General features: G+C 67.1%; 50 protein-coding genes, 2 tRNA genes, 1 other RNA gene and 1 riboswitch (1 of these 54 only partly in view). Of the genes, 29 read left to right on the top strand and 24 right to left on the bottom strand.

Going from position 1 to position 56,314, the window contains the following annotated elements; translation table 11 throughout:
• From C1704_RS06315 to C1704_RS06270, 10 genes are all read left to right on the top strand, one after another.
• Nucleotides 1-792, top strand: the 3' end of a protein-coding gene (locus C1704_RS06315; protein ID WP_104301891.1) for a nitrite/sulfite reductase. The gene continues 924 nt to the left of window position 1, outside the view; only the last 792 of its 1,716 coding nucleotides appear in the window; its start codon lies beyond the left edge, outside the window; it ends in the stop codon at nt 790-792.
• A 14-nt stretch (nt 793-806) separates the two neighbouring features.
• Nucleotides 807-1,304, top strand: a complete 498-nt coding sequence (locus C1704_RS06310) for a DUF934 domain-containing protein (RefSeq protein ID WP_104301890.1) — start codon at nt 807-809, stop codon at nt 1,302-1,304.
• Complete coding sequence (locus tag C1704_RS06305) at nt 1,301-2,053, top strand: phosphoadenylyl-sulfate reductase (RefSeq protein WP_104301889.1); 753 nt, start codon at nt 1,301-1,303, stop codon at nt 2,051-2,053. Before C1704_RS06310 ends, C1704_RS06305 begins: the two co-directional genes overlap by 4 nt.
• Nucleotides 2,050-3,009 (top strand): sulfate adenylyltransferase subunit CysD, encoded by a 960-nt coding sequence (gene cysD, locus C1704_RS06300; protein ID WP_104301888.1) that lies wholly within the window; start codon nt 2,050-2,052, stop codon nt 3,007-3,009. The genes C1704_RS06305 and cysD overlap by 4 nt, the downstream gene beginning before the upstream one ends.
• On the top strand, nt 3,009-4,301 hold the full coding sequence (locus C1704_RS06295; RefSeq protein WP_104301887.1) for a sulfate adenylyltransferase subunit 1: 1,293 nt from the start codon (nt 3,009-3,011) through the stop codon (nt 4,299-4,301). Before cysD ends, C1704_RS06295 begins: the two co-directional genes overlap by 1 nt.
• 14 nt (nt 4,302-4,315) lie before the next feature.
• Nucleotides 4,316-5,107, top strand: a complete 792-nt coding sequence (cobA, locus tag C1704_RS06290) for a uroporphyrinogen-III C-methyltransferase (protein ID WP_104301886.1) — start codon at nt 4,316-4,318, stop codon at nt 5,105-5,107.
• 80 nt (nt 5,108-5,187) lie between these two features.
• Complete coding sequence (fdxA, locus tag C1704_RS06285) at nt 5,188-5,511, top strand: ferredoxin FdxA (protein WP_104301885.1); 324 nt, start codon at nt 5,188-5,190, stop codon at nt 5,509-5,511.
• A 10-nt stretch (nt 5,512-5,521) separates the two neighbouring features.
• A complete protein-coding gene (locus C1704_RS06280) occupies nt 5,522-6,595 on the top strand; it encodes an NAD(P)/FAD-dependent oxidoreductase (RefSeq protein WP_104301884.1) in 1,074 nt (357 codons plus the stop codon).
• Between the two features lie 53 nt (nt 6,596-6,648).
• Nucleotides 6,649-6,749, top strand: a riboswitch (TPP riboswitch).
• Between the two features lie 67 nt (nt 6,750-6,816).
• Entirely contained in the window at nt 6,817-8,985 is a 2,169-nt protein-coding gene (locus C1704_RS06275; protein WP_104301883.1) for a TonB-dependent siderophore receptor, read from the top strand.
• 36 nt (nt 8,986-9,021) lie between these two features.
• Nucleotides 9,022-9,097 (top strand) — tRNA-Asn (locus C1704_RS06270).
• Between the two features lie 51 nt (nt 9,098-9,148).
• Here the strand turns inward: C1704_RS06270 and C1704_RS06265 are convergent.
• Entirely contained in the window at nt 9,149-9,547 is a 399-nt protein-coding gene (locus C1704_RS06265) for a hypothetical protein (protein WP_104301882.1), read from the bottom strand.
• 145 nt (nt 9,548-9,692) lie between these two features.
• Between C1704_RS06265 and C1704_RS06260 the strand changes: the two genes are divergently transcribed.
• On the top strand, nt 9,693-13,022 hold the full coding sequence (locus C1704_RS06260) for a bifunctional diguanylate cyclase/phosphodiesterase (protein ID WP_104301881.1): 3,330 nt from the start codon (nt 9,693-9,695) through the stop codon (nt 13,020-13,022).
• Nucleotides 13,023-13,025: 3 nt separating this feature from the next.
• Here the strand turns inward: C1704_RS06260 and ppa are convergent, their stop codons facing one another.
• Nucleotides 13,026-13,571 (bottom strand): inorganic diphosphatase, encoded by a 546-nt coding sequence (ppa, locus tag C1704_RS06255; protein WP_104301880.1) that lies wholly within the window; start codon nt 13,569-13,571, stop codon nt 13,026-13,028.
• Nucleotides 13,572-13,795: 224 nt separating this feature from the next.
• On the opposite strand from ppa, the gene C1704_RS06250 reads away from it, so the two are divergent.
• Both C1704_RS06250 and C1704_RS06245 read left to right on the top strand, forming a co-directional pair.
• Nucleotides 13,796-15,952 carry a sodium-translocating pyrophosphatase gene (locus C1704_RS06250; protein WP_104301879.1) on the top strand — a complete coding sequence of 719 codons (2,157 nt, stop codon included), beginning with the start codon at nt 13,796-13,798 and terminating at the stop codon, nt 15,950-15,952.
• A gap of 139 nt (nt 15,953-16,091) precedes the next feature.
• Nucleotides 16,092-16,559: a hypothetical protein gene (locus C1704_RS06245; protein ID WP_146076038.1), complete on the top strand. Its 468-nt coding sequence runs from the start codon at nt 16,092-16,094 to the stop codon at nt 16,557-16,559.
• A 28-nt stretch (nt 16,560-16,587) separates the two neighbouring features.
• Here the strand turns inward: C1704_RS06245 and lpdA are convergent, their stop codons facing one another.
• Genes lpdA through aceE form a run of 3 tightly spaced genes read right to left on the bottom strand, consistent with a single transcriptional unit; the run spans nt 16,588 to nt 22,815 of the window.
• Nucleotides 16,588-18,375 (bottom strand): dihydrolipoyl dehydrogenase, encoded by a 1,788-nt coding sequence (lpdA, locus tag C1704_RS06240; protein WP_104301877.1) that lies wholly within the window; start codon nt 18,373-18,375, stop codon nt 16,588-16,590.
• A gap of 10 nt (nt 18,376-18,385) precedes the next feature.
• Nucleotides 18,386-20,074 carry a dihydrolipoyllysine-residue acetyltransferase gene (gene aceF / locus C1704_RS06235; protein ID WP_104301876.1) on the bottom strand — a complete coding sequence of 563 codons (1,689 nt, stop codon included), beginning with the start codon at nt 20,072-20,074 and terminating at the stop codon, nt 18,386-18,388.
• 23 nt (nt 20,075-20,097) lie between these two features.
• Nucleotides 20,098-22,815: a pyruvate dehydrogenase (acetyl-transferring), homodimeric type gene (gene aceE / locus C1704_RS06230; RefSeq protein WP_104301875.1), complete on the bottom strand. Its 2,718-nt coding sequence runs from the start codon at nt 22,813-22,815 to the stop codon at nt 20,098-20,100.
• A 219-nt stretch (nt 22,816-23,034) separates the two neighbouring features.
• Here aceE and C1704_RS06225 point away from each other — a divergent pair, with 219 nt between their 5' ends.
• From C1704_RS06225 to C1704_RS06205, 5 genes are all read left to right on the top strand, one after another.
• Nucleotides 23,035-25,572, top strand: coding sequence for a PAS domain S-box protein (locus C1704_RS06225; protein WP_104301874.1), 2,538 nt, complete (start codon nt 23,035-23,037; stop codon nt 25,570-25,572).
• 8 nt (nt 25,573-25,580) lie between these two features.
• Nucleotides 25,581-26,204, top strand: a complete 624-nt coding sequence (locus C1704_RS06220; RefSeq protein ID WP_104301873.1) for a response regulator transcription factor — start codon at nt 25,581-25,583, stop codon at nt 26,202-26,204.
• A 75-nt stretch (nt 26,205-26,279) separates the two neighbouring features.
• Nucleotides 26,280-27,134: a bifunctional methylenetetrahydrofolate dehydrogenase/methenyltetrahydrofolate cyclohydrolase FolD gene (gene folD, locus C1704_RS06215; protein ID WP_104301872.1), complete on the top strand. Its 855-nt coding sequence runs from the start codon at nt 26,280-26,282 to the stop codon at nt 27,132-27,134.
• 15 nt (nt 27,135-27,149) lie between these two features.
• A complete protein-coding gene (locus tag C1704_RS06210; RefSeq protein WP_104301871.1) occupies nt 27,150-29,141 on the top strand; it encodes a M3 family metallopeptidase in 1,992 nt (663 codons plus the stop codon).
• 34 nt (nt 29,142-29,175) lie between these two features.
• Complete coding sequence (locus C1704_RS06205) at nt 29,176-29,811, top strand: glutaredoxin family protein (RefSeq protein ID WP_104301870.1); 636 nt, start codon at nt 29,176-29,178, stop codon at nt 29,809-29,811.
• Between the two features lie 9 nt (nt 29,812-29,820).
• Here C1704_RS06205 and rpiA read toward each other — a convergent pair whose 3' ends face one another.
• Complete coding sequence (gene rpiA, locus C1704_RS06200; protein WP_104301869.1) at nt 29,821-30,480, bottom strand: ribose-5-phosphate isomerase RpiA; 660 nt, start codon at nt 30,478-30,480, stop codon at nt 29,821-29,823.
• A 66-nt stretch (nt 30,481-30,546) separates the two neighbouring features.
• On the opposite strand from rpiA, the gene C1704_RS06195 reads away from it, so the two are divergent.
• Nucleotides 30,547-31,584: a quinone-dependent dihydroorotate dehydrogenase gene (locus tag C1704_RS06195; RefSeq protein ID WP_104301868.1), complete on the top strand. Its 1,038-nt coding sequence runs from the start codon at nt 30,547-30,549 to the stop codon at nt 31,582-31,584.
• Between the two features lie 17 nt (nt 31,585-31,601).
• On the opposite strand, the gene C1704_RS06190 is transcribed toward C1704_RS06195, so the two are convergent.
• From C1704_RS06190 to uvrB, 11 genes are all read right to left on the bottom strand, one after another.
• Nucleotides 31,602-32,435 (bottom strand): N-formylglutamate amidohydrolase, encoded by an 834-nt coding sequence (locus tag C1704_RS06190; protein WP_104301867.1) that lies wholly within the window; start codon nt 32,433-32,435, stop codon nt 31,602-31,604.
• 116 nt (nt 32,436-32,551) lie between these two features.
• A tRNA-Val gene (locus C1704_RS06185) sits at nt 32,552-32,626 on the bottom strand.
• Nucleotides 32,627-32,675: 49 nt separating this feature from the next.
• Nucleotides 32,676-33,383 (bottom strand): DNA polymerase III subunit epsilon, encoded by a 708-nt coding sequence (dnaQ, locus tag C1704_RS06180; protein ID WP_104301866.1) that lies wholly within the window; start codon nt 33,381-33,383, stop codon nt 32,676-32,678.
• A 25-nt stretch (nt 33,384-33,408) separates the two neighbouring features.
• Nucleotides 33,409-33,747: an ISC system 2Fe-2S type ferredoxin gene (gene fdx, locus C1704_RS06175; RefSeq protein ID WP_104301865.1), complete on the bottom strand. Its 339-nt coding sequence runs from the start codon at nt 33,745-33,747 to the stop codon at nt 33,409-33,411.
• Nucleotides 33,748-33,767: 20 nt separating this feature from the next.
• A complete protein-coding gene (gene hscA / locus C1704_RS06170) occupies nt 33,768-35,624 on the bottom strand; it encodes a Fe-S protein assembly chaperone HscA (RefSeq protein WP_104301864.1) in 1,857 nt (618 codons plus the stop codon).
• 5 nt (nt 35,625-35,629) lie between these two features.
• The gene (gene hscB, locus C1704_RS06165; protein ID WP_104301863.1) at nt 35,630-36,148 is read right to left on the bottom strand and encodes a Fe-S protein assembly co-chaperone HscB; all 519 of its coding nucleotides are present in this window, start codon (nt 36,146-36,148) and stop codon (nt 35,630-35,632) included.
• A gap of 78 nt (nt 36,149-36,226) precedes the next feature.
• Nucleotides 36,227-36,550 carry an iron-sulfur cluster assembly protein IscA gene (iscA, locus tag C1704_RS06160; protein WP_104301862.1) on the bottom strand — a complete coding sequence of 108 codons (324 nt, stop codon included), beginning with the start codon at nt 36,548-36,550 and terminating at the stop codon, nt 36,227-36,229.
• A gap of 4 nt (nt 36,551-36,554) precedes the next feature.
• On the bottom strand, nt 36,555-36,965 hold the full coding sequence (iscU, locus tag C1704_RS06155; protein ID WP_104301861.1) for a Fe-S cluster assembly scaffold IscU: 411 nt from the start codon (nt 36,963-36,965) through the stop codon (nt 36,555-36,557).
• A 40-nt stretch (nt 36,966-37,005) separates the two neighbouring features.
• The gene (locus C1704_RS06150; RefSeq protein WP_104301860.1) at nt 37,006-38,226 is read right to left on the bottom strand and encodes an IscS subfamily cysteine desulfurase; all 1,221 of its coding nucleotides are present in this window, start codon (nt 38,224-38,226) and stop codon (nt 37,006-37,008) included.
• A 51-nt stretch (nt 38,227-38,277) separates the two neighbouring features.
• Nucleotides 38,278-38,811 carry a Fe-S cluster assembly transcriptional regulator IscR gene (gene iscR / locus C1704_RS06145; RefSeq protein ID WP_104301859.1) on the bottom strand — a complete coding sequence of 178 codons (534 nt, stop codon included), beginning with the start codon at nt 38,809-38,811 and terminating at the stop codon, nt 38,278-38,280.
• 195 nt (nt 38,812-39,006) lie between these two features.
• Nucleotides 39,007-41,121, bottom strand: a complete 2,115-nt coding sequence (gene uvrB, locus C1704_RS06140; protein WP_104301858.1) for an excinuclease ABC subunit UvrB — start codon at nt 41,119-41,121, stop codon at nt 39,007-39,009.
• A 100-nt stretch (nt 41,122-41,221) separates the two neighbouring features.
• Between uvrB and C1704_RS06135 the strand changes: the two genes are divergently transcribed.
• From C1704_RS06135 to nth, 4 genes are all read left to right on the top strand, one after another.
• Nucleotides 41,222-42,421: an amino acid aminotransferase gene (locus tag C1704_RS06135; protein ID WP_104301857.1), complete on the top strand. Its 1,200-nt coding sequence runs from the start codon at nt 41,222-41,224 to the stop codon at nt 42,419-42,421.
• Nucleotides 42,422-42,670: 249 nt separating this feature from the next.
• Nucleotides 42,671-43,984: a polyhydroxyalkanoate depolymerase gene (locus tag C1704_RS06130; protein WP_104301856.1), complete on the top strand. Its 1,314-nt coding sequence runs from the start codon at nt 42,671-42,673 to the stop codon at nt 43,982-43,984.
• Nucleotides 43,981-44,634 (top strand): electron transport complex subunit RsxB, encoded by a 654-nt coding sequence (gene rsxB, locus C1704_RS06125; protein ID WP_104301855.1) that lies wholly within the window; start codon nt 43,981-43,983, stop codon nt 44,632-44,634. Before C1704_RS06130 ends, rsxB begins: the two co-directional genes overlap by 4 nt.
• A 27-nt stretch (nt 44,635-44,661) precedes the next feature.
• On the top strand, nt 44,662-45,309 hold the full coding sequence (nth, locus tag C1704_RS06120) for an endonuclease III (protein WP_104301854.1): 648 nt from the start codon (nt 44,662-44,664) through the stop codon (nt 45,307-45,309).
• Here nth and C1704_RS06115 read toward each other — a convergent pair.
• Genes C1704_RS06115 through cobU form a run of 4 tightly spaced genes read right to left on the bottom strand, consistent with a single transcriptional unit; the run spans nt 45,264 to nt 48,239 of the window.
• Nucleotides 45,264-45,848 carry a histidine phosphatase family protein gene (locus C1704_RS06115; protein ID WP_104301853.1) on the bottom strand — a complete coding sequence of 195 codons (585 nt, stop codon included), beginning with the start codon at nt 45,846-45,848 and terminating at the stop codon, nt 45,264-45,266. The two genes, nth and C1704_RS06115, sit on opposite strands and share 46 nt — an antisense overlap.
• The gene (cobS, locus tag C1704_RS06110; protein WP_104301852.1) at nt 45,839-46,633 is read right to left on the bottom strand and encodes an adenosylcobinamide-GDP ribazoletransferase; all 795 of its coding nucleotides are present in this window, start codon (nt 46,631-46,633) and stop codon (nt 45,839-45,841) included. The genes C1704_RS06115 and cobS overlap by 10 nt, the downstream gene beginning before the upstream one ends.
• Entirely contained in the window at nt 46,630-47,670 is a 1,041-nt protein-coding gene (gene cobT, locus C1704_RS06105; protein WP_104301851.1) for a nicotinate-nucleotide--dimethylbenzimidazole phosphoribosyltransferase, read from the bottom strand. Before cobT ends, cobS begins: the two co-directional genes overlap by 4 nt.
• Nucleotides 47,667-48,239, bottom strand: coding sequence for a bifunctional adenosylcobinamide kinase/adenosylcobinamide-phosphate guanylyltransferase (gene cobU / locus C1704_RS06100; RefSeq protein ID WP_104301850.1), 573 nt, complete (start codon nt 48,237-48,239; stop codon nt 47,667-47,669). Before cobU ends, cobT begins: the two co-directional genes overlap by 4 nt.
• A 122-nt stretch (nt 48,240-48,361) precedes the next feature.
• On the opposite strand from cobU, the gene zapB reads away from it, so the two are divergent.
• The 5 genes from zapB to C1704_RS06075 all read left to right on the top strand — a co-directional run bounded on the left by zapB (nt 48,362) and on the right by C1704_RS06075 (nt 50,429).
• Complete coding sequence (zapB, locus tag C1704_RS06095; protein ID WP_104301849.1) at nt 48,362-48,589, top strand: cell division protein ZapB; 228 nt, start codon at nt 48,362-48,364, stop codon at nt 48,587-48,589.
• Nucleotides 48,586-48,912 (top strand): cell division protein ZapA, encoded by a 327-nt coding sequence (locus tag C1704_RS06090; RefSeq protein ID WP_104301848.1) that lies wholly within the window; start codon nt 48,586-48,588, stop codon nt 48,910-48,912. Before zapB ends, C1704_RS06090 begins: the two co-directional genes overlap by 4 nt.
• 24 nt (nt 48,913-48,936) lie before the next feature.
• Nucleotides 48,937-49,116: non-coding RNA, 6S RNA (gene ssrS, locus C1704_RS06085), on the top strand.
• A gap of 21 nt (nt 49,117-49,137) precedes the next feature.
• Nucleotides 49,138-49,617: an EVE domain-containing protein gene (locus C1704_RS06080; RefSeq protein WP_104301847.1), complete on the top strand. Its 480-nt coding sequence runs from the start codon at nt 49,138-49,140 to the stop codon at nt 49,615-49,617.
• Nucleotides 49,614-50,429 carry a sulfite exporter TauE/SafE family protein gene (locus C1704_RS06075; RefSeq protein ID WP_245876395.1) on the top strand — a complete coding sequence of 272 codons (816 nt, stop codon included), beginning with the start codon at nt 49,614-49,616 and terminating at the stop codon, nt 50,427-50,429. Before C1704_RS06080 ends, C1704_RS06075 begins: the two co-directional genes overlap by 4 nt.
• 15 nt (nt 50,430-50,444) lie before the next feature.
• On the opposite strand, the gene C1704_RS06070 is transcribed toward C1704_RS06075, so the two are convergent.
• Together C1704_RS06070 and C1704_RS06065 are read right to left on the bottom strand one after the other, a co-directional pair.
• Nucleotides 50,445-51,533, bottom strand: coding sequence for a sensor domain-containing diguanylate cyclase (locus C1704_RS06070; protein WP_170064638.1), 1,089 nt, complete (start codon nt 51,531-51,533; stop codon nt 50,445-50,447).
• Nucleotides 51,534-51,647: 114 nt separating this feature from the next.
• On the bottom strand, nt 51,648-52,931 hold the full coding sequence (locus C1704_RS06065) for a type IV pili methyl-accepting chemotaxis transducer N-terminal domain-containing protein (RefSeq protein WP_104301844.1): 1,284 nt from the start codon (nt 52,929-52,931) through the stop codon (nt 51,648-51,650).
• 230 nt (nt 52,932-53,161) lie between these two features.
• Between C1704_RS06065 and C1704_RS06060 the strand changes: the two genes are divergently transcribed.
• Nucleotides 53,162-54,430 carry an MFS transporter gene (locus C1704_RS06060; RefSeq protein WP_104301843.1) on the top strand — a complete coding sequence of 423 codons (1,269 nt, stop codon included), beginning with the start codon at nt 53,162-53,164 and terminating at the stop codon, nt 54,428-54,430.
• A gap of 21 nt (nt 54,431-54,451) precedes the next feature.
• Here the strand turns inward: C1704_RS06060 and C1704_RS06055 are convergent, their stop codons facing one another.
• The gene (locus tag C1704_RS06055) at nt 54,452-56,161 is read right to left on the bottom strand and encodes a bifunctional protein-serine/threonine kinase/phosphatase (protein ID WP_104301842.1); all 1,710 of its coding nucleotides are present in this window, start codon (nt 56,159-56,161) and stop codon (nt 54,452-54,454) included.
• Nucleotides 56,162-56,314 lie beyond the last annotated feature (153 nt).

Below are 56,314 nucleotides of genomic sequence, written 5' to 3'. Positions count from 1 at the left end.
GCTGCCAATGACGCACTGGCCGCCGCACCCGTCGATGCCCCGCTGGCCTACCGCCGCTGGCTGGAGCGCAATGTGCACGGCCACCGCTTCCCCGGCTACCGCGCCGTGACGCTGTCGCTCAAGCGGGTGGGACAGGCGCCTGGCGACGTCACCGACGGGCAGCTCGAACGCGCCGCCGACCTGGCCGAGCGCTACAGCGCCGGCGAGGCCCGCGTCACTCACGACCAGAATCTGGTGCTGCCCTGGGTGCATGAGTCAGAGCTGTACGCGCTGTGGCAGGAAGCGAAGGCCGCCAGCTTCGCCACCCCCAACATCGGCCTGCTCACCGACATGATCGCCTGCCCCGGCGGCGACTTCTGCGGCCTGGCCAATGCGCGCTCCATCCCGATCGCTGAGCAGGTGGCGCAGCGCTACCAGGACCTCGACGAGCTCTACGACATCGGCGACATCGACGTGCACATGAGCGGCTGCATGAACTCCTGCGGCCACCACCACACCGGCCACATCGGCATCCTGGGGGTCGATAAAGACGGCGCCGAGTGGTACCAGATCACCCTCGGTGGCTCGGATGGCTCCATCCAGAGCGGCCCCTCGGCCCCCGGCAAGGTGATCGGCCCCTCCTTCGCCGCCGACGAGGTGGTGGACGTGATCGACGCCGTGGTCGAAACCTACCGCGAGCAGCGCGCCACCAATGAGCGCTTCATCGACACCGTCAAGCGCGTGGGACTGGAGCCCTTCAAGAACGCCGCCAACGCGGTGCGCCGCACCACCGGCAAGGTGCTGGCCGCCTGAACAAGGATCCCTCGATGAAGTTCATCCATCCGTCCACTGACCCCTGGCAGCACGCAGCCGATGACGAGGCGGCCCCCTTGCCGGCTGCGCATCGTCTGCTGAGCTGGGCACAGTGGCAGGCTGTACGCGCCACCTGGCCGAGTGATGTGCCTGCAGGCGTGCAGATTCCCAACGACACCGACGTTGAAGCACTGGAGGAGGACCTTCCCCGCCTGGGCCTGGTGGTGCTGCACTTCCCGAAATGGACCGACGGTCGCGCCTACAGCCAAGCCCGTCTGTTGCGCAGCCGCTATCGCTTTGCCGGCGAGGTGCGTGCCGTTGGCGAAGTGCTGGTGGACATGCTGCCTCTTCTCGACCGCAGCGGCGTCGATGCGGTGCAACTGCGTGCCGACCAGGACGAGGCGGTTGCCCGACGGGCCCTCGATTTCTTCAACGGCTACTACCAAGGCGACGTGCACGACAACCGTCCCCTGTTCTTGCGCAAGGCCACCCGCAAGGAAACCGTGTCATGACGGCCATCGAACTCTACGCCCGACCGTCTGCTGACTTCGCCGCACGTCATGCCCATGCCGTGGCCCTGCTGCAGTCGGCGGCCAGCGAGCACCGCGGCCGCATCGTTCAGGCCACCAGCCTGGGCGCCGAGGACATGGTGCTGACCGACCTGATCGCACGCCACACCGTCGGCATCGCGATTGGCACGCTGCAGACCGGAGCCCTGCACGCCGAGACGCTGGCCCTCATTCCGCGTATCGAGGAACGCTACGGGCTGCGCGTGGAGATCCATGAGCCCGACCACGCAGCCGTGGTGCATTTCGTGGGGCGCCATGGCGAGAAGGCCATGTACGAGAGCATCGAGCTGCGCAAGCGCTGCTGCGCCATCCGCAAGCTCGAGCCGCTGTCGCGCATGCTGGACGGCCGTGAGGCCTGGATCACCGGGCTGCGCCGCGAACAGTCGCACCACCGCGCCGAAGTTCCCTTCCGCGACCTCGACGACCATGGGCGCGTCAAGCTCAACCCGCTGGCCGACTGGAGCTGGAACGACATCTGGCACTACATCGCCACCAACGACGTGCCCTACAACCCCTTACATGACCAGTTCTACCCCAGCATCGGCTGCGCCCCCTGCACACGCGCGATCGCGGTGGGCGAGGACTTCCGGGCCGGCCGCTGGTGGTGGGAGGACGAGAAGGCCAAGGAATGCGGCCTGCACGTCGCCCAGGACACACCCCCTGCCGTTTCCATGATCGGAGCCCGCCCGTGAACGCGCCCGCAAGCATCGACCAGCTCCTGCCCGAGCTCGACCACCGGCACCTCGACTGGCTCGAGGAAGAAGCCATCTTCATCCTGCGCGAGGCCGTGGCCGCCTTTGAGCGCCCCGCCCTGCTCTTTTCGGGTGGCAAGGATTCCTGCGTGGTGCTCCGCCTCGCTGAGAAGGCCTTCAAGAACCACCTGGGCAACGGCGTCTTCAAGGGCCGCCTGCCCTTCCCCCTGGTGCATGTGGACACCGGTCACAACTTTCCCGAGGTGATCGAGTTCCGCGACCGCCGTGTGACTGAGATGGGCGAGCGCCTGGTGGTGGGGCACCTGGAAGATTCGATGAAGCGCGGCACCATTCGCCTGGCGCACCCGCTGGAGTCACGCAACGGGCACCAGACCGTGACCCTGCTGGAAACCATCGAGGAGCACCGATTCGACCTCATGATCGGCGGCGCCCGGCGCGACGAGGAGAAGGCGCGCGCCAAGGAGCGCATCTTCAGCCATCGTGACAGTTTCGGCCAGTGGCAACCCAAGGAGCAACGCCCCGAGTTGTGGACACTGTTCAACACGCGCATCCGCCCGGGCGAGCACATGCGTGCCTTCCCGATCAGCAACTGGACCGAACTCGACGTGTGGCTTTACATCGCCCGCGAGAACATCCCGCTGCCCAGCCTGTACTACGCCCACGACCGCGAGGTGGTGCGCCGCAAGGGCCTGCTGGTGCCGGTGACCGAGGTCACCCCGCCCCAGAGCGGCGAAACGGTCGAGACGGTCCAGGTGCGTTTCCGCACCGTGGGGGACATGACCTGCACCTGCCCGGTGGAAAGCCCGGCGGCCAATGCGGTCGAGATCGTGGCCGAGACGCTGAAGGTCACCGTGAGCGAACGCGGTGCTACCCGCATGGACGACCGCACCTCCGACGCGTCCATGGAACGTCGGAAGAAAGAGGGGTACTTCTGATGAACGCCGCCGTTCACACTCAACAGCTCGCGGACCACCGCGCCTTGCGCTTCCTCACGGCCGGCAGCGTCGACGACGGCAAGAGCACGCTGATCGGGCGGCTGCTCTACGACAGCCGCGCCATCCTGGCCGACCAGCTCGACACGCTGGAGCGGAAGGCCGCGGGTCAGCCCATCGATCTGTCGCTGCTCACCGACGGCCTGGAGGCCGAGCGCGAGCAGGGCATCACCATCGACGTGGCCTACCGCTACTTCGCCACCAAGCAGCGCAAGTTCATCATCGCCGACGCGCCCGGCCACGAGCAGTACACCCGCAACATGGTGACGGCTGCTGCCGGCAGCGACGCCGCCGTGGTGCTGGTGGACATCACCAAGCTCGACGTGACGACCCGGCCGGTGGCCCTCCTGCCCCAGACGCGTCGCCACGCCCTGCTGGCGCATCTGCTGCGTGTGCCCAGCATCGTGTTTGCCGTCAACAAGCTCGACGCGGTGAACGACCCCGCCCAGGCCTACACTGCCGTGCGCAACGCCCTGCTCGACTTCGCCGAACAGGCCGGCATCCAGGTCGCCGGCATCGTGCCCGTCTCGGCCCTGCGCGGCGACAACGTGACCCAGCCGCTCGACGCCGACTGGTACGACGGCCCCTCGCTGCTGCAGTTGCTCGAAGCCCTGCCGACAGCCCAGGAGCGCACCGCCGGCCACCTGCTCCTCCCCGTGCAGTACGTCGCCCGCGAGGGCGAAGGCACCGGCAACCAGCCGCGCACGTTGTGGGGCCGCATCGCCCACGGCCGTGTGAAGGCAGGAGATGCCGTGCAGATCCTGCCCAGTGGCGAGACCGCCGTGGTGGCCGAGGTGCGCCGCGCGGGCAGCGTGGTGGATGCCTGCGAGGCCGGCGAATCGGCCGGCGTGGTGCTCGACCGCCAGCTCGACGTTTCGCGTGGCGACTGGATCGCCACGCCCGGCACCGCGCGCACCACCCAGCGCTTCGTGGCCACCCTGGCCTGGCTGGACCCTGAGCCCGCCGTGGTGGGCCGCAAGTACTGGGTGCGCCATGGCAACCGCTGGGTGCATGCGCGCATCAGTGCCATCGACAGCCGTCTGGACATCCATACCCTGCAGGCCACCGAGGCGCATGAACTGGCTGTCAATGAGATCGGCCACGTCACCGTCGAAACCCAGCAACCCCTGCCGGTCGAGCCCTATGCCGACAACCGCGTGGGCGGCGCCCTCATCGTCGTCGACCCCACCAGCAACCGCACGAGCGGTGCCCTGCTGGTGAAGGCGGTCGGCTGACGCGGGTGACGGCCATGGGCACAATCGCCTTCATCGGAGCCGGCCCCGGCGCGGCCGACCTCATCACCCTGCGCGGTGCGCGCCTGCTGGCGCGGGCCGACGTGGTGCTCCACGACGCCTTGACCGACCCGGCTCTGCGTGAACTGGCCCCCCAGGCGCGCTGGATCGACGTGGGCAAGCGCGGCTTCTGCGACTCCACCGGCCAGACCACCATCAACGCCTTGCTCGTGCGCCACGCACGCGAGGTGAATCTGGTGGTGCGACTCAAAGGTGGCGACCCCAGCGTGTTCGGCCGCCTGGAAGAAGAACTGGAAGCCGCCGCGGCCGCAGGGCTGGCCACCGAAGTGGTGCCCGGCGTGACGGCCGCGCTGGCCGCCGCCGCCGGCAGCCAGCGCCCGCTGACTCGCCGCGGCACCGGCCGCAGCGTGAGCCTGACCACCGCCATGACCCGCGCGGGGGAGCTGCGCGCCAGCCGCACGGCCGACACCGAGGTCTTCTACATGGCCGGCCGCCAGCTCGGCGCCCTGTCGCGCCGTCTGCGCGAAGCGGGCTGGCCTGAGGGCACGCCCACTGCCGTCGTGTCACGCGCCGGCTGGCCCGACGCACTGCACAGCGACCACACCGTGGCCACCCTGGCCCAGGCCAGCGTGCTGCATGCGGGCCGGCCGGCCGTGGTGATCGTGGGCTGCGGTGCCCGCCCGGTTCGTCGGGGCCATCCCGCCACAGGCAAGGTCGTCCGGGCCGCGTCGGACGACGCCAATGAGGTTGTTGCCGCCGGTCAAGACGCCCTGGGCCCTCGGCCTTAGAATTCCGACCCACATGCTCGGGCGTCCCGGCGGCTGCGCCGGGCTCCGGCCACTGTTTCCATCCTTTCCCGAGATTCCTTATGACCCACGTCGTGACCGAAGCCTGCATCCGGTGCAAGTACACCGACTGCGTGGACGTGTGCCCGGTGGACTGCTTCCGCGAAGGCCCCAACTTCCTTGCCATCGATCCCGACGAATGCATCGATTGCGCGGTGTGCATCCCTGAGTGCCCGGTCAATGCCATCCTGCCGGAAGAAGATGTGCCGGGGGATCAGCAACATTTCATCGCGCTCAATGCCGAGCTGGCCAAGGTCTGGCCGAGCATCACCAAGCGCAAGCCCGCACTGCCCGATGCCGACGAGTGGAAAGACCGCACCGGCAAGCTCAGCGAACTCAAACGCTGAGCCCGCGGAAATGGAGCCCGTCGCGCCCACTTCGCCCATCGAGACCGACGCCGTCATCGTCGGCGCCGGCCCGGTGGGGCTATTCCAGGTGTTCGAGCTCGGGCTGCTCGAAGTCAAGGCCCACATCATCGATTCGCTGCCCTACCCGGGGGGCCAGTGCATCGAGCTCTACCCCGACAAGCCCATCTACGACATCCCGGCCGTTCCGGTGTGCACCGGCAAGGAACTCACCGACAGCCTGCTCAAGCAGATCGAGCCCTTCGGTGCCACTTTCCACCTGGGCCAGGAGGTCACGGAGCTGCAGCGCCGCGAGGACGGCCGCTTCGACGTGGCCACGGCCAAGGGCACCCGCTTCGTCACGAAGACCGTCTTCATCGCCGCAGGCGTGGGCGCCTTCCAGCCCCGGCTGCTGAAGGTCGATGGCCTTGAGAAGCACCACGACCGCCAGGTCTTCTACCGTGTGAAGAACCCGGCGCAGTTCGCCGGCAAGCACCTTGTCATCGTGGGCGGCGGCGACTCGGCCCTCGACTGGACGCTCAACTTCGCCCAGGACGGCCCGCACAAGGCCGAAAGCGTCATCCTCATCCACCGCCGTGATGGCTTCCGCGCGGCGCCCGCCTCGGTCGCACGCATGAAGGAGCTGTGCGACGCGCTGGAGATGCAGTTCGTGATCGGCCAGATCACCGGCATCGAGGAACAGGGCGACCGCCTGACCGGCGTGAAGGTCACCGGCAGCGACGGCGTGACGCGCGTGGTGCCGCTGGACGTGCTGCTCGTCTTCTTCGGCCTGAGCCCCAAGCTCGGTCCCATTGCCGAGTGGGGTCTGGCACTGGAGCGCAAGCAAGTGGTGGTGGACACCGAGAAGTTCGAGACCAGCATCCCCGGCGTCTTTGCGGTGGGGGACATCAACACCTACCCAGGCAAGAAGAAGCTCATCCTCTCGGGCTTCCACGAAGCAGCACTGGCTGCCTTCGGTGCCGCACCTTACATCTTCCCCGACAAGCGCATCCATCTGCAGTACACGACCACCAGCCCCAAGCTGCACAAGGTGCTGGGCGTCGAGACGCCCACCTTCGACGACTGACGCGCAAGACGCGCCTGGGCCATAATCCGCGATGTTGCGCGGCCTGCCGCGCAACGCTCCGCTAGGGGTGTTGGGCCTGCCAGGGCCCGACTGAGAAAGTCCCTTTGAACCTGATTGAGGTAATCCTCGCGCAGGGAAGCGTCTGAACGGCTGGCCCTTCCGCACTTGCGGGCCCATCCTCCTTCGGCCGACCCCCTGCGTCTTGCCAGAAGAGTTCGCAGATGGCCGCCGCAGTACGTCGTTCTTCCTCCCTCATCCGCCCCGCCCTGCGCCCCGTGGCGCTGGCCTGTCTCGCCCTTCTCGCGCCCATCGCCGAAGCGCAAGAGGCGGCCGAGGCCCTTCCCGCCATCACCGTCACCGGCCAGGCCCCCACGGCCCGCGCCGAGGTGGGTGGCTTCGGCACCTTCCCACTCGCGCGCACGCCGCTGTCAGCCACGGTGATCCCGGAGGGAGAGCTCAAAGACCGCGGGGCCAGCCGCATCGCCGACGCCGTGAGCCTGGATGCTGCCGTGAGCGACAGCTACAACTCCCAGGGCTACTGGGACTTCCTGTCGGTACGCGGCTTCGTGCTCGACAACCGCTTCAACTACCGCCGCGATGGCCTGCCCATCAATGCCGAGACCTCCATTCCGCTGGACAACAAGGCCGCGCTGGAAGTGCTGAAAGGCACCAGCGGCATCCAGGCCGGCACCAGCGCCCCGGGTGGCCTGGTCAACCTCGTCGTCAAGCGCCCTGAGGGCCACGTGCGCAGCGTCGAACTGGGTTGGCGCAGTCGCAACACGGTGGGCGTGGCCGCCGACATCGGTGAGCGCTTCGGCCTGGATGAACGCTTCGGCCTGCGCGTGAACGCCGCCTACGAACACCTCGACTCGCCCCTGCGCAACGACACCGGCCACCGCCGCCTGCTGGCCGTGGCCGGCGACTGGCGCCTCGCCCCGGCCACCACCGTGGAGGCCGAGGTCGAAACCAGCCGCCGCAGCCAACCGAGCCAACCCGCGTTCAGTCTGCTGGGCGACACCCTGCCCGCGCCCACCAACCCGCGCATCAACCTCAACAACCAGAGCTGGAGCCAGCCGGTGGTGATGGACGCGCTCACGGCCTCGTTGCGGGTGCGCCACCAGCTCGACGCCGACTGGCGCCTCACGGCCCATCTGGGCACGCAGCGGCTGGCAATGGACGACCGCCTGGCCTTCCCCTACGGCTGCGATGCCGAAGGCAACTACAACCGCTACTGCAGCGACGGCAGCTTCGACTTCTACGAGTACGTCAGCGACAACGAGCGCCGCCGCACACACGCGCTCAACCTGTATGCCGACGGCAACTTCCGGTTGGGCGGGATGCAACACACCCTCACCGCCGGCGTGCTGTTCAGCCGCTACAAGGCACGCCTGGAGGATCAGATCTACCGCTGGGCCGGCACCGGCACGATCGACGGCGAAACCCAGGTGCCGCCCTCGGATCAGCAGACCGATCCCAACACGAACCGCACCGAGCGTTCCACCGAGTTCTACGTGCGCGACGCCATCGAACTGGCGCCGCGCTGGACCGCCTGGGCGGGCCTGCGCCACACGCGCTTGCACCGCCGTACCGAACGCACCAGCGGCGACCCCGAAGCCACCCGCTACGACCAGTCGGTCAGCACGCCCTGGCTGGCGCTGAGCCACGAGTTCATGCCGCGCCACGTGGTGTACGCCAGCTGGGGCCAGGGGGTCGAGTCGGACGTGGCGCCCAACCGCGCCCGCTACACCAATGCCGGGCAGCCCCTGCCCAGCCTGAAGAGCCGGCAGATGGAACTGGGCCTCAAGGGACAGTCCGACAGCCTGCGCTGGGGCGTGGCCTACTTCGACATCAAGCGGCCGGTGACCTCCGACCTGGGCACGGACTGTTTCGACGACACCACCGGCGACACCTGCACGCGCCAGTTCGACGGCGACGCCCATCACCGCGGCCTGGAGGGCGGGGCCAGCTGGGACATCGGCGCCTGGCGCCTGAGCGGCAGCGCCATGTGGCTGCACGCCCGCCGCGAAGGCGCGGCCGATGCCAGCCTGAACCGCAAGCGCCCGACCAACGTGCCGGCGCACACCGTGAAGGCCGGCGTGGAATACCGCGTGGCCGCCCTGCCCGGCCTGCGCCTGGCTGGGGCCATGGTGCACGAGGGCGACCGCATGGTGCTGGCCGACAACAGCGTGCACATCCCCTCCTGGACCCGCTTCGACCTGGGCCTGGTGCACCAGCACCGCGTGGCCGGCACGGCACTCACCTGGCGCGCCGGCATCGACAACCTCACCGACAAGCGCGCCTGGCGCGAGTCGCCCTTCCAGTACGGCCACGCCTACCTCTACCCCCTGGCACCACGCACCTTCCGGGTATCCTTGCAGGCGGACTTGTAAGCCCGGAAATTTTCTGGCTATAATTCAAGGCTCTGTTCCCCGATAGCTCAGTCGGTAGAGCGCCGGACTGTTAATCCGTAGGTCCCTGGTTCGAGCCCAGGTCGGGGAGCCAAAAAAAAGGAAGGCCCTGCACGCAAGTGCAGGGCTTTTGTCTTTTCCCGCTTCAGATGGTTGTGGTGCCGGACAGGCTGCTGCGGCTCAGGCGGCCGATCAGCCAGTGGGCGCCAATGGCCAGCGCCAGCAGGGTCAGCATGCCCAGCCCCCAGCCCACCCACACGAGCGGCACGATCCAGCCGACCAGAGCCCCGGCTGCCGGCAGGATCGCCTGCCCCGCTTCGAGCAGCCACTGGACCTGCGAGCGCACCAGTTCCAGCCACACAGGGTCGATCCAGACGCCCACCCAGGGCGGCAAGGGCGCCTGCAACACGGCCCCCGCGGCTCGCGCAGCCTCGGCCGAGGCCATCGTCTGAACCGACCATTGCACCAGTTCCGCCAGCACCCAGGCCCCCAGGGTCCAGAAGGCAGCGACCAGGGCCCACACAATCCACACGATACTGCGCATCACCCTCTCCGTCTGAACAATGCTTTACAGCGCTGGGACACCGCAGGCGCGCACGAGTTCCAGAGCATGGGACTGACGACGTAAGCCTCGGCTCCCCCGCTCACCCTTGTTCGTCCAAGATAGGCTTGGTGCGTACACTCGCCTCATGGCACGTCAGACAGAATCATCAGGGCTTCGACCGGCCAGTTTCTGGGCGCTCGCATTGCTGGGAAGCCTGTCTTTGCTGATCGTGATGCCCGCGCCGGATGCTGCCGTAGGCCTGTCCGGATACCTGCCACTTCACATTGCCATGGAGGTGGTCGCAATCGCGGTCGCGGCGATGATCTTCGGAATCTGCTGGGCAACGCAGAAGCATCGGCCCGACGGTCGGTTCCTGGTGCTCGGTCTGGGCTTCCTGGGGGTGGCGCTCCTGGACATGAGCCACACACTCTCCTTTCCAGGCATGCCGACGTTCATCACCCCCAGCGGCACGGAAAAGGCGATCCATTTCTGGTTTGCGGCCCGGTCGATGGCAGCGGCCGCACTGCTGTGGATGGCCTTCTGGCCGCTTCGTTGGGACACGTGGCTCACCGGGCGTTCCCGCTTGGTAGCGCTGTTGGTCTTGCTCGGATTGGTGACCTGCCTGCACTACGTGTTTCTTTTTCACCCCGAGCGTATTCCTCGTACCTTCGTCGAAGGCCAAGGCCTTACCCCATTCAAGGTCGGCTTCGAGTACGGTTTGATCGCCTTGTACTTGGTGGCCGCGGTGGGCTTCCTGACGGCCTCCGCCCAGGGCAGCAAGTACCGCGGGCCCTACTTAAGCCTCGCTTCGTTCACCATGGCGATGAGCGAGTTCTTCTTCACGAAGTACGCCAATGTCACCGACGTCTATAACGTCGCAGGGCACATCTACAAGGTGATTGCCTATGGTTTTCTGTATCGCGGCTTGTTCGTCGAGTCGATCCGGAAGCCTTATGAGCAGTTGGTCGCGCTGGAATCCCAGCAACGGGCCACTCTGAACACCCTGCCTGACCTGTTGTTCGAGATCGATCGCCGGGGTACCTATCTGTCGATTCACGCGGCCGACGCTGACAAACTCGCCGCGCCCGCTCACAACCTCATCGGACGGAACATCCGCGATGTTCTTCCTCCCCAGGCTGCCGAACGCTGCATGCAGGCCCTGGAGGAAGCACAGCGTCTGGGCGCATCGCGGGGGATGCGCATCTCGATCCCCCTGCCACAAGGGCTGCGTCATTTCGAACTGGCAGTGGCCCAGAAACACAACAGCACGCGAGAGGATGACACCTATCTCGTGCTGTCGCATGACATCACCGCTACTGTCGAGCATGAGCAACGAATCGCTTTCGAGGCCCAGCTCAATGCAGCCCTGCTCGACCTTGAAAAACGCAACGAACACGAGTCCGAGCTTGAGTTTCTCCAGCGTGGGGCTGAGCTCGCTGCACGGATTTCGGACAGCGGCGCATCGCACATCTACCTCGTCGGCGAGGGCACTCACACAATTGAACCGGTTGCCGCACAGCACGGGAGCAGCCAGACGTTCCCAGACATTCACGAAGCGCTCGAACGGGCCGTTCGGCAGCGCGAACCGATCGTTGTCCATGCAACAACCGCCCAGCCCCTGCGCGTGGCACTCCTGCCAGCGCTGGACGGCGGGCAGGTCCGGCTGGTGCTCTGCGTCGGCGACAAACCCGAGGCTTACAGCGATTCGCAGCTCCAGGCATTGCACGTGTTGGCTGACGCCATCTGGAGTTACACGAAGCAGCGACGGCAGGAGGCCGTCATCCATCGCCTCTACAAGGCTCTGGACCAGAACCCTTACCCAGTCCTTATCACCGATGAGAGCGCACGCATTGTCTATGTCAATGCGGCATTCAGCGCGGTGAGTGGCTACGGTGTGGCAGAGGCCCTTGGCCGCAACCCGCGCTTCCTCCAGTCTGGACAGACGCCAGCCTCGACCTACGACACAATGTGGCGTCGCCTCGTCAAGGGGCTGCCGTGGCAGGGTGAATTCGTCAACCGACGCAAGGACGGTCAGGTCTACTTCGAAAGCGCTCTCGTCTATCCCGTGCGCAACGCCCTCGGTGAAACGACGCACTATGTGGCGCACAAGGAAGACATCACTGAGCGGCGGGCAGCTCAGGAACGTATCCGCGCCTTGTCGGAGTTCGACGCGTTGACGGGCCTGCTCAACAAGAAGGTGTTCGACGAGCGACTGACCGAGACGATCGCGCGTGCGCACGAGCATCACGACCGGCTCTTTCTGCTGTGGCTGGATCTCGACAACTTCAAGGTGATCAACGAAACCCTGGGCCATGCAGCCGGCGATGAACTGCTCGTGGAGGTGGCCAACCGACTTCGCTCGAGCCTGGGCCCGCCGATCGTGTTGGCACGCTATTCGGGCGATACCTTCGCCGCCATCGTCCCGGGCTTAGACCAGTCAAGTGTGGCGCTGATGGTCGAAGAGGCTTTGCGGCACTTGCAGACGTCGATCACCATCCAGGGCAAGCCGCTGTCAGCGACGGCCTCTGTGGGGATCGCGATGTACCCCAACGATGCCCAGACGGCGGGCGCCCTGGCGTCAGCCGCCGAGATGGCCATGTACAAGGCCAAGCAAGAGGGCCGCAACGGGCTGCGATTCTTCGCGCCCGCGATGCAGGCCCACACGCAGCGATCACTGGAGCTCGCGGAGGCGCTCAAACACGCCGTTCAGCGGGGTGAACTGCACCTCATGTATCAGCCCCAATGCGCCCTGAGCACCAAGCGACTGGTGGGTGTGGAGGCCTTGCTGCGGTGGCAGCATCCCACCTGGGGCATGGTGTCGCCCGCTGAATTCATCCCGATTGCCGAACAGACCGGCGCAATCGTGCCGATCGGGCTGTGGGTGATGGAGCAAGCCGTCCGGCAAATGCGCGAGTGGGACGCGGTGGGACTGAGCGGATTCAGCTTGGCGGTCAACGTATCCGCAGTCCAATTCGCCACCCCCCGTCTGGTGGAGGAGTTCACGCGGATGGTGCATGACCTCAACGTGCCTGCCGAGCGCATCGAGATCGAACTCACCGAAGCTGTGGCCCTGCGTAGCCCAGAGCTTGCGGCCGCGACCATCCAGGGTCTGCATGAAGCAGGTTTCAGAGTGTCACTCGATGACTTCGGAACCGGCTACTCGTCGATGAGCTACCTGAAGCGTTATGCCATCGGCAAGCTCAAGATCGATCAGTCATTCGTGAAAGACCTCGCAAGCAGCGCGAGTGACCAGGCCCTGGTGACAGCCATCGTGAGGATGGCACAAAGCCTGCAGATGACCACCATCGCAGAAGGCGTCGAGACCCAAGAACAGGCGCTCTTCCTGTACTCATGCGGTTGCAATGAAGTCCAGGGGTACTGGTACAGCCCCCCCCTGGACGCAGCCGCCTTCGCTGACTTTGCGCGAGCTTCCCTCGACCCTGCCGGGGTCGAGATGCCCACCCAGTTGCCGTGAACCTCAGGCCTTGCCGCTGCTGGCCTTCGCGTAGTTGGCGATCCCGTTGCTGACCTCGGCCTTGGCCGCCTCCGGACCCTCCCAGCCCTGCACCTTGACCCACTTGCCGGCCTCGAGATCCTTGTAGTGCTCGAAGAAGTGCTGGATGGCCTTGAGGCGCATCGGGTTGATGTCCTCGGGCTTCTTCCAGTGGTCGTAGATGGGCAGGATTTTGGTGGTGGGCACGGCCAGCAGCTTGGCGTCGCCACCCGCTTCGTCTTCCATCTTCAACATCCCGATGGGACGGCAGGTCACCACCACGCCTGGGGTGAGCGGGAACGGCGTGATCACGAGCACGTCCACCGGGTCGCCGTCGTCCGACAACGTCTGCGGCACATACCCGTAGTTGCAGGGGTAGTGCATGGCCGTGGTCATGAACCGGTCGACGAAGATGGCGCCGGTTTCCTTGTCAACCTCGTACTTGATCGGGTCGGCATTCATCGGGATCTCGATGATCACGTTGAACTCTTCGGGCGCCTTGGCGCCGGGGGTCACGTTGTGCAGGCTCATGGCTGATGATGTGATTCGCGAGGGAAAACCCGGATTCTACCGGGGGGGCTTGCGCCGCCCTGACGTCCGGCTGCGGTGCGATTGGCGTCGCGTCCGATGGTAAACACGGGGCGGCCCGTCATTGCGGCGTCGCACGCCTTTGCGTAGCATGGTCCGGCCAACGTGGCAAGCAAAGACCACGGGCCTTCGATCACCATCGGATCACCAGAGGAAGGAGCCCTTTCATGTCCACCGATTTGGCGCTGTATTTTGCGCTCGTGTGTGGCGTGGCCGCCGTCATCTACGGCTTCGTGTCACGCACCTGGATCCTCAAGCAGGAAGCGGGCAACGCCCGCATGCAGGAGATCGCCGCGGCGATCCAGACTGGCGCTGCGGCCTATCTGGCGCGGCAGTACAAGACGATCGCCATCGTGGGCGTCGTGCTGGCGGTGCTCATCGGCATCTTCATCGATGGCGCCACCGCGGTGGCCTTCGTCATCGGGGCGGTGCTGTCGGGGGTCTGCGGTTTCATTGGCATGAATGTGTCGGTGCGCGCCAACGTGCGCACCGCCCAGGCGGCCACCAAGGGCATCGACGCGGCCCTGGCGGTGGCCTTCCGCGGTGGCGCCATCACCGGCCTGCTGGTGGTGGGCCTGGGCCTGCTGGGCGTAGGTGGCCTGTTCTGGTTCCTGATCATGAACGGGCAGGTCAACCCGGTGACGCCGCTGTCCACCGTGCTCAAGCCCCTGATCGGTCTGGCCTTCGGTTCTTCGCTCATCTCCATCTTCGCGCGCCTGGGCGGCGGCATCTTCACCAAGGGCGCCGACGTGGGCGCCGACCTGGTGGGCAAGGTGGAAGCCGGCATCCCTGAAGACGACCCGCGCAACCCGGCGGTGATCGCCGACAACGTGGGCGATAACGTGGGTGACTGCGCGGGCATGGCGGCCGACCTCTTCGAAACCTATGCCGTGACGCTGATCGCGACCATGGTACTGGGAGCCCTGATGATCACGGCCTTCCCGATGCAGGCGGCCGTGCTTCCGCTGGCACTGGGCGGCTTCTCCATCATCGCTTCCATCATCGGCTGCGGCGCGGTGAAGGCCACGCCGGGCATGAAGAACGTGATGCCGGCCCTCTACAAGGGCCTGATCGTCTCGGGTGTGATCGCGTTGGTCGGCTTCTTCTTCATCGTGAGGTGGGTGATGCCGGACGATGCCATCTATGCCAGCGGCACCCAGCTGCGCCTGTTCGGCGCCGCCGCGGTAGGGCTGGTGCTCACGGCGCTGATGGTATGGATCACCGAGTACTACACCGGCACCGACTACTCGCCGGTGAAGCACGTGGCCAAGGCCTCCACCACCGGGCATGGCACCAACATCATCGCCGGCCTGGGCGTGAGCATGAAGTCCACGGCCTGGCCGGTGATCTTCGTGTGCGCAGCCATCATCGCCAGCTACCTGCTCGCCGGTCTGTACGGCATTGCGATCGCCGCGACCTCGATGCTCAGCCTCGCGGGCATCATCGTGGCGCTGGACGCCTACGGCCCCATCACGGACAACGCTGGCGGCATTGCCGAGATGTCCGAGCTGCCCCAGTCGGTGCGCGACATCACCGACCCGCTGGACGCGGTGGGCAACACCACCAAGGCGGTGACCAAGGGCTACGCCATCGGCTCGGCCGGCCTGGCCGCCCTGGTGCTGTTTGCCGACTACACCCACGGCCTGGAAGCTGCCGGCCACCATGTGAGCTTCGACCTGTCGAACCACATGGTGATCGTGGGCCTGTTCATCGGTGGCCTGATTCCCTACCTCTTCGGCGCGATGGCGATGGAAGCGGTGGGCCGTGCGGCCGGCAGCGTGGTCGAGGAAGTGCGCCGCCAGTTCAAGACCATCCCCGGCATCATGGACGGCACGGGCAAGCCCGAGTACGGCACCGCAGTGGACATGCTCACCAGCGCGGCCATCAAGGAGATGATCATCCCCTCGCTGCTGCCGGTGGTGGTGCCCATCCTGGTGGGCCTGCTGCTGGGCCCCGAGGCGCTGGGGGGGCTGCTGATGGGCACGATCGTGACCGGTCTGTTCGTGGCGATCTCGATGTGCACCGGCGGCGGCGCCTGGGACAACGCCAAGAAGTACATCGAGGAAGGCAACTACGGCGGCAAGGGCAGCGAGGCCCACAAGGCGGCTGTCACCGGCGACACCGTGGGCGACCCGTACAAGGACACCGCCGGCCCGGCCGTCAACCCCTTGATCAAGATCATCAACATCGTCGCCTTGCTGATCGTGCCGCTGCTGCCGGTGAGCACGGCCACCAAGGCCGAGTCCGCACCTGAGGCGCCGCCGGTGGTTCAGGTGGTGGCGGCATCGGCCACGCCAGCTGCGGCACTGCCGTCCGCTCGCTGAAGCCCCGGCTCCCGATGAACGCCCGCCTCGCACGGGCGTTTTCGGTATTGCGTCACATGGCCACCCGGTACAGCCCCTCCAGAGCCCAGCGCCTCGTGGTTCAATGGAGCCAACGAGGGATGTCGTGGGAACTCAAGGCTTGAGCAGACCTAAGATCTGGCCGGTGCTGGCATGGGCTTGCGTCTGCTCGTCTGCATTTGCCCAGGCGCGCGACACCACCGTTGCACTGGCCGCGCCGGCCTTGATGCGCCCGCCCGCACTGGTCGCCCCGGCACCCGCGCCCGTGACGGCTCAGCCTGTGCAGCCGTCGGTCCGGAAAAAGGTGTCGCCGCCGGCCAAGGCATCGAAACAGTCTCCCGTCGCCCGGCCTGCACCCGCCCCCCTGCCGGCGCTCAACCTGCAACTGGCCAGCGCTTCGCCCACGTCCAAGCCGATGGGGGCCGCCCGCTCGGCACCGGTGGCCTTGCCCGGCGCGGTGCGCCCGGCCGCTGGCCTGGACCTGCGCGCCCCGGTGTCCGACCGCTGGTGGGTGGATGCCCGCATGGTGGACGACGGCGACCGCCACCCCGAGCCGGGGCTGACGGTCGGCGTCAAGCTCAAGTTCTGAACCGGCCCGGCGGATGCCGGGCTCCGCCTCAACGCCGCGCCGGCGGCACGTCGGTGCAGGTGCCGTGCGCCACCTCGGCAGCCATGCCGATGCTCTCGCCCAGCGTGGGGTGCGGATGAATGGTCTTGCCGATGTCCACCTCGTCGGCGCCCATCTCGATGGCCAAGGCGATCTCACCGATCATGTCGCCGGCATGGGTGCCCACGATGCCGCCGCCCACGATGCGATGCGTGTCGGCATCGAAGAGCAGCTTGGTGAAGCCCTCGTCGCGCCCGTTGGCGATGGCCCGGCCCGAGGCCGTCCAGGGAAAGAGGCCCTTCTTGACCTTGCGACCCTCGGCCTTGGCCTGGTCCTCGGTCAGGCCCACCCAGGCCACCTCGGGGTCGGTGTAGGCCACGCTGGGAATCACCCGGGCGTCGAACGCAGCCTTCTGGCCAGCCGCCACTTCGGCCGCCACGTGAGCCTCGTGCACCGCCTTGTGCGCCAGCATGGGCTGGCCGACGATGTCGCCGATCGCAAAGATGTGCGGCACGTTGGTGCGCATCTGGATGTCCACCGGGATGAAACCGCGGTCGGTCACCGCCACGCCTGCCTTCTCGGCACCGATCTTCCTGCCATTGGGGCTGCGGCCCACCGCCTGCAACACCAGGTCGTAGAGCTGCGGCTCCTTCGGCGCGCCTTCGCCCTCGAAGCTCACCAGGATGCCATCAGCCGTCGCCTGAGCAGCCACTGTCTTGGTCTTGAGCAGGATGTGGTCGAAGCGTGGGGCATTCATCTTCTGCCACACACGCACCAGGTCGCGATCGGCACCCTGCATCAGGCCATCGAGCATCTCCACCACGTCCAGGCGCGCGCCCAACGAGGAATACACCGTGCCCATCTCCAGGCCGATGATGCCGCCGCCCACGATGAGCATGCGCTTCGGGGCATGCTGCAGCTGCAGCGCGCCGGTGGAATCGACGATGCGCGGATCGTCGGGCAGGAAGGGCAGGCGCACCGCCTGCGAACCGGCCGCGATGATGGCCTGCTTGAAGCGGATGGTCTGCGTCTTGCCGGTCTTGTCCTGTCCATCACCGGTGGTCTCCTCGACCTGCACATGGTGCGGATCGAGGAAGCTGCCGTAGCCGCGCACGACGGTGACCTTGCGCATCTTGGCCATGGCGGCCAGGCCCCCGGTGAGCTTGCCCACCACCTTGTTCTTGTGGGCCAGCAGCTTGCCACGGTCCACCGTGGCCTCGCCGAAGCTCACGCCCAGGTCGGCGAAGTGCTTCACCTCGTCCATCACCGCCGCCACGTGCAGCAGCGCCTTGGAGGGGATGCAACCCACGTTCAGGCACACGCCGCCCAGCGTGGCATAGCGCTCCACCAGCACCACCTTCATCCCGAGGTCGGCTGCGCGGAAGGCAGCCGAGTAGCCGCCAGGACCCGCGCCCAGCACGAGCATGTCGCATTCGACGTCGGCACCCCCGGCGTAGCTCGACGCCACAGGGACCGCGGCGGGAGCGGGCGCAGGCGGCGCTGCGGGAGCCGGCGCAGGAGCGGGCGCGGACACGGGCGCTGGCACAGCAGCGCCGGCGCCTTCCGCTTCCATCAGCAGGATGACGGAGCCCTCGTTGACGGTGTCGCCCACCTTCACCCTGAGTTCCTTCACCACGCCGGCGTGCGAGGACGGGATTTCCATCGACGCCTTGTCCGACTCCACGGTGATGAGGCTCTGCTCGGCCTTCACCACATCGCCGGGCTTCACCAGCACCTCGATGACGCCGACGTCCTTGAAGTCGCCGATGTCGGGAACCTTGATCTCGATGACAGACATGCCGCGCTCCTTACAGCATCACGCGGCGGAAGTCCGCCAGGACGGCGCCCAGGTAGGCGTTGAAGCGGGCCGCGGCCGCACCATCGATGACACGGTGGTCCCAGCTCAGCGACAGCGGCAGCATCAGGCGCGGCTGGAAGGCCTTGCCATCCCACTTGGGCTCGATGCTGGACTTGCACACCCCCAGGATGGCCACTTCAGGTGCGTTGATGATCGGTGTGAAATAGCGCCCCCCGATGCCGCCCAGGGACGAGATCGAGAAGCAGCCGCCGCTCATCTCGGCCGGGCTGAGTTTGCCTTCTCGCGCCTTGGCCGCCAGCTCGCTCATCTCCTTGCTGATCTGCAGGATGCCCTTCTTGTCGGCGTCCTTGATCACCGGCACCACCAGGCCGTTGGGCGTGTCAGCTGCAAAACCGATGTGGTAGTACTGCTTGAGCACGAGTTGCTCGCCGTCCAGGCTGGCATTGAACTCGGGGAACTTCTTCAGTGCGGCTACCGAGGCCTTGATCAGGAAGGCCAGCATCGTCACCTTGATGCCGCTCTTCTCGTTTTCCTTGTTGAGCTGCACGCGGAAGGCTTCGAGCTCGGTGATGTCGGCATCGTCGTGGTTGGTGACGTGCGGGATCACCACCCAGTTGCGGTGCAGGTTGGCACCGCTGATCTTCTTGATGCGTGAGAGGTCCTTGCGCTCGACCGGGCCGAACTTGGTGAAATCGACCTGCGGCCAGGGCAGCAGGCCGGGGAAGGCCCCACCCCCCGCGGTCGCAGCGGGGGCCGGTGCCTTGGCTTTCTGAGCCTGGGTCTGCACAGCCCCACTCATCACGCCCTTCACGAAGGCCTGCAGGTCGGCCTCGGTGATGCGCCCCTTGGGACCGGAGCCGCTCACTTCGCCGAGCGGCACCCCGAGCTCCCGCGCCAGACGCCGGATGCTCGGCGAGGCGTGCGGCAGCGTGCCCTGCGAGGCCGTGGGCTGGTGCGCTGGCAGGGCCGGTGGTGCGACGGGCGCGCTGGACGCTGCCGGGACGGGAGCTCCTGCCGCAGCCGCCACGGCAGGAGCCGGCGCCGGTGTGGGCGCCGGCACTGAGGCCGGGGCCGCAGTACTTGCTGCAAGCTCGACCTGCGCAATCGGCGTGCCCTTGGACACCTTGTCGCCTACGGACACCAGCAGCGCCTTGAGCACCCCGCCGTGCGACGACGGGATCTCCATCGAGGCCTTGTCAGACTCGACGGTGATCAGGCTCTGCTCGGGGGCAATGGTGTCGCCCGGTTTGACCAAGAGCTCGATCACCGCCACGTCGGCAAAGTCACCGATGTCGGGCACCACCACCTCGACCACCCCCCCCGATGCGGCGGGCGACGGAGCAGGCGATGGCGCGGAGGCCGGCGCTGGGGTCGGTGTGGGCGCGGGAGCAGCCGCCGCGGGTGCGGGCGCAGGTACGGGCGTGGGGGCGGGTGCAGCCGCCTCGGCCTCCACCACCAGCAGCACGCTGCCTTCGCTCACCTTGTCGCCCAGTCTGACCCTGAGCTCTTTGACGACGCCGGCATGCGTGGCCGGGATCTCCATCGAGGCCTTGTCGGACTCGACGGTGACCAGGCTCTGCTCCACCGCGATGGTGTCGCCGGGCTTGACCAGCAGCTCGATGATCTCGACGTCTTTGAAGTCCCCGATGTCGGGCACCTTCACTTCGACCAATGCCATGTTCTTGTCCCCGTTCTTGCTGCTCAGGCGTACAGCGGGTTGATCTTGTCGGTGTGGATGCCGTACTTCTGGAGGGCCTCCGACACGCGCGACAGGGGCAACGTGCCCTCTTCGGCCAGCGCCTTGAGCGCCGCCACGACGATGTAGTGCCGGTTGACCTCGAAGTGCTCACGCAGCTTGCTGCGGAAGTCGCTGCGGCCAAAGCCATCGGTGCCCAGCACCTTGTAGATGCGCCCGCGCGGCAGGAAGGCACGGATCTGGTCGGCGTAGCTCTTCATGTAGTCGGTCGAGGCGACCACCGGGCCGGCATAGGGTTCGAGCTGCTGGGCCACGAAGGGCACCCGGGGCGCTTGGGTGGGATGGAGCAGGTTCCAGCGCTCGCAGTCCTGGCCGTCGCGCGCCAGTTCGTTGAAGCTCGGGCAGCTCCAGACGTTGGCCGACACGCCCCAGTCGCGTTCCAGCAACTCCTTGGCGGCGATGGACTCGCGCAGGATGCTGCCGCTGCCCAGCAGGTTGACCTGCGGCGGCATCTTTGCGCCCTCTTGCAGCAGATACATGCCTTTGATGATCTGCTCTTCCGTGCCGGGTTTGAGGCCGGGATGAGCATAGTTCTCGTTGAGCAGGGTGATGTAGTAGAAGACGTTCTCCTGCCGCTCCACCATGCGCTTGAGGCCGTGCTGCATGATCACCGCCACCTCGTGGGCGAAGCTGGGGTCGTAGCTCACGCAGTTGGGGATGGTGCCGGCCAGGATGTGGCTGTGGCCATCCTCATGCTGCAGGCCCTCGCCGTTGAGCGTGGTCCGCCCCGAGGTGCCGCCCAGCAGGAAGCCGCGCGCCTGCATGTCCCCTGCCGCCCAGGCCAGGTCGCCCACGCGCTGGAAGCCGAACATCGAGTAGTAGATGTAGAACGGGATCATGATGCGGTTGTTCGTCGAGTACGACGTCGCCGCAGCGATCCAGCTGGCCATGCCACCCGCCTCGTTGATGCCCTCCTGCAGGATCTGGCCAGCCTTGTCCTCCTTGTAGTACATGACCTGGTCCTTGTCGACCGGGGTGTACTTCTGGCCCTCGGGGTTGTAGATGCCGATCTGTCGGAACAGGCCCTCCATGCCGAAGGTGCGCGCCTCGTCCACCAGGATGGGCACGACACGCGGCCCCAGAGCCTGGTCACGCAGCAGTTGCGTGAGGAAGCGCACGTAGGCCTGGGTGGTGCTGATCTCGCGCCCTTCCGCGGTGGGCTCGAGGATGGCCTTGAAGGTGTCCAGTGAGGGCACGGTGAAGCTCTCGCTGCTCTTCGGACGGCGCTTGGGCAGATAACCGCCCAGGGCCTTGCGCCGATCGTGCAGGTACTTCATCTCTGGCGTGTCGTCAGCCGGCTTGTAAAACGGAATCTTGGGCAGCTCGCTGTCGGGGATGGGGATGTTGAAGCGGTCGCGGAAATAGCGGATGTCGTCATCCGAGAGCTTCTTGGTCTGGTGGGCGGTGTTCTTGCCCTCGCCGGCCTTGCCCATGCCGTAGCCCTTGACCGTCTTGACCAGCAGCACCGTGGGCTGGCCTGCGTGGTGGTAGGCGCGGTGGAAGGCGGCATAGACCTTCTGGGCGTCATGTCCGCCGCGGCGCAGCGCCCAGATGTCGTCGTCGCTCATCTTGGCCACCAGCTCCAGCGTGCGCGGGTCACGGCCGAAGAAGTTCTTGCGCACGAAGGCTCCGTCGTTGGCCTTCATCGCCTGGTAGTCGCCGTCGAGCGTGTCCATCATGATCTTGCGCAGGGCGCCATCCTTGTCGCGCGCGAGCAGGGCATCCCACTCGCGGCCCCACAGGAGCTTGATGACGTTCCAGCCTGAGCCACGGAACTCGCCTTCCAGCTCCTGGATGATCTTGCCGTTGCCACGCACCGGGCCGTCCAGACGCTGGAGGTTGCAGTTGACGACGAAGATGAGGTTGTCGAGCTTTTCACGCGCCGCCATGCCGATGGCGCCCAGGCTCTCGGGCTCGTCCATCTCGCCGTCACCGCAGAACACCCAGACCTTGCGCTGGGAGGTGTCGGCAATGCCGCGCGCATGCAGGTACTTCAGGAAGCGGGCCTGGTAGATGGCCATCAGCGGCCCCAACCCCATGGACACCGTGGGGAACTGCCAGAACTCCGGCATGAGCTTGGGATGCGGGTAGCTGGAAATCCCCTTGCCATCGACTTCCTGACGGAAGTTCAGCAGCTGGTCTTCCGTGAGGCGGCCTTCCATGAAGGCTCGGGCGTAGATGCCCGGTGCGCTGTGGCCCTGGATGTAAAGCAAATCGCCGCCATGCTTGCCGCCGGCATCGGTGTCGTCGGCATGCCAGAAGTGGTTGAAGCCCACCGCAAACATGTGGGCCAGAGACTGGAAGGAGCTGATGTGGCCGCCCAGGTCGCCGCCGTCGGCCGGATTCAGGCGGTTGGCCTTGACCACCATGGCCATCGCGTTCCAGCGCATGTAGGCGCGCAGCCGACCCTCCAGCTCCAGATTGCCCGGGTTGTGGGCTTCCTCCGAAGGTTCGATGGTGTTGACATAGCCCGTGGTGGCCGAGAACGGCATGTCCACACTGTGCTGGCGGGCCTCCTCCAGCAGTTGTTCGAGCAGGTAGTGCGCACGATCCGGGCCTTCGCGCTCGATCACGGCCGTCAAGGCATCGAGCCATTCGCGGGTTTCCTGGGCATCGGCATCCTGGGCGGCGGTACCGGCGGGAACTTGGGGCATCGCAGACATGCTTGTCTCCTGCTTATCGATTGACGGCGCAAGTGTTGCACAACTTGGGCAGCTTTTCAAATTGCGCGAGTTGATTTCATAATATGGATTGACGACGAACGACCGTTCCTTTTTGAGGCGCTGCGGCGCCCCTCCTGAACGCGACTGTCGCGCAGCCGACGGCCCCCCACAAGGGGCCTGCCCCGGATGAATGGAACGTCGCCCCTCGATAATCCGTCCATGTCTTCGCCGCACTCCGAGTTCCGCCTGAGCACGCACGAATCAGGCTCCAGCCCCCACAGGCGTCGCCTGTTCAAGGCGTGGTGGCGCCGCCAGTCCCCTGCCCGCCAGGACCGCTTCGCCACCCTGGGGCCGCTGGTGTCGGTGCTGCTTTTCATGGCCGCCATCATTGCGGCCTTCTGGTACCTGCGCGTCGAGGAGATCGATCGCGAGCAGGAGTCGATCAAACGCGATACCGAGGTGGCTCAACAGCAGGTGCGGCTGCGCCTGATCGAAAACCAGGAGCAACTGGTGCGGCTGGCCCGGGAGGTGGCCACCGGCGCGATCGACCCGGACGAGTTCGTGGGGCAGGCCACCACCTTGGCACGCGAACGACCGGAGCTCGTCAGCCTGGCCTGGCTCACCCCGGAACGCCAGCGCATGGCTGCCCATCTGTCGCCCAGCCACAGCTTCATGGGCAGCCGCTACACGCACCCCCCGTCGCCGGCCGCCTCTGATCCGGCGACGCCGAAACGCAGCGAGCCGGAATGGACCTTCGAGACGGCGCGGGAGCTGCGGCTGCCCGTCTATTCCCGTCCTTACACCACCGAAGCCGGTCTGCATGTGGTGCAGGTACAGGTGCCGCTGATCGATCGAGCCACTTTTGCCGGAACGGTGGTGGCCGAGTACTCGGTCGAGGCCCTGCTGCGCTACTTCGTTCCAACCGAAGTGGCCAACCGGCACGGCATGATGCTGCTGGACGCCGAGGGACGGGTGCTGGCCAGCACCGTGTCGCGTCCCCCGTCTCGCGAACTGCAGCGCTCCGAGCTCTATCACGACATTCCCGTCGCACCCGTGGGCAACGGTCTGATCCTGCGCGGCGTGGGCTACCGCACGTCCGTCGGCCTGATCAGCAACACCCTGTTCTGGATGGTGGCAGCGCTCAGCGCGCTGACGGTGTGGATGCTCTGGGGAACCTGGCGCCACATGCGTCGACGCCTGCAGGTGCAGCAGGCCCTGGTGGCCGAAACCAACTTCCGACGGGCGATGGAGAACTCCATGCTGACCGGGATGCGGGCCATGGACCTGGAGGGCCGCATCACCTACGTCAATGCGGCCTATTGCTCCATGACCGGGTTCTCCGAGGCCGAGCTGATCGGCCGCATGCCGCCCTTCCCGCATTGGCCCCCGGACCGCATGGAGGAAAGCCGGCGCCTGTTCGAGCAGGAACTGCAAGGTCGCAGCCCGGCCGGTGGCATCGAGGTGAAGGTGCTGCGCAAGGACGGCACGCAGTTCGACGCACGCATGTACGTGTCGCCGCTCATCGACGCCAAAGGCCATCAGACCGGCTGGATGACATCGATGACCAACATCACGGAGGCCAAGCGCATCCGCGACCAGCTCTCTGCGTCACACGAGCGCTTCACCACCGTGCTGGAAGGTCTGGATGCTGCCGTGTCGGTCGTTTCGGTGCAGCAGGGGGAGCTTCTTTTCGCGAATCGCTCCTACCGTCTGTGGTTCGGCACCGACGCCAAGGGCCACGGCCTGCTGGCTGGCGCCCGCAGTTCGGACGTCTCCCCGGCACAGCCGGAAGAGGATGACGAATCGGTGGACCACTTCGGCGGCCTGCCCACCCAGGAACTCACGGAAACCGGTGCGGACCCGCGCGAGGTCTACATCGAAAGCCTGGGCCGGTGGTTTGACGTGCGTTCGCGCTACCTCCAATGGACCGACGGTCGCCTGGCCCAGATGCTCATCGCCACCGACGTCACGGCCCGGGTGCGTGCCGAGGAACAAGCCGCCCGCCAGGCCGACCAGGCCCAGATCACCAGCCGCCTGGTCACGATGGGCGAGATGGCCTCCTCGGTGGCGCACGAACTCAACCAGCCGCTCACGGCCATCAGCAACTACTGCAACGGCATCATCTCCCGCGTGAAGGCCGGGGGCATGAAGGAGGAAGATCTGCTGGCCGCCCTGGAGAAGACCTCCCGTCAGGCCCAGCGTGCCGGCCAGATCATCCACCGCATCCGCGCCTTCGTGAAGCGCAGCGAGCCCCAGCGCCAGCCCTCGCAGGCCCGCGAAATCGTCGAGGACGCGGTGGAGCTGGCCATGATCGAACTGCGCCGACGCAACGTGAGCATCCACACCTACGTGGCCCAGCGCCTGCCCCAGCTGATGGTGGACCCCATCCTGATCGAGCAGGTACTGCTCAACCTGCTGAAGAACGCAGCCGAAGCCATCGACAACGCCAACCTCCCCCCCGCACGGCGCAACATCGAGCTGCGCGTCGTGCCCCGCCACACACCCGACGAAGGCGGGGTGATCGAGTTCAGCGTCACCGATTCCGGCCCCGGGCTGAAGGAGGAGGTGCTCGGGCGCATGTACGAGGCCTTCTTCTCCACCAAGTCCGACGGCCTGGGCATCGGCCTGTCGCTGTGCCGCTCCATCATCGAGTCTCACCATGGCCGGATCCGCGCCGAGAACTTATACAATGGGCCAAGCGTTGTCGGCTGCCGGTTCAGCTTCACCCTGCCGGTAGAGATTTCCAACCCTAGCTGATTGCCTCCATGAGCCTGATCCCCAAGAAAGGCACCGTCTATGTTGTCGATGACGACGAGGCCGTGCGCGACTCGCTGCAATGGTTGCTTGAGGGCAAGGACTACCGGGTCAAGTGCTTCGACTCCGCTGAATCCTTCCTCTCCCGCTTCGACCCGCGCGAGGTCGCCTGCCTGATCGCCGACATCCGCATGGATGGCATGAGCGGGCTGGAACTGCAGGACCGCCTGCTGGAGCGCCGTTCCCCGCTGCCCATCGTCTTCATCACCGGGCACGGCGACGTGCCCATGGCCGTGAACACCATGAAGAAGGGCGCGATGGACTTCATCGAGAAGCCCTTCAAGGAAGAGGAACTCGTCTCGCTGGTGGAGCGCATGCTCGAGCAGGCCCGCTCTCTCTTCGCGCAACAGCAGGAAGCCGCCAGCCGCGACGCCCTGCTCTCGCGCCTGACCACCCGCGAGGCCCAGGTGCTCGATCGCATCGTCGCCGGCCGCCTGAACAAGCAGATCGCCGACGACCTGGGCATCAGCATCAAGACGGTGGAGGCCCACCGCGCCAACATCATGGAAAAGCTCAACGCCAACACCGTGGCCGACCTGCTCAAGATCGCCCTCGGTGCGCAGGCCAAGACCTGACACCTCCGCACTGTCCAAGGCCGCTTGCACAGCGGCCTTTTTCGTTTCTGGCACCACTTTGCAAGGGATCCCCTCATGACCGCCCAATTGATCGACGGCAACGCCCTCTCGAAACAGATCCGCGCCGACGTGGCCCGCCGGGCCGCCGCCCTGGGCGCGCGAGGGGTCACCCCCGGCCTCGCGGTGATCCTGGTGGGCGACAACCCCGCCTCCCAGGTGTACGTGCGCAACAAGGTCAAGGCCTGCCAGGACAACGGCTTGCACTCGGTGCTCGAGCAGTACCCGGCCACGCTGTCCGAGGCCGACCTGCTGGCGCGCGTGCAAGCCCTCAACAACGACCCGGCCATCCACGGCATCCTGGTGCAACTGCCCTTGCCGGCCCACATCGACGCCCACAAGGTCATCGAGACCATCTCGCCGCTCAAGGACGTCGACGGCTTCCACGTGGCCAGCGCAGGGGCCCTGATGGTGGGCCAGCCCGGCTTCAAGCCCTGTACGCCTTACGGCTGCATGAAGATGCTCGAATCCATCGGCTGCAACCCCAAAGGCAAGCACGCGGTGGTGATCGGCCGCTCCAACATCGTGGGCAAGCCCATGGCGATGCTCCTCTTGCAAGCCAGCGCCACCGTCACCATCTGCCACAGTGCGACCCCCGACCTGGCCCACCACACCCGGCAGGCCGACATCGTCGTGGCGGCCGTGGGCAAGCGCAACGTGCTCACCGCCGACATGGTCAAGCCCGGCGCCGTGGTCATCGACGTGGGCATGAACCGCAACGACGAAGGCAAGCTGTGCGGCGACGTGGACTTCGACGGGGTGTCGAAGGTGGCTTCGGCGATCACCCCCGTGCCCGGTGGGGTCGGCCCGATGACCATCACAATGCTGCTGGTGAACACCCTGGAGGCTGCGGAGCGCGCGGCCCAGGCTTGAGACGAAGGCTGTGCGATGAACAACCCCCTGCTCGACTTCTCCGACCTGCCCCGCTTCGACGCCATCCGGCCCGAGCACGTGACGCCGGCAGTGACCGACCTGCTGGCTGCGGCCAACGAGGCCCTCGAGCGCGCCGTCAGCGAGGCCGTGCCGGCCGACTATGACGCCCTGTCGGCCGTGCTCGACGTGGCCACCGAGCGTCTGGGCCGGGCGTGGGGGGCCGTGGGGCATCTCAATGCCGTGGCGGACAGCCCGGCCTTGCGGGCCGCCTACTTCTACACCCGGCTGGGAGCCGACGAGCGCCTGTACGCCAAGTACAAGGCGGTGGCCGCGAGCCCGGCCGCGCAGCAGCTGCGAGCTTCGCGTCGCAAGGCCCTGTCGAACGCGATGCGCGACTTCGTGCTGTCGGGCGCCGAACTGCAGGGCGAGGCCAAGGCCCGCTTTGCCCAGATCCAGGAGCGCCAGGCCGAGTTGTCGCAGAAGTTCTCCGAGCATGTGCTCGACGCCACCGACGGCTACGCCTATTACGCCAGTGAGGAAGAAATGGCGGGCGTGCCGGCAGACGCCCGGCTGGCCGCGCGCCAGGCCGCCCAGGCCGAAGGCAAGGACGGCCACAAGCTGACGCTGCAGTTCCCGAGCTACTTCCCGGTCATGCAGTACGGCGAGAACCGGGCCCTGCGCGAGCGGCTCTACACCGCCTACGTGACCCGCGCCTCCGACCTGGGCGATGCGGAACATGACAACTCCGCCCTGATGACCGAACTGCTGGCCCTGCGCCAGGAAGAGGCGCGGCTGCTGGGCTACCGCAATTTCGCCGAGGTGTCGCTGGTGCCCAAGATGGCCGAGTCGCCGCGGCAGGTGACCGAGTTTCTGCGCGACCTGGCCCGCCGCGCACGGCCCTATGCCGAAAAAGACCTGGCCGAGCTGCGCGAGTTCGCCCGCGCCGAGCTGGGCATGGGCGAACTGGCGGCCTGGGACCTGGCCTTCGTGTCGGAAAAGCTCAAGGAAAAGCGCTACGCCTTCAGCGACCAGGAGGTGAAGCAGTACTTCACCGAACCCAAGGTGCTCGAGGGCCTCTTCAAGATCGTCGAGACCCTGTTCGAAGTGGCCATCCGGCCCGACACCGCCCCGGTGTGGCACCCCAGCGTGCGCTTCTTCCGCATCGAGCGCGGTGGGCAACTCGTGGGGCAGTTCTACCTCGACCCCTATGCCCGCCAGGGCAAGCGCTCCGGCGCCTGGATGGACGACGTGCGTGGCCGATGGGCCCGTCCGGATGGCCGACTGCAGACGCCGGTGGCCCACCTGGTGTGCAACTTCGCCGAAGGGGTGGGCGGCAAGCCTGCCTTGCTCACCCACGACAGCGTGCTCACCCTCTTCCACGAGTTCGGCCACGGCCTGCACCACATGCTCACCCAGGTGGACGACATCGGCGTGGCGGGCATCTCCGGCGTGGAATGGGACGCGGTGGAGCTGCCCAGCCAGTTCATGGAGAACTTCTGCTGGGAGTGGGACGTGCTCAAGCACATGACCGCCCATGTGGACACCGGCGAGGCGCTGCCGCGCGCCCTGTATGACAAGATGGTGGCGGCCAAGAACTTCCAGAGCGGCCTGCAGACGCTGCGACAGATCGAGTTCTCGCTGTTCGACATGCGCCTGCATGCCGAGCCTGGCAGCGAGGCGAACATCCAGAAGGTCATCGACGAGGTCCGCGCCGAGGTGGCCGTCTTCCCTCCGCCGGCCTTCAACCGCATGCAGCACAGCTTCTCGCACATCTTTGCGGGCGGCTACGCTGCCGGCTACTACAGCTACAAGTGGGCCGAGGTGCTCAGTGCCGACGCCTACAGCGCCTTCGAGGAGGCCGGCGTGCTCGACGTGGAAACCGGCCGGCGCTACCGGCAGGAGATCCTGGAAGCCGGCGGCAGCCGTCCGGCCGAGGAAAGTTTCACGGCCTTCCGAGGCCGCGAACCACGCATCGACGCTTTGTTACGCCACCAGGGCATGGCCTGAGCTAGCATCTTTTGTTGATGAACAAGGAGGACGCATGAAGCGACCCGTTCAACGGCTGGTTGGGGGATGCATGCTGGGCCTGCTGGCCACCACGGCACCCTTCGCTCAATACAAGGTGGTCGGCCCTGACGGCAAGGTCACCTACACCGACCGGCCGCCGGTGCAATCCAATGACGTGCGTCCAGTGGGGAACCGAGGTTCGGGTCCGTCGGGCGGGGACCAGACCGCCCTGCCCTTCGAGTTGCGCCAGGTGGCCTCGCGCTTCCCGGTGGTGCTGTACACCTCATCCGGATGCCAACCCTGCGACGCGGGACGCAACCTGCTGCGCCAGCGGGGCATCCCACACACGGAACGCACCATAGCGTCCAACGCCGACACCGAGGCGCTGACCCGGCTGGCCGGCGGCAGTGAAGTCCCCGTCCTCACCGTGGGCCGCCAGACCCTGCGCGGCTACTCCCCCAGCGAATGGAACGGTTACCTCGACGCCGCGGGCTACCCCAAGCAGTCTCAGCTGCCGGCAACCTACAGCTTCCCGGCGGCCACGCCGCTGGTGGCCACCACGACCCCAGCCCAGCCGGCACCGGATGCGGCGGCTCCCGCCGCGCAAGCCACCAGTCCCTCGGTGCCGCCGCCGCCCGCGGGCAACGCGCCCCCCGGCTTCCGGTTCTGACGCGCCCCCTCAGAAATTGAGCTGGCGCACGCCTTCGGGAGTGCCCAGCAGACACAGGCTGGCACGGTGCCGTGCAAAGATGCCCACCGTGACCACCCCCGGCCATTGGTTGATGTCGGCCTCCATCGCCAGCGGCTCGGTGATGCGCAGGCCGCTCACGTCTACGATCAGATTGCCGTTGTCGGTGATCACCCCTTCGCGCAAACGGGGGGTGCCCCCCAGTGCGGCGAGGCGGCGCATCACCTGGGCCCGCGCCATCGGGATCACCTCCACCGGCAGCGGAAAAGCCCCCAGCGTGTCCACCAGCTTGGAGGCATCGGCAATGCACACAAAACGCTGCGCCAGATCGGCCACGATCTTCTCGCGCGTGAGCGCGGCGCCGCCGCCCTTGATCATGTGGCCGCGATGGTCGATCTCGTCCGCGCCATCGATGTAGACCGGCACCGATTCGACCTCGTTCGCGTCGAAGACGGGAATGCCGTGCGCCACGAGACGCTCGGTGCTCTTGACCGAACTCGACACCGCCCCGGCGATGCGGTCCTTGATCTTCGCCAGCTCGTCGATGAAGCAGTTCACCGTCGAGCCCGTGCCCACCCCCACGATGCTGCCGGGCACCACGTGGTCGATGGCCGCTCGCCCCACGAGGGCCTTGAGTTCGTCTTGCGTCATGGAATCGATGGGCAGCGGTGCCCGCGTGTTTGAGACAATCCCGCGATTATCCCGGACCGACCGCCCATGTCCCTCTTGCCCTACGCCCTCGCCCGCCCTTTTCTCTTCGGCCTGGACCCCGAGCACGCCCATGAGCTGACCCTGGCCGCGCTGGCGCGCACGCAGCGCACGCCGCTGTCCTGCGTCTACGGCGAATCGCGCGTGGACGACCCGGTCACCGTGGCGGGGCTGCGCTTTCCCAACCGCGTGGGTCTGGCCGCGGGGCTGGACAAGAACGGCCGCTGCATCGATGGCCTGGCGGCCATGGGCTTTGGCTTCATCGAAGTGGGCACCGTCACGCCCAAGCCTCAGCCGGGCAACCCGAAGCCGCGCATGTTCCGCCTGCCGCAGGCCGATGCGCTGATCAACCGGCTGGGCTTCAACAACGACGGGCTGGACACCTTCATCGCCAACGTCCGTCAGGCCCGCTTTCGCAGCAGCGGCGGCATCCTGGGCCTGAACATCGGCAAGAACGCCAGCACGCCCATCGAGCGTGCCGTGGACGACTACCTCATCGGCCTGGACGGCGTCTTCCCGCATGCCGACTATGTGACGGTGAACATCTCCTCGCCCAACACCCAGAACCTGCGTGCGCTGCAGTCGGACCAGGCCCTGGACGACCTCCTGGGTGCCCTGCAGGCGCGCCGCCAGGCGCTGGTGCACGCCCAGGGCCGCTCGGTGCCGATGTTCGTGAAGATCGCCCCCGACCTGGACGAGTCCCAGATCGACGTGATCGCTGCGACCTTGCAGCGCCACGGTATCGACGGCGTGATCGCCACCAACACCACCATCGCCCGCGAGGCCGTGGCCCACCTGCCGCACGGTCAGGAAGCAGGCGGCCTGAGCGGACGGCCGGTGTTCGAGGCCAGCAACCGCGTCATCGCCGCCCTGCGTGCCGCCCTGGGCCCGGGCTACCCCATCATCGGCGTGGGCGGCGTGATGAGCGGGGAGGATGCGCGTGCGAAGCTCGCCGCCGGCGCCGACCTCGTGCAGATCTACACCGGTCTCATCTACCGCGGCCCGGGGCTGGTGCGTGAGGCGGCGTTAGCACTCAAGTCGCGCTGACTCCCTCTCGAACGCCTCTAGAGGCGGCGCGGGTCGAGCGACAGCAGTTCGCGCACGAAGTCCAGCAACAGCAGCTTGAGCGGGCCGAAGCCTTCGTGAGGCTCGAGCGTCACCTCGTCCATGTAGAGCCGGCGATTCACCTCCAGCTGGATGGAGTGCCGGTGCTGGGACGGCAGACCATGGCGTCGCACGATCTCCACACCCTTGTAGGGATGGTTGATGTGGACGCTGTGCCCCTGGGCCTGCAGGTAGTCCGCCATCCAGCGCGTGAGGGCCGGGTGGGCCGTCGTGCCGTCGCGGTCACCGATCACGAAGTCCGGATGCTCCATGCCGGGGAATTCGGTCGCATGGGACGCCGCCACCCCAGGCATGGAGTGGCAGTTGATATGGATGCAATAGCCGTGGCGCTGGTGCGCAGCCTGCACCTGCTGCGCCAGGGCCTCGTGGTAGGGGCGCCAGCAGCACTCGATGCGACGCTGAACCTCTTCCACCGTCAGCTGGCGGGCATACAGCGGCACCCCGTCGTCGGTGAGCCGCCACACCAGCCCTTTGCCCAGGCGAACCTTGGCACCCGCCTCCAACGGGTCGGGCCAGGGCGCGTCGAGCAGCGTCTCGTCCAGCTCCGTGAGGTTGCGGTTGACGTCGAGATAGCTGCGCGGGAAATGGGCCTCCACCCAGCCCACGCCCAGCCCGGGCGCAAAGTCGTAGAGCTTTTCGACGTGGGTGTCCTCGGCGCGACGCAGCACGGCCAGGTCGCAGGCATGGCCGAAGTCGTCAGGGTACCAGGTGCCGCTGTGCGGGGAATCAAGCACCACCGGGGTGGTGCCGGGTCGGCTGGTGACGTAACGCATGGCCCTATTGTGGCGCGGGGGGCGGCGCCGATCACCCTGTGGCAACTACGCGGTTGGCTCCTCGCGTCCCAGAAAGAAAGAAGGGCCTAGCATCGCTGCTAGGCCCTTGATTCAGTTGGTGGGTGGTACAGGGATTGAACCTGTGACCCCTGCCGTGTGAAGGCAGTGCTCTACCGCTGAGCTAACCACCCGGGAACCGGTTCCGGAAGCCTGCGGTGCAGTTCTCCCGAAAAACCAAAATTATGCCATAAGTTTTCGCCAGAGTGTCTTGCCCTTGGAAGATTTGTCGAGGTCTTCCAGCAGCTTCTCGTGCGCCACGGCTTCGGCCTCGGTCGGCGCCAGCACCGGCAGCGTGAACTGGCGCAGGTCGATGCGAGACACCTGGACTTCAGCGGTGCCACCCTCCTCGGCCTCGATCACCAGCGACTCCTGGCCGCGGGTCATCTGGATGTAGACCTCGGCCAGCAGACCCGCATCGAGCAGGGCGCCGTGCAGGCTGCGGTTGGAGTTGTCCACCTCCAACCTGCGGCACAGCGCGTCGAGGGAGTTGGACTTGCCCGGGAACATCTCGCGGGCCATCAGCAAGGTATCCGTCACCGTCAGACGGTGTTCGGAAAAGCGCGGACGCCCCAGGCGGCGCAGCTCCGCATCCATGAAGCCGAGATCGAAGCTGGCGTTGTGGATCAGCACCTCGGCACCCTCGAGGTAGGTCATCAACTCGTCCGCGATGGCAGCAAACACCGGCTTGTCGGCCAGGAACTCGTCGGTCAGGCCATGGATCTTCACGGCGTCCTCGTGATTGGCGCGCTCGGGGTTGATGTAGAAGTGCTTGTTGTTCCCCGTCGGGCGTCGGTTCACGAACTCCACGCAGCCGATCTCGATGATGCGGTCGCCCGCCTCGGGGTTCAGCCCGGTGGTTTCGGTGTCGAAGAAGATCTGGCGAGTCATGCCGGGATTATCGGCCGGGCCGCGCTCAGTGATTTTCCTTGGCGTGGTTGATCGAGTACTTCGGGATCTCGATCGTCACATCCTTTTGCGCCAGGATGGCCTGACAGGACAGGCGCGACTGAGGCTCCAGGCCCCAGGCGCGGTCGAGCATGTCTTCCTCGCTCTCGTCGGGCTCGTTGAGCGATTCATAGCCCTGGCGCACGATCACGTGGCAGGTGGTGCAGGCGCAGCTCATCTCGCAGGCATGCTCGATCTCGATGTCGTGGTCGAGCAGGGCTTCACAGATCGAGGTGCCGGCAGGTGCCTCGATCTCGGCACCCTCGGGGCAGTACTCGCTGTGCGGCAGGATCTTGATGACTGGCATGGAGGTCTCGTGGGTCTTTGTCAGAGCTCTTCGAGCTTGCGGCCGGACAGGGCCTCTCGAATGCTGCGGTTCATGCGCTCGGCGGCAAAGGCTTCGGTGCCCTCTGCCAGCGCCTTGGTGGCGGCCTCGATGGCGTGATGATCGTCGCCGGCAGCGGCTTCGCGCAGGTGCTGCATCTGGGCCTCGATGTCCTGAAGTTCGGCTGGCGACAGCAGGTCACCGTCCTTGTCCAGCGCCGACTGTGTGGCCAGCAGCATGCGCTCGGCCTCGACGCGGGCCTCACGCAAGGCGCGGTCTTTCATGTCGGCCTCGGCCGTGGCAAAACCTTCCTGCAGCATGCGGGCGATCTGGTCGTCGCTGAGGCCGTAGCTGGGCTTGACGCTCACTGTCGCTTCCACACCCGAGGTCTCTTCCCGGGCCGACACCTGCAGCAGGCCATCGGCATCCACCGCGAAGCTCACGCGGATGCGCGCAGCCCCCGCCGCCATGGGCGGGATGCCTCGCAGTTCGAAGCGCGCCAGCGACCGGCAGTGTTCCACCTGCTCGCGCTCGCCTTGCACCACATGGATGGCCATCGCGGTCTGGCCATCCTTGAAAGTGGTGAAGTCCTGGGCCCGCGCCGTGGGAATGGTGCTGTTGCGCGGGATGATGCGCTCCACCAGCCCGCCCATGGTCTCCAGCCCCAGCGACAGCGGAATCACATCGAGCAGCAGCAGTTCGTCGGCACCCGCATTGCCGGCCAGGGCATGTGCCTGGATGGCCGCTCCCAAAGCCACGACCTCGTCGGGATTGAGGTCCACCAGCGGCTCTCGGCCGAAATAACGGCCCACAGCCTCGCGCACCAGGGGCATGCGGGTGGAGCCCCCCACCATCACCACCCCTTGCACCTCCTCGATGGGGGCCCTGGCATCGCGCAGCACCTTGCGCACCGTGGCCAGGGTGCGATCGACAAAGGGCTGTGCCAGGGCGTCAAGCTGCGCCCGGGACACTGGCACGGCCAGATCCCGGTCACCCACCGGGCATTGCATCACCGTGCGATCGTCCGCCGACAAGGCTTCCTTGGCCCGGCGTGCCGCCACCAGCACCGAACGCTTGTCCTGCGCCGAGCGGGCCGCCAGACCGGCCTGCGCCAGCGCCCAGTCGGCCAGGGCGTGGTCGATGTCGTCACCGCCCAGGGCCGTGTCGCCAGCGGTCGCCACCACCTCGAACACTCCCTGCGACAGGCGCAGCAGCGAGATGTCGAAGGTACCACCACCGAGGTCATAGACGGCGTACAGACCCTCGGAGCCATGCTCCAGGCCATAGGCGATGGCCGCGGCCGTGGGTTCGTTGATCAGGCGCAGCACGTTCAGACCCGCCAGCCGCGCCGCGTCCTTGGTGGCCTGGCGCTGCGCATCGTCGAAGTAGGCCGGCACGGTGATCACCGCGCCGAAGACGTCGTCGTTGAAGCTGTCTTCGGCGCGGTAGCGCAGGGTGGCGAGGATCTCGGCCGAGACCTCCACCGGCGACTTCTCGCCATCGCGCGTGGCAATGGCCACCATGCCGGGCTGGTCGATGAAGTGGTAGGGCAGCTTCTCGCGCCCTTGGATGTCGGACAGACGCCGGCCCATGAAGCGCTTGACCGAGACGATGGTGTTCTCGGGGTCTTCGGCCTGGGTCGCCAGGGCCTCGTGGCCGATGGCGCGACGCCCCTCGCCCAGGTAGCGCACGGCCGAGGGCAGGATGACGCGGCCTTGTCCGTCGGGCAGGCATTCGGGCGAACCATGGCGCACGGCAGCCACGAGGGAGTGAGTGGTACCCAGATCAATGCCCACCGCCAGACGCCGCTGGTGCGGGTCGGGCGATTGGCCGGGTTCGGAAATCTGCAGGAGTGCCATGCGCCCTATTGTCCCAGGGTGTCGAAACGCCGCTCCACCTCGTCGGCAAAGCGCTCGATGAACATGAGGGCTCTCACCTGGCCGGCGGCGGCAGTAGCATCGCCCCGATCGTCCAGCAGGGCCTGCAGCGCAGCGAGCCGCTGTTCACGCTCGGCCTGCACCTCGTCGGACAGCGCCTGCAAAGCGGCCTCGTCGTGCGCGTCGTCCAGCGCCTCGCGCCAGGCCATCTGCTGCATCAGGAAGTCGGCCGGCATCGCCGTGTTGTGGTGGGCGTCGATCGGTGCTCCGCGCAGCTCGCACAGGTAGGCGCCCCGGCGCAGCGGATCCTTGAGGCGGTGGTAGGCCTCGTTGACACGCACCGCCCACTGCATGGCCACCCGCTGGGCCGCCGGGCCTTCGGCCGCAAAGCGGTCGGGATGCACGCGGGCCTGCAGCGATTTCCAGCGCGCGTCCAGTTCTGCACGGTCGAGTGCATGCCGCTGCGGCAGCTCGAACAGATCGAAATCATTGGCCTGGAGATTCATGCACCATCCACGGAAACAAGACAAGGGCCGCGCCGCCATTGGCGGGACGCGGCCCGAGGATCGACTTCAGAAGCGGGCTCAGATGCGGAAGGATTCCCCGCAGCCGCACCGGTCCTTCTCGTTCGGGTTGTTGAACTTGAAGCCCTCGTTCAGCCCCTCACGCACGAAATCGAGCTCGGTACCTTCCAGGTAGGGCAGGCTCTTCGGGTCGATCAGGATCTTGACGCCGTGGCCTTCGAAGACATGATCCTCGGGTGCCACCTCGTCGGCGTACTCGAGCTTGTAGGCCAGGCCCGAGCAGCCGGTGGTCTTCACGCCCAGGCGCACCCCCACCCCCTTGCCGCGACGGCTCAGGTAGCGGGTCACGTGGCGGGCTGCCGCCTCGGTCAGGGTCACGGCCATGGCGTCAGTGAGTCTGCTGGGCGGTGGTCGAAGCGCCGGCCTTGGCCTTGTAGTCGCTCACCGCCGCCTTGATCGCATCCTCGGCCAGGATGGAGCAATGAATCTTGACCGGCGGCAGCGCCAGTTCCTCGGCGATCTGCGTGTTCTTCAGGTTCATCGCCTCGTCGAGCGTCTTGCCCTTGACCCATTCGGTCACGAGTGAGCTCGATGCGATGGCCGAACCACAGCCATAGGTCTTGAAGCGGGCATCCTCGATCACGCCGGTGGCGGGGTTCACCTTGATTTGCAGCTTCATCACATCGCCACAGGCGGGAGCGCCCACCATGCCGGTGCCCACATTGGAGTCGCCCTTCTCGAAGGAACCCACGTTGCGCGGATTCTCGTAATGGTCGATGACTTTGTCGCTGTATGCCATGGTCGCTCTCCTACTGCTCTTGTTCGCTCAATGCGCTCGATCAATGGGCGGTCCACTGGATCGTGCTGAGATCCACGCCGTCCTGGTACATCTCCCACAGCGGGGACAGTTCACGAAGCTTGGCCACCCGGTCCTTCAGCGTGGCCACCGCGTAATCGATCTCTTCCTCGGTCGTGAAACGGCCGATGGTCATGCGCAGGCTCGAATGGGCCAGTTCATCGCTGCGGCCCAGGGCGCGCAGCACATAGCTGGGCTCCAGGCTGGCCGAGGTGCAGGCCGAGCCCGAAGACACGGCGATGCCCTTGATTCCCATGATCAGCGACTCGCCCTCGACGAAGTTGAACGAGGCGTTCACGTTGTGCGGCACGCGCTTTTCGAGGTGGCCGTTGATGAAGACCTGCTCGATGTCCTGGATCCCCTTGAGCAGGCGCTGCTGGAGCATGCGGATGCGTTCGAGTTCGGTCCCCATCTCTTCGCGGGCGATGCGGAAAGCCTCGCCCATGCCGACGATCTGGTGCGTGGGCAGCGTGCCCGAGCGCATGCCGCGCTCATGGCCGCCGCCGTGCATCTGGGCTTCCAGGCGCACACGCGGCTTGCGGCGCACGTACAGGGCCCCGATGCCCTTGGGGCCGTAGGTCTTGTGCGAGGCCAGGCTCATCAGGTCCACCGGCAGACGGGCCAGATCGATTGCCACCTTGCCCGTGGCCTGGGCGGCATCGACGTGAAAGATGATGCCGCGCTCGCGGCAGATCGCCCCAATGGCCGCGATGTCCTGGATCACGCCGATCTCATTGTTCACGAACATCACCGAGGCCAGGATGGTGTCCGGGCGCAGCGCATCCTTGAAGCGGTCGAGATCGAGCAGGCCGTCTTCCTGCACATCGAGATAGGTCACCTCGAAGCCCTGGCGCTCGAGTTCGCGCATGGTGTCGAGCACGGCCTTGTGCTCGGTCTTCACCGTGACCAGGTGCTTGCCCTTGCCCTTGTAGAACTGGGCGGCGCCCTTGATCGCCAGGTTGTTGGATTCGGTGGCCCCGGAGGTCCAGACGATCTCGCGCGGGTCGGCGCCGATGAGCTCGGCCACCTGGGCCCGGGCCTTCTCGACGGCTTCTTCGGCCTCCCAGCCCCAGGCGTGGCTGCGCGAGGCCGGGTTGCCGAAATGCTCACGCAGCCAGGGGATCATCGCGTCCACCACGCGAGGGTCCACCGGCGTCGTGGCGCCATAGTCCATGTAGATCGGGAAATGCGGGGTCATGTCCATCGTGTGTGCTCGAAACCCGGGGCTCTGCGGCCCCTGTCGGCAGGAAAAGGCTTACTTCGAGAAGGCGTTGCCCAGGGCAAACACCGAATTCGGCGCGTTCACCTTGATCGGCTTGACGACCGGCTGGCTGGAAATGGCGCGCTTGACCGGCTGCTCCTCGATCGACACGCCGCGGGCGAGCTGGTCTTCCACCAGCTTGCGCAGGGTGATGGAGTCGAGGTACTCGATCATCTTGGCGTTCAGGCTCGCCCACAGGTCGTGCGTCATGCAGCGGCCCTGGTCGTCACCCATGCAGTTTTCCTTGCCACCGCAGCCGGTGGCGTCGATGGGTTCGTCCACGGCCACGATGATGTCGGCCACGGTGATGTCCTCGGCCTTGCGGCCCAGCGAATAGCCGCCGCCGGGGCCGCGGGTGCTTTCGACCAGTTCATGGCGACGCAGCTTGCCGAACAGTTGCTCCAGGTACGACAAGGAGATCTGCTGACGCTGGCTGATGGCGGCCAGGGCCACCGGCCCTTGATGCTCGCGCAGGGCGAGGTCAATCATGGCGGTGACGGCAAAGCGGCCTTTGGTGGTAAGACGCATGTCGAACTCCTTGTACTGTCCACCCCTGGGGGTGATCGGTTGAACCCAAAACGGCTTGTGGCCCGGGTTAACCCTCGGATGAATCCGAGTGATTTACTCGATTATGCCTGAAGCCTAGTTTTTTGGTCAAGTTTGGGTCCGGAAGTTCCCTAGGGTCGATGAGGCCAGCGCCCACCGATCCGCCCCCTCTTGCGGTCACGACCGCAGCGGCACGATGTGGTCGCCGCCGGCGGCGCCGAAGGCCTGTTCCTTGAGCAGTGCCAGCTGGTCGCGCACGCGGGCGGCCTTCTCGAATTCGAGATTGCGCGCGTGCTCGAGCATCTGCTTTTCCAGCTGCTTGATGCGCTTGCCCAGGTCCTTTTCAGACAGGGTCTCGACTTCGGCCGCAGCCTGGGCGGCCTTGAGGTCGTCCTTGCCGGATTTCTCGGAGTAGACCCCGTCGATCAGCTCCTTGACCTGCTTGACCACACCACGCGGGGTGATGCCGTGGGCTTCATTATGGGCCAGCTGCTTGGCGCGGCGCCGCTGCGTCTCGTCGATGGCGCGCTTCATCGAGTCGGTGATCTGGTCGGCATAGAGGATGGCCTTGCCGTCGAGGTTGCGCGCCGCCCGGCCGATGGTCTGGATGAGCGAGCGCTCCGAGCGCAGGAAGCCCTCCTTGTCGGCATCGAGGATGGCCACCAGCGACACCTCGGGGATGTCCAGGCCCTCGCGCAGCAGGTTGATGCCCACCAGCACGTCGAAGGCGCCCAGGCGCAGGTCGCGGATGATCTCGACACGCTCGACGGTATCGACGTCGGAATGCAGATAGCGCACCTTGACGCCGTTGTCGGCCAGGTAGTCGGTGAGCTGCTCGGCCATGCGCTTGGTGAGCGTGGTGATCAGCACGCGCTGACCGGCTTGCACCCGCAGACGGATCTCGCCCAGCACGTCGTCCACCTGGTGGGTGGCCGGTCGCACCTCCACCTCCGGGTCGATCAGCCCGGTGGGGCGCACCACCTGCTCGACCACCTGGCCCGAAGTGCGCTGTTCGTAGTCGGCCGGGGTGGCCGACACGAACACGACCTGTCGCATCTTGGTCTCGAACTCCTCGAACTTCAGCGGCCGGTTGTCCAGCGCCGAGGGCAGCCGGAAGCCGTACTCGACGAGCGTGGTCTTGCGGGCGCGGTCGCCGTTGTACATGCCGCCCAGCTGGCCGATGAGCACGTGGCTCTCGTCCAGGAACATGAGCGAATCGGGCGGCAGGTAGTCCACCAGCGTGGGCGGCGGGTCGCCGGGGCGGGCGCCAGAGAGGTGCCGGGTGTAGTTCTCGATGCCTTTGCAGTGGCCCACCTCCTGGAGCATCTCCAGGTCGAAGCGGGTGCGCTGCTCCAGGCGCTGAGCCTCCACCAGCTTGCCAGCCTTGACCAGCTCATCGAGCCGCTGGCGCAGTTCTTCCTTGATGGTCTCGATGGCCGCCAGCACGCGCTCGCGCGGCGTCACATAGTGGCTGCTCGGGTAGACCGTGAAGCGCGGGATCTTCTGGCGGATGCGGCCGGTGAGCGGGTCGAAGAGCTGCAGCGACTCGACCTCGTCGTCGAAGAGCTCGATGCGGATGGCCAGTTCGGAGTGTTCGGCCGGGAAGACGTCGATGGTGTCGCCACGCACGCGGAAGGTACCGCGCGAGAAGTCGGTCTCGTTGCGCTGGTACTGCATGCGGATGAGCTGGGCGATCACGTCGCGCTGGCCCATCTTGTCGTGCACGCGCAGCGTCATCACCATCTGGTGGTAGTCGCTGGGATTGCCGATGCCGTAGATGGCTGAGACGGTGGCCACGATGACCACGTCCCGACGCTCGAGCAGGCTCTTGGTGGCCGACAGGCGCATCTGCTCGATGTGTTCATTGATCGAGCTGTCCTTCTCGATGAAGAGATCGCGCTGCGGGACGTAGGCCTCGGGCTGGTAGTAGTCGTAGTAGCTGACGAAGTACTCCACCGCATTGCGCGGGAAGAATTCACGGAACTCGCTGTAGAGCTGGGCCGCCAGCGTCTTGTTGGGTGCGAACACGATGGCCGGCCGCCCCAGGCGGGCGATCACATTGGCCATGGTGAAGGTCTTGCCCGAGCCGGTCACGCCCAGCAGGGTCTGAAAGCTCAGGCCGTCGCGCACCCCTTCGACCAGGGCCTCGATGGCCGCGGGCTGGTCACCCGCCGGCGGATAAGGCTGATAGAGCTGGAAGGGCGAGTCGGGAAAGCAGACGAAACGCGACTCGTCCGGGCTGTCCACGGCGGTGGCGACTTCGGCGTTGTGGGCAAGGCTCACGTCGTTCATGGGCAACCTAGAATGCGGGTTTTCCCCTGCTGCTGGGTGGCAGGGCAAGTTTGCGAGCGTAGCCCAGATCGGAATTTCCCTCTACTGACAAGGACAGAGCATGTCTTCCCTCTTTGCCGCCGTCGAGATGGCGCCCCGCGACCCCATCCTGGGGCTGAACGAGCAATTCAACGCCGACCCGAATCCGGCCAAGGTCAACCTGGGCGTGGGCGTCTACTACGACGACAGCGGCAAGCTGCCCCTGCTGCAGTGCGTGGCCGCCGCGGAAAAGCAGATGCTGGAAGCCCCCAAGGCGCGCGGCTACCTGCCCATCGACGGCATTGCCGCCTATGACAAGGCCGTGCAGGGGCTGGTCTTCGGCGCCGACAGCGAGGCCGTGAAGGCCGGGCGCATCGCCACCGTGCAGGGCCTGGGCGGCACGGGCGGGCTGAAGATCGGCGCCGATTTCCTGAAGAAGCTCAACCCCAAGGCCCGGGTACTGATCAGCGACCCGAGCTGGGAGAACCACCGCGCGCTCTTCGAGAACGCCGGCTTCGAGGTGGGCACCTATCCCTATTACGACGCGGCACGCCGCGGTGTCAACTTTGACGGCATGCTGGCCGCGCTGAAGGCCGCCCCGGCGGGCACCATCGTCGTGCTGCATGCCTGCTGCCACAACCCCACCGGCTACGACCTCACCCCCGCCCAGTGGACCGAGGTGATCGCTGCCGTGAAGTCGGCTGGCCTGGTGCCCTTCCTGGACATGGCCTACCAGGGCTTTGGCGACGGCATCGCCGAAGACGGCGCAGTGATCGGCCAGTTCATGGCGGCCGGGCTCGACTTCTTCGTCTCGACCTCGTTCTCCAAGAGCTTCTCGCTGTACGGCGAGCGCGTGGGGGCGCTCAGTGTGGTGTGCGAGAGCCGTCAAGAAGCCGACCGCGTGCTCAGCCAGCTCAAGCGTGTGATCCGCACGAACTACTCGAACCCGCCCACCCATGGTGCCCAGGTGGTGGCCACGGTGCTGACCACACCCGCCCTGCGCCAGCTCTGGGAAGAGGAACTGGCCGGCATGCGCAAGCGCATCAAGGAAATGCGCACAGCCCTGGTCGAGCGCCTGAAGGCTGCCGGCGTCACGCAGGACATGGGCTTCATCACCCAGCAGCGCGGCATGTTCAGCTACTCGGGCCTGAGCCAGGCGCAGATGCAGCGCCTGCGCAGCGAGTTCGGCGTCTATGGTGTCGATTCCGGCCGCATCTGCGTGGCTGCGCTCAACAGCAAGAACATCGACTACGTGGCCGGCGCAATCGCCAAGGTGATCTGACCTCCCCAGCCCCCGCTTGGGGGTGCATAGGCCCCGGCTGATCCCCGGGGCCTTTGTCCGCTTGGGTGTCACCTTGGTGACACCCAAGGCCCGATGCGCTGAATTGGTGCGATTTCACCGCGTTTGTGCGCGTTTGCCCCAAGGATCGGAGCAGGCACGATCGGTCCGGTATGCCTAGAATGATGCAGCGCAACAACCCACGTTGCGCCATCCAGGCCACCCGCCAACATCCTGATCGAAGAGGGCCGCATGCTGTACCAGATCTACGAGACCCAACGGGCTCTGCTCAGTCCCTTTTCCGAGTTCGCCAGCGCCGCTGCCAAGCTCTACAGCCATCCGCTGTCGCCGTTCACCCACGTGCCCCTGGCCGACCGCATGTCGGCCGGCCTGGACCTGATGCACCGGCTGTCCAAGGAGTACGAGAAGCCCGAGTTCGCCATCCACACCGTCAAGGTCGATGGTGTGGACGTGGCGGTGCAGGAGCAGGTGCCGCTGACCAAGCCCTTCTGTCGCCTGGTGCGCTTCAAGCGCTTCACCGATGAAGGTGCGCTGCTGGAGAAAATGAAGAAGCAGCCGGTGGTGCTGGTGGTGGCGCCGCTGTCGGGCCATCACGCCACACTGCTGCGTGACACGGTGCGCACGCTGCTGCAGGACCACAAGGTGTACATCACCGACTGGATCGACGCGCGCATGGTGCCGGTGGAGGCCGGCCCCTTCCACCTGGACGACTACGTCGAGTACATCGAGGAGTTCATCCGCTTCATCGGGCCGGACGTGCATGTCATCTCGGTGTGCCAACCCACCGTGCCGGTGTTCGCCGCCATCTCGCTGATGGCCAGCCGCGGCGAACGCACACCGCGCTCGATGACGATGATGGGCGGCCCCATCGACGCCCGGCGCTCGCCCACCGCGGTGAACAACCTGGCGATGAACAAGAGCTACGAGTGGTTCGAGCACAACGTGATCTACCGTGTGCCGCCGAACTACCCCGGCGCCGGTCGCCGTGTCTACCCCGGCTTCCTGCAGCACACCGGCTTCGTGGCGATGAACCCGGACCGCCATCTGAGCTCGCATTACGACTACTTCATGGACCTGATCCGCGGCGATGACGAAAGCGCCGAGGCTCACCGAGCCTTCTACGATGAATACAACGCGGTGCTGGACATGCCGGCCGAGTACTACCTGGACACGATCAAGACCGTGTTCCAGGACTTCGCGCTGGTCAACGGCACCTGGCGCGTGCGCGGCGAACTTGTGCGCCCACAGGACATCCGCACCACGGCCCTGCTGACGGTGGAGGGCGAGCTTGACGACATCTCCGGCGCCGGCCAGACCCAGGTGGCGCACGAGCTGTGCACCGGCCTGCCCAAGGAGGAGCAGCCCCACTTCACCGTGCCCGGCGCCGGCCACTACGGCATCTTCTCGGGCAAGCGCTGGCGCAAGCTGGTGTATCCGGTGGTGCGCGACTTCATCCAGCAGCACGAGCTGCACCCTCTGGAAGCCTCTGCGGCGTCAGCCCGCAAAGCCCCGGTCACGCGCCGCAAGACCACCTCGGTGACGTGAACCCGGTCCGCGCCGAAGACATCGACGCCCTGTTGCCGCAGACGCAGTGCACGCGCTGCGGCTACCCCGACTGCGCCCGCTACGCCCAGGCCATCGCTGCGGGACAGGCCGACATCAACCAGTGCCCGCCAGGAGGCGCCGAAGGCATCGCCCGCCTGGCCGCCCTCACCGGCCGCCCCGCCCAGCCCCTGTCAGCCGCGCACGGTGTGGAGGGCCCACGCCTGCTGGCCGTCATCGACGAAGCCTGGTGCATCGGCTGCACGCTGTGCATCAAGGCGTGCCCCGTGGACTGCATCATCGGCACGCACAAGCAGATGCACACGGTGATCGACGCCCAATGCACGGGGTGTGAGCTGTGCGTGCCGGTCTGCCCGGTGGATTGCATCTCCCTCACGCCGGTGACCACGGCCACCGGCTGGGCCGCCTGGAGCGAACCCCAGGCCCGCGAGGCCCGCCACCGCTACGACTGGCACCAGGAACGGCTGGCCCGGGATGCCCGCGAGCACCAGGCCCGGCTGGAGGCGAAGGCCCAGCACAAGCTCGAGCACCTGGAAACCGAGACCCGGCTGACCGACCCGGCGCAGATCGAGCGCAAGCGCTCGGTGATCGAGGCGGCCCTGGCCAAGGCCCGACAACGGCGCAGCGGCTGAAGCCCTGCCGAGGCACAATCGCGGCCCATGAAGCCGCAAGACGTCGACGCCTTCTTCGCCACCCTCCAGGCCGCCAACCCGCAGCCCAACACCGAGCTGGAATACACCAGCGTGTTCGAGCTGCTCACCGCCGTGCTGCTCTCGGCCCAGGCCACCGACGTGGGCGTGAACAAGGCCACGCGCAAGCTCTTTGCCGTGGCCCACACGCCGCAGCAGATCCTGGCCCTGGGCTACGACGGCCTGTGCGGCTACATCAAGACCATCGGGCTGTACCGCAACAAGGCCAAGCACCTGCTGGAGACCTGCCGCATCCTCGTGGAACGTCACGGCGGCGAGGTGCCGCGCACCCGCGAGGCCCTTGAAGCCCTGCCCGGCGTGGGCCGCAAGACGGCCAACGTCGTGCTCAACGTGGCCTTCGGCGAGCCGACGATGGCCGTGGACACGCACATCTTCCGTGTGAGCAATCGCACCGGTCTGGCGCCGGGCAAGACGCCGCTGGCGGTGGAGATGAAGCTGCTGGAACGTGTGCCGCCGCGCTACCTGGTGGACGCCCACCACTGGCTGATCCTGCACGGGCGCTATGTGTGCCTGGCGCGCCAGCCGCGCTGCTGGCAGTGCCAGGTGGCGCGCTACTGCGACTTTTCGCCCAAGACACCGGCGCCGGCAGCGCGCTGAGCGAGCTCCAACGCCTTGCCATGCGCCGGCGCAGCCGGCCAGCGTGCCGCCGTGGCCGGCAACGGCCGTCCCTGCGCCAGATGCCAGGCCGTCGTGATCCAGCCCCCATGCGTGACGACATAGCGCCGCTGCCCTGCGCATTCGGCCAGGAACTCGGCACAGCGCTGCGCAAGACCGTCCAGACTCTCGCCGCCGCCCGGACGATGGAACCGCAGGTCCTCGCACCAGGCATCGATGGCATCCATGGGGATCTCTGCCCAGGCCCGTCCATCCCAGTCGCCAAAGTCCAGCTCGCGCAGCCGGTCGTCGATGTGGTGGCGCCAGCCCCAGGACGACAGGCACTCGCCCACGGCACGGCAGCGCTGCAGTGGCGAGGTCCACACCTCCCGCGGGCCAGCCTCGCGTCGGGCCCACAGGCGGATGCGATGCGCCAGGCGACGGGCGCGGCGTGGGTCGACGGGCAGGTCGGTGCGCCCCAGGCACAGACCCTGCGCCCCCTCAGGTCGAGGATGGCGCCACAGGCGCACGCTCAGATCCATCGCAGGCTTGCCACCAGGGCCAGGTAAAGCGCCAGCTCCGAGAGCTGCTGCGCCGCGCCCAGCCCGTCGCCGGTGTAGCCCCCGAGTCGGTGGCGCAGCCAGCGGCCGCACCACAGGCCGGCCAGCGCGGCGGCGGCCAGGGCAACGGCCAGCACCCATGGCGGCAGGAAGAACGCCGCCCCCATCGCCGCCAACGCCGCCCAGCCCAGCGCCACGGCCCAGCCGAGGCCGGACAGCTGCGTGGCCAGGGGCTTGGCCTTGGCATGCTCCGGGTCGCCGCCATAGGGCAGCGCCCGGATCAGGCCGACGGACACGGTGCGCGAGACGGTGTGCCCCAGCACCAGGGCCACCGGCACCCACGCGATGGGCAGGCTCGCCAGGCTGGCCGCCTTCAGGCCGAGCATCATCACCAGGCCCACCGTGCCATAGGTGCCGATGCGTGAATCCTTCATGATGGCCAGCGCCCGCTCGCGACTGACCGCACCGCCCAGGGCATCGCAGGTGTCGGCCCAGCCGTCTTCGTGGAAGCAGCCGGTCATCCACAGGCTCGCCACCATCGCCAGTCCGACGGCCATGACCGACGGCAGCAGCAGCGCGGCCAGCAGGAACACCGCGGCACTGAAGGCGCCCACCAGCGCCCCCACGAGCGGGAAGTGCCGCGCACTGGCCTGCAGCCATTCGGGCGCGTAGCCGACGCGGGCCACCCAGGCACGCGGCAGCGGGATGCGGGTGAAAAACTGCCAGGCGATCGCGACCAGCCGCAGTTCGTGGCCGAGTCCGTTCATGAACGGTCGCTCACCCCGGCCGACTCGAAGCTGGCCATCTCGGCCAGCAGCTTCACGCTGGAGACGATGAGCGGCCAGGCCAGAGCCGCGCCCGAGCCCTCGCCCAGGCGCAGGCGCAGGTCCACCAGCGGCTCGGCGCCCAGATGATCGAGCATGCGGCGGTGGCCGGACTCCTCGGAGCGATGCGCGAACACGCAGTAGTCGAGCACCTGGGGTGCGAGGGCATGGGCCACCACCACGGCCGCCCCGGTGATGAAGCCGTCCACCACCACCAGGCGCCGCTCGTGGGCGGCCTGCAGCACCGCGCCGGTCATCATCGCGATCTCGAAACCGCCCAGGGCAGCCAGCGCGTCCAGCGGCGACACGGCCGCCGCGTTGGCCTGCAGGGCACGTTCCAGCACGGCGCGCTTGTGCGCCAGTCCGGCATCGTCGAGCCCGGTGCCACGGCCCACGCATTCGGCCAGCGGCACTCCGGCCACGCGCGCGAGCAGCAGCGCCGCGGCCGAGGTGTTGGCAATGCCCATCTCGCCCAGTAGCAGCACATTGCCGGGCAACCCCCGCACCACCTCGATGCCAGCCTGCAGCGCGGCCCAGCACTGTGTGGACGTCATCGCGGGCCCGGCGCTGGCATCGGCCGTGCCGGGGCCGATCTTGCGGATCAGCAACCCCTCGCGCGGGGCAAAGTCATGCGCCACACCGGCGTCCACGACGCTGAGCGCCAGGCCGTGCTGGCGTGCCAGCACACTGACGGCGGCCCCCCCGGCGAGGAAGTTCTCGACCATCTGCCAGGTGACGTCGCTGGGAAAGGCCGACACCCCCTGGCGCGCCAGACCATGGTCGCCCGCGAAGACCACTAGCTGAGGATCGCGCAGGGCGGGCGCCTCGCTGGCTTGCACGAGGCCGATCTGCAACGCCAGGCTTTCGAGCCGGCCGAGCGACCCCAGCGGCTTGGTCTTGCGGTCCAGCCGGTGCTGCAGGCGCTCGCGCAGTGGAGCATGCTCGATGGGTTGGATGCGGGGCAGGTCGGCAGGGGTCATCTGCGGCTTTCGGGCAAGGGTTTCAATGTCAGGGGCAGCCCCGCCACCATGAGGGTGACACGGCGTGCCTGTTCGGCCAGTTGCTGGTGCAGCCGTCCCAGGGCATCGACGGTGCGGCGCGTCTCGGCCCCCAGGGGCATGACGCCCAGGCCGATCTCGTTGGAGACGAAGAGCACCCGGCCGGCCAGGCCCGGCAGCACCGCGAGCAACGCATCGGCCTCGGCCTTCGCGTCGCGCGCCGGCACGCCCGGTGGCGGACACAGATGCTGAGCCAGCCACAGCGTGAGGCAATCCACCACCACGCAGCGGCCTTCGCCAGCCTGCGCCTGCAGGGTGATCGCCAGGGCGAGATCGGCATCGGGCAGCTCCAGGCTGGCCCAAGACGCCGGCCGGCGCGCGCGATGCTGGGCAATGCGCTCGCGCATCTCATCATCGCCCGCCCAGGCGGTGGCGATGTAGGTGACACGAGCACCGTCGCGCTCGGCCTCGAGGGCCAGGGCTTCGGCGTGACGGCTCTTGCCCGAGCGGGCGCCGCCGAGGATGAGATGGATGTCGGGGACGGACCCCATGCCAGGCTCCCGGGATTGAGTGCGCCTCAGGGCCACGGGTCGGACCCGCAGCGAGCGGCATTGTAGGTGGCCACCGGGCGCAGGGAGCGGCCTACAATGGTCTGCACAAGGACGGCCTGCCCATGTCTACCATCGATGAACTTGCGGATCGCATCGAGCGCCTGCTGTTGCGCCACGAGGAACTCAAGCGCACCAACGAGTTGCTGCAGCAGCAGCTCGGTCAGGTGAGCCATGAGCGAGACAGCCTGCGCCAGCGCCTGAACACGGCCCGCGCGCGCATCGATGCCCTGCTCGAGCACCTACCGGCCGATGCGAACAGCCCCACGCGCGAAAGCGAGGAGCGCTCATGAAGCAGATCGAAGTCACCATCATGGGCCAGAGCTACATCCTGGGCTGCGCCGACGGCGGCGAAGCGGCTTTGCTCGAAGCCGTGAACGCCGTCGACCGCGAGATGTGTGCCATCCGTGACGCCGGCAAGGTCAAGGCGCGCGAGCGCATCGCTGTGCTGGCCGCACTGAACATTGCCTTCGAATTGGCCGCCCGGCCTGCTGCTGCGGCGCCTGTCGCAGCCCCTTCGGCCCCGGGCGAAGCCTCACACGGCGACGACCCAGCCCTGCGTGCGCTGGTCGCGCGCCTCGACGAGGCGCTGGGCCAGGACGGCCGCCTGTTCTGACGCCGGGACGGGCGTAGAATGACGACGTCCGTCGCGTTCGCGGGAGTTTTATATTTCCTTGAACCGATGCTCATTGAGCTTGGGCCTGGAACATTGCCTGGTGGGTGTGATCGTCTCGCGTCAGACGAACCCGAAGCCTTGCTGACCTCGCCCACCTGAATCCCCTGGGTTCAGGAATGCGGCTCTCGGCTCGCGGCGGACACCCCGCCCGCCGTTCCCTCGCCCATGCCGCAAGAACAACAACAGTACTGGCTCATGAAGAGCGAGCCGGACGAATGTTCGATCGATGACCTCGCCGCTGCCCCCGGGCAGACCGTGCCATGGACCGGCGTGCGCAACTACCAGGCGCGCAACTTCATGCGCGATGCGATGCGCATCGGCGACGGTGTGCTCTTCTACCACTCGTCCTGCCCGCAACCGGGCATTGCCGGCCTGGCCGAGGTGGCTGGCCCACCCTACCCCGACCCCACGCAATTCGACCCGGCGAGCCCCTACCACGACCCGAAATCGCGCCCCGAGGCGCCGCGCTGGCTGCTGCGCGACGTGAAGCTGGTGCGCAAGACCCGGCTGCTGTCGCTCAAGGAGATGCGTGCGCGCCCCGAGCTGGCCACGATGCGCGTGCTCCAGCCGGGCAACCGTTTGTCCATCACCCCCGTCACCCCTGAGGAATGGCGGGCCGTCCTTGCCTTGCTGGAGGTGTCTTGAATCTCGAATGGCTGTTCATCGTCGAGCTGCTGGTGCTCGGCTGTTTCACCGGTTTTCTGGCAGGCCTGCTGGGCATTGGCGGGGGGATGCTGCTGGTGCCCTTCCTCACTTTCCTGCTCACGCAGCGCGGCGTGGACGGGCAGTTCGCGGTCAAGATGGCGATTGCCACCTCGATGGCCACCATCCTGTTCACCTCCATCTCGAGCGTGCGGGCCCACCACAAGCGGGGCGCCGTGCGATGGGATCTGGTGCGTGGCCTGGCGCCAGGCATCGTGCTGGGGGGCCTGCTGGCGGGTGCGGGTGTCTTTGCGATGCTCAAGGGCCAGTGGCTGGCCCTCTTCTTCGCGGCCTTCGTGGGCTTTTCGGCCACACAGATGCTGCTGGACAAGAAGCCCAAGCCCACGCGGCAGATGCCCGGCGCGCCCGGGCAGGTCGCGGCCGGCGGTGTGATCGGCTTCCTGTCGGGCCTGGTGGGCGCCGGTGGAGGCTTCGTCTCGGTGCCCTTCATGACCTGGTGCAACGTGACCATCCACAATGCCGTGGCCACGAGCGCCGCCCTGGGCTTTCCCATTGCCCTGGCCAATGTCGCAGGCTATGTGATCGGTGGCTGGTCGCTCACCCCGGCTCTGCCGGGGGCCTTCGGTTTCCTCTATCTGCCGGCGCTCGTGCTGATCGCCGCAGCCAGCGTGCTGTTCGCCCCGCTGGGTGCCCGTGCGGCGCACGCGATGAACGTGAAGCAGCTCAAGCGCGCGTTCGCCTTCCTGCTCTACGGGCTGGCAGCCTACATGCTCTACAAGGGACTGGCCGGCTGAGGCCGGCGGCGCGCATCAGGCGGCCACCCGCTCCGGCGGGAAGAAGGGAATCGCGGCCAGCACCACCCCGTTGCCACCGCGCTGCTGGGCGGTGGCCAGGGCGCGCTCGGCCAGGCGCAGCAGCCCCGGCAGTTCGTCGCTGGTGTGGGGAAAGCTGGCCACCCCCATCGACACCGTGAAGCGCACGTCCTGACCGTCCTGCATGACGATCTGGGCCTCGCACTGGCGGCGCACGCCTTCCATTCGGGCATGGGCCGTGGCCAGGCCCACCCCGGACAGCAGCACCGCAAAACGGTCGATGCCGATGCGGCAGGGGGCATCCATCGCCCGGGTGTTGCCCCGCAGCAGCTGACCCAGCGCCTGCAGGCAGCGATCGGCCGCCTGCTGGCCATGGCGTGCCACGAGGTCCTCATGGTCATCGACCTGGATGGCCACCAGGGCGAACTCCCGGTGCTCACGCGCTGACAGGTCCACTTCGCGGCGCAACTGCTCATCGAAGTGGCGCCGGTTGTAGACCCCGGTGAGCGCATCCCGCACGCCCTGATCCTTGAGCTCCTGGCGCAGGTCCTCGTTCTGGCGCTGCTGCTGCTCCAGCAGGTTGAGCGCATGCCTGAGCTGGGCCTGGGTGCGGCGCAGTTCGCTGAAATCGAGCCACAGGCCGGCCAGGCCCACGCCCTGCCCTTCAAGCGGCACGGCCAAGCGGGTGCACACCAGATCGCGGGAGGTGAGTTTCTCCTCGCGCTGCAGCGGCAGGCGCTGGGCACGCGCCGCATCGTCGCCGTCCTTCAGGACCGCAGCGGCCTCGGCATCGAGGAGCTCCTCGTCGGTGTGGCCCAGGACTTCCTGGACGGAGTGGCCCAGCACCGCCGCGGCCGCCGCATTGACGAAAAGGTAGCGCCCCTGTGCATCCTTCGCGTAGACGCCGGTGGGCAATTGTTCGCAGGCCGCCTGCAGCAGCTGCACCAGGCCTTCCGGCCCGAGACCACTGGCCTGCGCCTGGGCCAGCACATGGGCAAGCGGCTCACCGGTGGCGGAGAGGGGGCTGTCTGGCATGGACGAGTGGGGCGGCCGGGGCCGCACGAAGCCGGCGATCAGGTCGGTCATGAAGCTGGGTACTGCTGATGAGCGGGGATCCCGCCCTTTGGGGGATTGTGACCCCTTCCGGAGCATCCGGGCCAGTCCGGACCCCCCCTATTCGCGGCATGGGCGTGGCACGGCTCACACCAGGAGCCGGTCGAGGCTGTGCTCATAGCGCTCGGTGAGCTGGTCCAGCCGCTCCAGCAGGATCTCGCTGGCCCTGGCCACCGCGACCCGCCCCTGCGTCGCGCCTGCCTGGTGAGCGCCGTCGAGCAGGGTGACCCAGCTCTGATGGGCCGACGCCAGAGCTGCGCGCAGTTCGCCATCGGCCAGCGGCAGCCCCTCCAGATAGGCCTGCGCTTCTTCGAAGGCCTTCTGCGTCGCCACGGCGTCGGCCAGGGCGCCCTGGCCCGCAGACCCCGGCAGAAGATGGGCGAGCAGCACCTGTTTGGCCAGGCGTTGTGACAGCATGCGCTGGCGACCCGCCACATTGATCACGTGCAGGGTCGCCGCCGCAGAGGCCTGCTCCAGCACCGCGGTGAGGCGTTCGGCCTGCTCCAGCAATTCCTGCGCCAGCGCGTCGATGTCGGCAAGGGTCGCCAGCCTCGGCTCGGTCTCGATGCTGGGGCGCAGCTGGGACCAGGTGCCCTGCACCGCCGACAGCAGATCGCCGAAGCTGGGCGCAGACAGGCTGCGCCCCAGAAACGCCAGGTTGTCATCGATGCGTCGCGCGGACTGCGCCAGCCGTTCGAGGCTGTCATCGGGCTCGATCCCAGCCCCTGCGAGGGCATAGAGCTTCACCAGTCGCTGCGACAGCATGCGCAGCTGGCCTGCGCGGTTCACCGCCTCGCCGTGACGGGCGGCATCGATGAGTTGCAGCGACACCTGACCGACGCGCCGGTTGCCCTGCATCGACGCGCGACGCAAAGCCCGGAATGCCTCGTCTTCGCTCATGCGGGTCGCGCGCATCAGCAGCCCCTTGGCGCGGTCCACGAGCTTGCGTTCCTCGAAGCGCTGCCGCAACTCGTCCAGCGTGCGGCGCAACGTACCTTCTCGGTCGAAGCGCAGTCGGGCGAGCTGCCACTCCACGCGCAGCCGGGACCGGTCGTAGTTCTGCACCACACAGCCATGGACCCCCGCCTCCAGGGCCAGGGACAGCCGCTCCACATCACCGTCCGACGTGAACAGGAGCACAGGCAGGGCCTGTGTGTCTCGCAGCTGGTTCAGGCTGCGAAGTGCTGGCTCGTCCAGTCGCTCGATCCACGCCACCACGCCGACGGGTGCCAGGCGCACGGCATCGCGCACCAGCGTGTGGCAGTCGCAGGCACCAAGGACGTGAAAGCCGACCGCCGTCAGGTCGGCGGACAAGGCCTGCGCACGCGCCTCGTCCTCGCTCAGCACGAGGACGGCGTAAGGGCGGGACACGGCAGCGTTCAGAGGACAGCTCCCAGGACATCATCACGGGGCCGCAAGCATAGACCAGGCCGAGCCGCCGCACGGGATGCGCCTGGCACGCTTGTTGCTGCAATGCAGCACCGGGGTGCAACGCCGCACCCAGACCGTGCATCGCACCGACGGTCATGCGCATGATGCCGTGCGCAATGCTGTGCCTCCCATCCCGCCGTCTCCTGGCCGCGGGTTCACTGAGGCTCGCCATGTCCGGCTCCACGACCTTCCTGAAATCAGGCCACTGGCCGACGCTGTTCGCGTCCTTCCTCTATTTCGATTTCTGTTTCGCCATCTGGGTGCTCAATGGCGCCATGGGCCCGTTCATCGGCGAAAGCTTCGGGCTGAGCCCGGCGCAGCAGGGCTTCATGATTTCCGTGCCCATCCTCGCCGGCGCGTTGATGCGCTTCCCGCTGGGTGTGCTGGCCCAGTACATCGGTCGCAAGAACGCCGCGATGGTGGAAATGGGCCTGATCGTGCTGGCGCTCACCTATGGCTACTTCTTCGTCAACAGCTACGACAGCGTGCTGGCCATGGGCGTGCTGCTGGGCATCGCCGGCGCGAGCTTCGGTGTGGCCTTGAGCCTGGGCAGCGGCTGGTACCCGCCGCGCTACAAGGGCCTGGCCATGGGCATCGCCGGCGCTGGCAACTCCGGCACGGTGCTGGCCGTGATGTTCGCCCCGCCGCTGGCCACTCATTTCGGTTGGCAGACCGTCTATGGTCTTGCCGCCTTCACCATGCTGCTGCCCATGGCGGTGATGTGGTGGGCAGCCAAGGAGCCGCCGGATCGCGAGCACCAGACCTTCCGTGAACACATCTCCTGCCTGTTCGAGAAGGACGGCTGGGCCTTCAGCCTGATCTACATCGTCACCTTCGGTGGCTTCATCGGCCTGGCCAGCTTCCTGCCCACCTACTTCTACGACCAGTTCAAGGTCACCAAGGTCGAAGCCGGCCAGCTCACGATGCTCGCCACACTGATGGGCTCGGCCGTGCGGGTGCTGGGCGGCTACGTGTCCGACCGCGTGGGGGGCGTCACCACGCTCACCGGCGTGCTGGCCATCGTCAGCGTCACGCTGGTGCTGTGTGGCCTGGCGGGCAGTTCCGTGGTGATCACCACCCTGCTCTTCATGCTGTGCTTTGCGGCCCTGGGTGCCGGCAACGGTGCGCTCTTCCAGCTCGTGCCGCTGCGCTGGCCGATCACCACGGCCGTGGCCGGTTCGATGATCGGCGAGGTAGGTGCCCTGGGAGGCGGTTTCCTGCCCAATGCCATGGGGCTGTCGAAGCACTACGCCGGCACCTACTTCTGGGGCTTTCTCTCGTTTGCCTTGCTGGCGATCGGGATGCTGGTGATGCTGCGCATCGTGCAGATCCGCTGGACGCGTACCTGGGCGGAAAAAGGCGGACGGGCCCGTGTGGTGCCCGCGCCGACCTCGCCGCCAGACTACGGACGCGCGCACATGCGCGGCGTGGCGAAGTAGAGGGAGGCGGTCATGGCCGACTCATCGTGGCAGGAACAGCAGCCACACGATCAGCAGCGCGTTGAAGAGCAGCGACACGACCAGCGCGATCTTCCACAGCACGGCCGGATCGCGCGCCACCAACGGTGTGCTGCCGTGTGCCGGCAACGGGCGCGAGGCGCCGCGCTCGAGGGCGAGCGCAAATTCCTCAGCCGTCTCGAAGCGCAGCTTGGGGTCGCGCGCGACGGCCTTGAGCAGCACGTGATCAAGCCAGATGGGCACGTCGGGCCGCACCTGCGAGGGCGCACGCGGATCGCGGCGGAACCGCGCGAGTTGGTAGGGCTCGATCTCGCCATACGGCAGGCGCCCCGTCAGGGCCTGGTAGAGCGTGACCCCCAGCGCGTAGAGGTCGCTTCCGGCGTCTGCGCGGACCGGGTCGTCGGGCTGCCATTGCTCGGGGTTGATGTAGCTCGGGGTGCCGGCATGCAGACTGCGTGCCGCCTCGGGCTCGCGGCCCGAGACGGCCACGCCGAGGTCGAGCAGGCGCCACTGACCATCGTCGCCGCGGTGCAGGTTGGCCGGCTTGATGTCGCGATGGATCACCCCCTGCCGGTGCAGGCGGCCCAGAGGCTTGAGGACGGCGCGACCGGCGTCCACGACCTCGCTCACGTCGAGGCGGCGACCGTCCTCGATGAGCTGCTCCAGCGTCTGCCCGCTGTGCCAGTCATAGACGACGTAGAAAGCGCTCGGGTCCTCGAGTTCGTGCACGCGCACCAGGCCGGCCTGCCCATCACGGGCGACACGGCTGCCAAGCCAGGCCTCGTGCGCCAGCATCGCCCGCTCCTGCGGATCGCTCGCCCGTGCCTCGTGGAGGGCCTTGATCGCCACCAGGGCCTGCGTCGCCACGCTGCGCGCCTGATAGAGCCGATGCACACCGTTGTCGGCCAGCATCGCGGTGATGACGTAGCCATCCAGCAAGTCCCCCACGCGCAGCTTCGGCGGCACTGGCAATTGACGGCCGCGCAGCAACAGATCCTCCAGACGCCCCGCCGCAAGCCCGGCCACACGGATCACCAGGGCCGTGGCGTTGTCGCGGCTGCCGGCCTTCAGGGCTGCCTCCACCAGCGCCTCGCTGGCGGCCTGAGCCGAACCTTCGCGTGCCCGCGCGGCCAGTTCGCGCCGGCGCAGCACGCCATGCACGCCGTCGGTGGTGAGCACGAACACGTCGCCCCGGTGCAGTTCGCCCTGGCTGTAGTCGACGCGCACATGATCGTCCAGGCCGATCGCCCGCGACAAGGCGTGACGCAGGTCGGGGTGATCGAAGCTGTGATCCTGGCTGAGCTGGATGCACTCGCCCCCACGCAGCAGCCAGGCCCGGGTGTCGCCCACGTGCGCCAGGGTGTAGCTGTGTCCCCGCAGCACCAGCGCCGTGAGCGTGCACATGGCGGTGCCTTCGCCGCTGCGGCGCCGGTTGTGGCCGGCCAGCCAGGCGTTCTGCGCGCTGATGAGCCGATCCAGCGCCACCGTGGTGTCCCAGGTTTCCGGCACACCGTGAAAGTCCTGCACGAGGCTCATCACGGTGGTCTGCGCGGCCAGTCGCCCCTGCCCCCCGCTGGACACGCCATCGGCCACGGCAGCGATCAGCCCTCGCGCCTCATCATGGGGCGCCGGACGCACCACCGCGGCGAAGTCCTCGTTGTCTTCCCGCGGGCCTCGGGCACTGGCATAACCGATGTCGACCTCGAAGCTCATGAACTGGCGGGCCCTGGGCCCCAGGCAGTGAAGGCACGGCACTGTTCCCCAAAGTGCGGCATCTGGCAAGCCCCGACGCGGTGCATGCGGCCTGAGGCTTGCACCTTTCTTGTTGGCACCTCCCTTGCTATTTCGGCCAAGGGGGCCTTTCTC

It is taken from the genome of Caldimonas caldifontis, from assembly GCF_002930615.1.
GTDB classification, from domain to species: Bacteria; Pseudomonadota; Gammaproteobacteria; order Burkholderiales; family Burkholderiaceae_C; genus Caldimonas; species Caldimonas caldifontis.
This window is presented reverse-complemented; position numbering and strand designations above follow the sequence as displayed.

What these genes read in the sequence shown, in the direction of transcription:
- C1704_RS06310 (WP_104301890.1), top strand. Translation starts at nt 807, where the DNA reads ATGAAGTTCATCCATCCGTCCACTGACCCCTGGCAGCACGCAGCCGAT.
- C1704_RS06305 (WP_104301889.1), top strand. Translation starts at nt 1,301, where the DNA reads ATGACGGCCATCGAACTCTACGCCCGACCGTCTGCTGACTTCGCCGCA.
- C1704_RS06295 (WP_104301887.1), top strand. Translation starts at nt 3,009, where the DNA reads ATGAACGCCGCCGTTCACACTCAACAGCTCGCGGACCACCGCGCCTTG.
- cobA (WP_104301886.1), top strand. Translation starts at nt 4,316, where the DNA reads ATGGGCACAATCGCCTTCATCGGAGCCGGCCCCGGCGCGGCCGACCTC.
- fdxA (WP_104301885.1), top strand. Translation starts at nt 5,188, where the DNA reads ATGACCCACGTCGTGACCGAAGCCTGCATCCGGTGCAAGTACACCGAC.
- C1704_RS06280 (WP_104301884.1), top strand. Translation starts at nt 5,522, where the DNA reads ATGGAGCCCGTCGCGCCCACTTCGCCCATCGAGACCGACGCCGTCATC.
- C1704_RS06275 (WP_104301883.1), top strand. Translation starts at nt 6,817, where the DNA reads ATGGCCGCCGCAGTACGTCGTTCTTCCTCCCTCATCCGCCCCGCCCTG.
- C1704_RS06265 (WP_104301882.1), bottom strand. Translation starts at nt 9,547, where the DNA reads ATGCGCAGTATCGTGTGGATTGTGTGGGCCCTGGTCGCTGCCTTCTGG.
- C1704_RS06260 (WP_104301881.1), top strand. Translation starts at nt 9,693, where the DNA reads ATGGCACGTCAGACAGAATCATCAGGGCTTCGACCGGCCAGTTTCTGG.
- ppa (WP_104301880.1), bottom strand. Translation starts at nt 13,571, where the DNA reads ATGAGCCTGCACAACGTGACCCCCGGCGCCAAGGCGCCCGAAGAGTTC.
- C1704_RS06250 (WP_104301879.1), top strand. Translation starts at nt 13,796, where the DNA reads ATGTCCACCGATTTGGCGCTGTATTTTGCGCTCGTGTGTGGCGTGGCC.
- lpdA (WP_104301877.1), bottom strand. Translation starts at nt 18,375, where the DNA reads ATGTCTGTCATCGAGATCAAGGTTCCCGACATCGGCGACTTCAAGGAC.
- aceF (WP_104301876.1), bottom strand. Translation starts at nt 20,074, where the DNA reads ATGGCATTGGTCGAAGTGAAGGTGCCCGACATCGGGGACTTCAAAGAC.
- aceE (WP_104301875.1), bottom strand. Translation starts at nt 22,815, where the DNA reads ATGTCTGCGATGCCCCAAGTTCCCGCCGGTACCGCCGCCCAGGATGCC.
- C1704_RS06225 (WP_104301874.1), top strand. Translation starts at nt 23,035, where the DNA reads ATGTCTTCGCCGCACTCCGAGTTCCGCCTGAGCACGCACGAATCAGGC.
- C1704_RS06220 (WP_104301873.1), top strand. Translation starts at nt 25,581, where the DNA reads ATGAGCCTGATCCCCAAGAAAGGCACCGTCTATGTTGTCGATGACGAC.
- folD (WP_104301872.1), top strand. Translation starts at nt 26,280, where the DNA reads ATGACCGCCCAATTGATCGACGGCAACGCCCTCTCGAAACAGATCCGC.
- C1704_RS06210 (WP_104301871.1), top strand. Translation starts at nt 27,150, where the DNA reads ATGAACAACCCCCTGCTCGACTTCTCCGACCTGCCCCGCTTCGACGCC.
- C1704_RS06205 (WP_104301870.1), top strand. Translation starts at nt 29,176, where the DNA reads ATGAAGCGACCCGTTCAACGGCTGGTTGGGGGATGCATGCTGGGCCTG.
- rpiA (WP_104301869.1), bottom strand. Translation starts at nt 30,480, where the DNA reads ATGACGCAAGACGAACTCAAGGCCCTCGTGGGGCGAGCGGCCATCGAC.
- C1704_RS06195 (WP_104301868.1), top strand. Translation starts at nt 30,547, where the DNA reads ATGTCCCTCTTGCCCTACGCCCTCGCCCGCCCTTTTCTCTTCGGCCTG.
- C1704_RS06190 (WP_104301867.1), bottom strand. Translation starts at nt 32,435, where the DNA reads ATGCGTTACGTCACCAGCCGACCCGGCACCACCCCGGTGGTGCTTGAT.
- dnaQ (WP_104301866.1), bottom strand. Translation starts at nt 33,383, where the DNA reads ATGACTCGCCAGATCTTCTTCGACACCGAAACCACCGGGCTGAACCCC.
- fdx (WP_104301865.1), bottom strand. Translation starts at nt 33,747, where the DNA reads ATGCCAGTCATCAAGATCCTGCCGCACAGCGAGTACTGCCCCGAGGGT.
- hscA (WP_104301864.1), bottom strand. Translation starts at nt 35,624, where the DNA reads ATGGCACTCCTGCAGATTTCCGAACCCGGCCAATCGCCCGACCCGCAC.
- hscB (WP_104301863.1), bottom strand. Translation starts at nt 36,148, where the DNA reads ATGAATCTCCAGGCCAATGATTTCGATCTGTTCGAGCTGCCGCAGCGG.
- iscA (WP_104301862.1), bottom strand. Translation starts at nt 36,550, where the DNA reads ATGGCCGTGACCCTGACCGAGGCGGCAGCCCGCCACGTGACCCGCTAC.
- iscU (WP_104301861.1), bottom strand. Translation starts at nt 36,965, where the DNA reads ATGGCATACAGCGACAAAGTCATCGACCATTACGAGAATCCGCGCAAC.
- C1704_RS06150 (WP_104301860.1), bottom strand. Translation starts at nt 38,226, where the DNA reads ATGGACATGACCCCGCATTTCCCGATCTACATGGACTATGGCGCCACG.
- iscR (WP_104301859.1), bottom strand. Translation starts at nt 38,811, where the DNA reads ATGCGTCTTACCACCAAAGGCCGCTTTGCCGTCACCGCCATGATTGAC.
- uvrB (WP_104301858.1), bottom strand. Translation starts at nt 41,121, where the DNA reads ATGAACGACGTGAGCCTTGCCCACAACGCCGAAGTCGCCACCGCCGTG.
- C1704_RS06135 (WP_104301857.1), top strand. Translation starts at nt 41,222, where the DNA reads ATGTCTTCCCTCTTTGCCGCCGTCGAGATGGCGCCCCGCGACCCCATC.
- C1704_RS06130 (WP_104301856.1), top strand. Translation starts at nt 42,671, where the DNA reads ATGCTGTACCAGATCTACGAGACCCAACGGGCTCTGCTCAGTCCCTTT.
- nth (WP_104301854.1), top strand. Translation starts at nt 44,662, where the DNA reads ATGAAGCCGCAAGACGTCGACGCCTTCTTCGCCACCCTCCAGGCCGCC.
- C1704_RS06115 (WP_104301853.1), bottom strand. Translation starts at nt 45,848, where the DNA reads ATGGATCTGAGCGTGCGCCTGTGGCGCCATCCTCGACCTGAGGGGGCG.
- cobS (WP_104301852.1), bottom strand. Translation starts at nt 46,633, where the DNA reads ATGAACGGACTCGGCCACGAACTGCGGCTGGTCGCGATCGCCTGGCAG.
- cobT (WP_104301851.1), bottom strand. Translation starts at nt 47,670, where the DNA reads ATGACCCCTGCCGACCTGCCCCGCATCCAACCCATCGAGCATGCTCCA.
- cobU (WP_104301850.1), bottom strand. Translation starts at nt 48,239, where the DNA reads ATGGGGTCCGTCCCCGACATCCATCTCATCCTCGGCGGCGCCCGCTCG.
- zapB (WP_104301849.1), top strand. Translation starts at nt 48,362, where the DNA reads ATGTCTACCATCGATGAACTTGCGGATCGCATCGAGCGCCTGCTGTTG.
- C1704_RS06090 (WP_104301848.1), top strand. Translation starts at nt 48,586, where the DNA reads ATGAAGCAGATCGAAGTCACCATCATGGGCCAGAGCTACATCCTGGGC.
- C1704_RS06080 (WP_104301847.1), top strand. Translation starts at nt 49,138, where the DNA reads ATGCCGCAAGAACAACAACAGTACTGGCTCATGAAGAGCGAGCCGGAC.
- C1704_RS06070 (WP_170064638.1), bottom strand. Translation starts at nt 51,533, where the DNA reads ATGACCGACCTGATCGCCGGCTTCGTGCGGCCCCGGCCGCCCCACTCG.
- C1704_RS06060 (WP_104301843.1), top strand. Translation starts at nt 53,162, where the DNA reads ATGTCCGGCTCCACGACCTTCCTGAAATCAGGCCACTGGCCGACGCTG.
- C1704_RS06055 (WP_104301842.1), bottom strand. Translation starts at nt 56,161, where the DNA reads ATGAGCTTCGAGGTCGACATCGGTTATGCCAGTGCCCGAGGCCCGCGG.